This is a genomic window from Sphingomonas sp. M1-B02 (assembly GCF_026167525.1).
Lineage (GTDB): Bacteria > Pseudomonadota > Alphaproteobacteria > Sphingomonadales > Sphingomonadaceae > Sphingomonas.
This window is the reverse complement of sequence record NZ_CP110679.1, coordinates 2294828-2351924: the sequence shown is the minus strand read 5'-3', so window position 1 is coordinate 2351924 and position 57097 is coordinate 2294828. Positions and strand designations below refer to the sequence as shown.

The 57097-nt window shown below is 64.8% G+C and carries 53 protein-coding genes and 1 tRNA gene (2 of these 54 cut by a window edge); 19 read left to right on the top strand and 35 right to left on the bottom strand.

Annotation, left to right across the window (positions count from 1 at the left end; translation table 11 throughout):
* Window positions 1–1073: the 5' portion of a phospholipase D-like domain-containing protein gene (locus tag OKW87_RS11290; protein WP_265539555.1), read on the bottom strand. 103 nt of this gene lie to the left of the window's left edge; the window shows 1073 of its 1176 coding nt (coding positions 1–1073); its start codon is at window positions 1071–1073; its stop codon lies beyond the left edge, outside the window.
* 138 nt (window positions 1074–1211) lie between these two features.
* On the opposite strand from OKW87_RS11290, the gene rpoZ reads away from it, so the two are divergent.
* Window positions 1212–1556 (top strand): DNA-directed RNA polymerase subunit omega, encoded by a 345-nt coding sequence (rpoZ, locus tag OKW87_RS11285; RefSeq protein WP_265539554.1) that lies wholly within the window; start codon window positions 1212–1214, stop codon window positions 1554–1556.
* Window positions 1557–1777: 221 nt separating this feature from the next.
* Here rpoZ and OKW87_RS11280 read toward each other — a convergent pair whose 3' ends face one another.
* Both OKW87_RS11280 and OKW87_RS11275 read right to left on the bottom strand, forming a co-directional pair.
* A complete protein-coding gene (locus OKW87_RS11280; protein ID WP_265539552.1) occupies window positions 1778–2449 on the bottom strand; it encodes an RlmE family RNA methyltransferase in 672 nt (223 codons plus the stop codon).
* Window positions 2446–3480: a Ppx/GppA phosphatase family protein gene (locus tag OKW87_RS11275; RefSeq protein WP_265539550.1), complete on the bottom strand. Its 1035-nt coding sequence runs from the start codon at window positions 3478–3480 to the stop codon at window positions 2446–2448. The genes OKW87_RS11280 and OKW87_RS11275 overlap by 4 nt, the downstream gene beginning before the upstream one ends.
* Before the next feature lie 174 nt (window positions 3481–3654).
* Here OKW87_RS11275 and OKW87_RS11270 point away from each other — a divergent pair.
* A tRNA-Gln gene (locus tag OKW87_RS11270) sits at window positions 3655–3728 on the top strand.
* A gap of 93 nt (window positions 3729–3821) precedes the next feature.
* Here the strand turns inward: OKW87_RS11270 and OKW87_RS11265 are convergent.
* From OKW87_RS11265 to OKW87_RS11250, 4 genes are read right to left on the bottom strand one after another with little or no spacing between them, the layout of a single operon-like run.
* Entirely contained in the window at window positions 3822–4631 is an 810-nt protein-coding gene (locus tag OKW87_RS11265) for an IclR family transcriptional regulator (RefSeq protein ID WP_265539548.1), read from the bottom strand.
* 14 nt (window positions 4632–4645) lie between these two features.
* On the bottom strand, window positions 4646–5044 hold the full coding sequence (locus OKW87_RS11260) for a nuclear transport factor 2 family protein (RefSeq protein WP_265539546.1): 399 nt from the start codon (window positions 5042–5044) through the stop codon (window positions 4646–4648).
* The gene (locus OKW87_RS11255) at window positions 5041–6165 is read right to left on the bottom strand and encodes a cobalamin-independent methionine synthase II family protein (RefSeq protein ID WP_265539544.1); all 1125 of its coding nucleotides are present in this window, start codon (window positions 6163–6165) and stop codon (window positions 5041–5043) included. Before OKW87_RS11255 ends, OKW87_RS11260 begins: the two co-directional genes overlap by 4 nt.
* A gap of 54 nt (window positions 6166–6219) precedes the next feature.
* Window positions 6220–7137, bottom strand: a complete 918-nt coding sequence (locus OKW87_RS11250; protein ID WP_265539542.1) for a LysR family transcriptional regulator — start codon at window positions 7135–7137, stop codon at window positions 6220–6222.
* A gap of 132 nt (window positions 7138–7269) precedes the next feature.
* Between OKW87_RS11250 and OKW87_RS11245 the strand changes: the two genes are divergently transcribed.
* Genes OKW87_RS11245 through OKW87_RS11235 form a run of 3 tightly spaced genes read left to right on the top strand, consistent with a single transcriptional unit; the run spans window position 7270 to window position 10298 of the window.
* Window positions 7270–8172, top strand: coding sequence for a VOC family protein (locus tag OKW87_RS11245; protein WP_265539540.1), 903 nt, complete (start codon window positions 7270–7272; stop codon window positions 8170–8172).
* A gap of 4 nt (window positions 8173–8176) precedes the next feature.
* Window positions 8177–9334, top strand: a complete 1158-nt coding sequence (locus OKW87_RS11240) for an alpha/beta hydrolase family protein (RefSeq protein ID WP_265539538.1) — start codon at window positions 8177–8179, stop codon at window positions 9332–9334.
* 13 nt (window positions 9335–9347) lie between these two features.
* Window positions 9348–10298: a fumarylacetoacetate hydrolase family protein gene (locus tag OKW87_RS11235; protein WP_265539536.1), complete on the top strand. Its 951-nt coding sequence runs from the start codon at window positions 9348–9350 to the stop codon at window positions 10296–10298.
* A gap of 31 nt (window positions 10299–10329) precedes the next feature.
* On the opposite strand, the gene OKW87_RS11230 is transcribed toward OKW87_RS11235, so the two are convergent.
* The 11 genes from OKW87_RS11230 to OKW87_RS11180 all read right to left on the bottom strand — a co-directional run bounded on the left by OKW87_RS11230 (window position 10330) and on the right by OKW87_RS11180 (window position 21547).
* Complete coding sequence (locus OKW87_RS11230) at window positions 10330–10647, bottom strand: antibiotic biosynthesis monooxygenase family protein (protein ID WP_265539534.1); 318 nt, start codon at window positions 10645–10647, stop codon at window positions 10330–10332.
* 224 nt (window positions 10648–10871) lie between these two features.
* Window positions 10872–11762 (bottom strand): NAD-dependent epimerase/dehydratase family protein, encoded by an 891-nt coding sequence (locus tag OKW87_RS11225; RefSeq protein ID WP_265539532.1) that lies wholly within the window; start codon window positions 11760–11762, stop codon window positions 10872–10874.
* Window positions 11762–12328, bottom strand: a complete 567-nt coding sequence (locus OKW87_RS11220; RefSeq protein WP_265539530.1) for a cupin domain-containing protein — start codon at window positions 12326–12328, stop codon at window positions 11762–11764. Before OKW87_RS11220 ends, OKW87_RS11225 begins: the two co-directional genes overlap by 1 nt.
* 10 nt (window positions 12329–12338) lie before the next feature.
* Window positions 12339–13499: an MFS transporter gene (locus OKW87_RS11215; protein ID WP_265539528.1), complete on the bottom strand. Its 1161-nt coding sequence runs from the start codon at window positions 13497–13499 to the stop codon at window positions 12339–12341.
* 19 nt (window positions 13500–13518) lie between these two features.
* A complete protein-coding gene (locus OKW87_RS11210) occupies window positions 13519–14634 on the bottom strand; it encodes an FAD-dependent oxidoreductase (RefSeq protein WP_265539526.1) in 1116 nt (371 codons plus the stop codon).
* Window positions 14635–14643: 9 nt separating this feature from the next.
* The gene (locus OKW87_RS11205; protein WP_265539524.1) at window positions 14644–15615 is read right to left on the bottom strand and encodes an MBL fold metallo-hydrolase; all 972 of its coding nucleotides are present in this window, start codon (window positions 15613–15615) and stop codon (window positions 14644–14646) included.
* The gene (locus OKW87_RS11200) at window positions 15615–17939 is read right to left on the bottom strand and encodes a TonB-dependent receptor (RefSeq protein WP_265539522.1); all 2325 of its coding nucleotides are present in this window, start codon (window positions 17937–17939) and stop codon (window positions 15615–15617) included. The genes OKW87_RS11205 and OKW87_RS11200 overlap by 1 nt, the downstream gene beginning before the upstream one ends.
* Before the next feature lie 126 nt (window positions 17940–18065).
* Window positions 18066–18416 (bottom strand): dihydroneopterin aldolase, encoded by a 351-nt coding sequence (locus OKW87_RS11195; RefSeq protein WP_265539520.1) that lies wholly within the window; start codon window positions 18414–18416, stop codon window positions 18066–18068.
* Window positions 18417–18418: 2 nt separating this feature from the next.
* On the bottom strand, window positions 18419–19273 hold the full coding sequence (gene purU / locus OKW87_RS11190; protein ID WP_265539518.1) for a formyltetrahydrofolate deformylase: 855 nt from the start codon (window positions 19271–19273) through the stop codon (window positions 18419–18421).
* 35 nt (window positions 19274–19308) lie between these two features.
* Window positions 19309–20604: an MFS transporter gene (locus tag OKW87_RS11185; RefSeq protein ID WP_265539516.1), complete on the bottom strand. Its 1296-nt coding sequence runs from the start codon at window positions 20602–20604 to the stop codon at window positions 19309–19311.
* 7 nt (window positions 20605–20611) lie between these two features.
* Window positions 20612–21547: a bifunctional 5,10-methylenetetrahydrofolate dehydrogenase/5,10-methenyltetrahydrofolate cyclohydrolase gene (locus tag OKW87_RS11180; RefSeq protein WP_265539515.1), complete on the bottom strand. Its 936-nt coding sequence runs from the start codon at window positions 21545–21547 to the stop codon at window positions 20612–20614.
* A gap of 80 nt (window positions 21548–21627) precedes the next feature.
* Between OKW87_RS11180 and OKW87_RS11175 the strand changes: the two genes are divergently transcribed.
* The 5 genes from OKW87_RS11175 to OKW87_RS11155 are packed head-to-tail and all read left to right on the top strand — an operon-like array spanning window position 21628 to window position 25989.
* Window positions 21628–22371 (top strand): alpha/beta fold hydrolase, encoded by a 744-nt coding sequence (locus tag OKW87_RS11175; protein ID WP_265539513.1) that lies wholly within the window; start codon window positions 21628–21630, stop codon window positions 22369–22371.
* Window positions 22358–23746, top strand: coding sequence for a syringate O-demethylase (gene desA, locus OKW87_RS11170; RefSeq protein ID WP_265539512.1), 1389 nt, complete (start codon window positions 22358–22360; stop codon window positions 23744–23746). The genes OKW87_RS11175 and desA overlap by 14 nt, the downstream gene beginning before the upstream one ends.
* Before the next feature lie 29 nt (window positions 23747–23775).
* Complete coding sequence (locus tag OKW87_RS11165) at window positions 23776–24666, top strand: methylenetetrahydrofolate reductase (RefSeq protein WP_265539510.1); 891 nt, start codon at window positions 23776–23778, stop codon at window positions 24664–24666.
* Complete coding sequence (gene ligA, locus OKW87_RS11160) at window positions 24666–25130, top strand: protocatechuate 4,5-dioxygenase subunit alpha (protein WP_265539508.1); 465 nt, start codon at window positions 24666–24668, stop codon at window positions 25128–25130. The genes OKW87_RS11165 and ligA overlap by 1 nt, the downstream gene beginning before the upstream one ends.
* 1 nt (window position 25131) lies before the next feature.
* Window positions 25132–25989: a class III extradiol dioxygenase subunit beta gene (locus tag OKW87_RS11155; RefSeq protein ID WP_265539506.1), complete on the top strand. Its 858-nt coding sequence runs from the start codon at window positions 25132–25134 to the stop codon at window positions 25987–25989.
* Window positions 25990–26249: 260 nt separating this feature from the next.
* Here the strand turns inward: OKW87_RS11155 and OKW87_RS11150 are convergent, their stop codons facing one another.
* From OKW87_RS11150 to OKW87_RS11135, 4 genes are all read right to left on the bottom strand, one after another.
* Window positions 26250–27026, bottom strand: a complete 777-nt coding sequence (locus tag OKW87_RS11150; protein WP_265539504.1) for a helix-turn-helix transcriptional regulator — start codon at window positions 27024–27026, stop codon at window positions 26250–26252.
* Between the two features lie 24 nt (window positions 27027–27050).
* On the bottom strand, window positions 27051–28253 hold the full coding sequence (locus tag OKW87_RS11145; protein ID WP_265539503.1) for an MFS transporter: 1203 nt from the start codon (window positions 28251–28253) through the stop codon (window positions 27051–27053).
* A gap of 35 nt (window positions 28254–28288) precedes the next feature.
* Window positions 28289–30487 (bottom strand): TonB-dependent receptor, encoded by a 2199-nt coding sequence (locus OKW87_RS11140; RefSeq protein ID WP_265539501.1) that lies wholly within the window; start codon window positions 30485–30487, stop codon window positions 28289–28291.
* Between the two features lie 136 nt (window positions 30488–30623).
* Window positions 30624–31526: a 3-keto-5-aminohexanoate cleavage protein gene (locus OKW87_RS11135; protein ID WP_265539499.1), complete on the bottom strand. Its 903-nt coding sequence runs from the start codon at window positions 31524–31526 to the stop codon at window positions 30624–30626.
* A gap of 168 nt (window positions 31527–31694) precedes the next feature.
* Here OKW87_RS11135 and OKW87_RS11130 point away from each other — a divergent pair, with 168 nt between their 5' ends.
* Window positions 31695–32588 (top strand): LysR family transcriptional regulator, encoded by an 894-nt coding sequence (locus tag OKW87_RS11130; protein ID WP_265539497.1) that lies wholly within the window; start codon window positions 31695–31697, stop codon window positions 32586–32588.
* A 149-nt stretch (window positions 32589–32737) separates the two neighbouring features.
* On the opposite strand, the gene OKW87_RS11125 is transcribed toward OKW87_RS11130, so the two are convergent.
* Window positions 32738–34060, bottom strand: coding sequence for a hypothetical protein (locus OKW87_RS11125; protein ID WP_265539495.1), 1323 nt, complete (start codon window positions 34058–34060; stop codon window positions 32738–32740).
* 266 nt (window positions 34061–34326) lie between these two features.
* Here OKW87_RS11125 and OKW87_RS11120 point away from each other — a divergent pair, with 266 nt between their 5' ends.
* Together OKW87_RS11120 and OKW87_RS11115 are read left to right on the top strand one after the other, a co-directional pair.
* Window positions 34327–35832, top strand: a complete 1506-nt coding sequence (locus OKW87_RS11120) for a right-handed parallel beta-helix repeat-containing protein (RefSeq protein ID WP_265539493.1) — start codon at window positions 34327–34329, stop codon at window positions 35830–35832.
* A gap of 78 nt (window positions 35833–35910) precedes the next feature.
* The gene (locus OKW87_RS11115) at window positions 35911–36909 is read left to right on the top strand and encodes a glycosyltransferase family 2 protein (protein WP_265539490.1); all 999 of its coding nucleotides are present in this window, start codon (window positions 35911–35913) and stop codon (window positions 36907–36909) included.
* On the opposite strand, the gene OKW87_RS11110 is transcribed toward OKW87_RS11115, so the two are convergent.
* Genes OKW87_RS11110 through gmd form a run of 4 tightly spaced genes read right to left on the bottom strand, consistent with a single transcriptional unit; the run spans window position 36884 to window position 41258 of the window.
* Window positions 36884–37801, bottom strand: coding sequence for a class I SAM-dependent methyltransferase (locus tag OKW87_RS11110; RefSeq protein ID WP_265539488.1), 918 nt, complete (start codon window positions 37799–37801; stop codon window positions 36884–36886). The two genes, OKW87_RS11115 and OKW87_RS11110, sit on opposite strands and share 26 nt — an antisense overlap.
* Window positions 37802–37825: 24 nt before the next feature.
* Entirely contained in the window at window positions 37826–39346 is a 1521-nt protein-coding gene (locus tag OKW87_RS11105; protein ID WP_265539486.1) for an oligosaccharide flippase family protein, read from the bottom strand.
* A complete protein-coding gene (locus tag OKW87_RS11100) occupies window positions 39343–40221 on the bottom strand; it encodes a GDP-mannose 4,6-dehydratase (RefSeq protein ID WP_265539484.1) in 879 nt (292 codons plus the stop codon). Before OKW87_RS11100 ends, OKW87_RS11105 begins: the two co-directional genes overlap by 4 nt.
* The gene (gene gmd, locus OKW87_RS11095) at window positions 40221–41258 is read right to left on the bottom strand and encodes a GDP-mannose 4,6-dehydratase (RefSeq protein WP_265539482.1); all 1038 of its coding nucleotides are present in this window, start codon (window positions 41256–41258) and stop codon (window positions 40221–40223) included. The genes OKW87_RS11100 and gmd overlap by 1 nt, the downstream gene beginning before the upstream one ends.
* 193 nt (window positions 41259–41451) lie before the next feature.
* On the opposite strand from gmd, the gene OKW87_RS11090 reads away from it, so the two are divergent.
* The 6 genes from OKW87_RS11090 (at window position 41452) to OKW87_RS11065 (ending at window position 47300) form a co-directional block, all read left to right on the top strand.
* Window positions 41452–42729, top strand: coding sequence for a glycosyltransferase (locus OKW87_RS11090; RefSeq protein WP_265539480.1), 1278 nt, complete (start codon window positions 41452–41454; stop codon window positions 42727–42729).
* 88 nt (window positions 42730–42817) lie between these two features.
* Complete coding sequence (rfbF, locus tag OKW87_RS11085) at window positions 42818–43591, top strand: glucose-1-phosphate cytidylyltransferase (RefSeq protein WP_443025103.1); 774 nt, start codon at window positions 42818–42820, stop codon at window positions 43589–43591.
* On the top strand, window positions 43585–44655 hold the full coding sequence (gene rfbG, locus OKW87_RS11080) for a CDP-glucose 4,6-dehydratase (protein WP_265539476.1): 1071 nt from the start codon (window positions 43585–43587) through the stop codon (window positions 44653–44655). The genes rfbF and rfbG overlap by 7 nt, the downstream gene beginning before the upstream one ends.
* On the top strand, window positions 44648–45223 hold the full coding sequence (gene rfbC / locus OKW87_RS11075; protein ID WP_265539474.1) for a dTDP-4-dehydrorhamnose 3,5-epimerase: 576 nt from the start codon (window positions 44648–44650) through the stop codon (window positions 45221–45223). Before rfbG ends, rfbC begins: the two co-directional genes overlap by 8 nt.
* A complete protein-coding gene (locus OKW87_RS11070) occupies window positions 45220–46446 on the top strand; it encodes a class I SAM-dependent methyltransferase (protein WP_265539473.1) in 1227 nt (408 codons plus the stop codon). The genes rfbC and OKW87_RS11070 overlap by 4 nt, the downstream gene beginning before the upstream one ends.
* Entirely contained in the window at window positions 46443–47300 is an 858-nt protein-coding gene (locus OKW87_RS11065; RefSeq protein WP_265539471.1) for an NAD-dependent epimerase/dehydratase family protein, read from the top strand. Before OKW87_RS11070 ends, OKW87_RS11065 begins: the two co-directional genes overlap by 4 nt.
* Here OKW87_RS11065 and OKW87_RS11060 read toward each other — a convergent pair.
* The 8 genes from OKW87_RS11060 to OKW87_RS11025 all read right to left on the bottom strand — a co-directional run.
* Window positions 47297–48283, bottom strand: coding sequence for an NAD-dependent epimerase/dehydratase family protein (locus OKW87_RS11060; RefSeq protein WP_265539470.1), 987 nt, complete (start codon window positions 48281–48283; stop codon window positions 47297–47299). The two genes, OKW87_RS11065 and OKW87_RS11060, sit on opposite strands and share 4 nt — an antisense overlap.
* Window positions 48284–48306: 23 nt before the next feature.
* A complete protein-coding gene (locus OKW87_RS11055) occupies window positions 48307–49530 on the bottom strand; it encodes a hypothetical protein (protein WP_265539468.1) in 1224 nt (407 codons plus the stop codon).
* Between the two features lie 128 nt (window positions 49531–49658).
* Entirely contained in the window at window positions 49659–50609 is a 951-nt protein-coding gene (locus OKW87_RS11050; RefSeq protein WP_265539466.1) for a glycosyltransferase family 2 protein, read from the bottom strand.
* Window positions 50609–51259: a hypothetical protein gene (locus OKW87_RS11045; protein ID WP_265539464.1), complete on the bottom strand. Its 651-nt coding sequence runs from the start codon at window positions 51257–51259 to the stop codon at window positions 50609–50611. The genes OKW87_RS11050 and OKW87_RS11045 overlap by 1 nt, the downstream gene beginning before the upstream one ends.
* A gap of 272 nt (window positions 51260–51531) precedes the next feature.
* Window positions 51532–52785 carry a sugar transferase gene (locus OKW87_RS11040; RefSeq protein WP_265539462.1) on the bottom strand — a complete coding sequence of 418 codons (1254 nt, stop codon included), beginning with the start codon at window positions 52783–52785 and terminating at the stop codon, window positions 51532–51534.
* 568 nt (window positions 52786–53353) lie between these two features.
* Window positions 53354–54538, bottom strand: a complete 1185-nt coding sequence (locus OKW87_RS11035; protein ID WP_265539460.1) for a tetratricopeptide repeat protein — start codon at window positions 54536–54538, stop codon at window positions 53354–53356.
* Window positions 54535–56748, bottom strand: a complete 2214-nt coding sequence (locus tag OKW87_RS11030) for a GumC family protein (RefSeq protein WP_265539458.1) — start codon at window positions 56746–56748, stop codon at window positions 54535–54537. Before OKW87_RS11030 ends, OKW87_RS11035 begins: the two co-directional genes overlap by 4 nt.
* A gap of 13 nt (window positions 56749–56761) precedes the next feature.
* A protein-coding gene (locus tag OKW87_RS11025; RefSeq protein ID WP_265539457.1) for a polysaccharide biosynthesis/export family protein crosses the window boundary here: on the bottom strand, window positions 56762–57097 show its 3' portion. It continues 282 nt past the right edge of the window; only the last 336 of its 618 coding nucleotides appear in the window; the start codon falls outside the window, past its right edge; its stop codon occupies window positions 56762–56764.

The following is a 57097-nucleotide window of genomic DNA, read 5'->3' as shown; positions in this document are numbered from 1 at the left end:
CGAGTCCAGGGTCCGGTGCGCGCCTTGTAGAGCGCCGAGGTGATCTGCTCGGACGCCGCGACTTCGCGATCGACATAGGTGCGGACGTGCGCGGCGAAGGCGGGATCGTCGACTCGCAGCATCAGCTCGAGGTTGAGGAACAGCGAGCGAATGTCGAAATTGGCCGAGCCGATATGGACGACGTCGTCGATCAGGAAGAGCTTGGTGTGCAGCTTGGTCGGCTGATACTCGAAGATCTGCACGCCCTTGCGCAGCAATCCCGCATACGTGAAATGCGCCGCCCATAACGATGCGGTGTGATCGACCTTGGAGGGCAAAACCAGCCGCACCCGGCCGCGCCGCCCGACCCGATCGAGCCGAGTGAGCATCGCCGGATTGGGGGCGAAATAAGAGGTGATCAGGTCGATCCGATCCGCACGCTGCATGTCGCGCCGCACGACCCGTGCCCAGGGCGAGAGCCGCCGCATCGGCCCGCCCAGCAGCCAGCGCGCGGTGCCTTCGGGCTCGCTCCAGCTGTTCAACGTCCGCCCCAGCATCCGCATCGACGCCCGCGGCAGCTTCACCCAGCGCGAGAGCGCGTCGAAATAGCCGACCAGCCGCCCCGCCGCGGGGCCCTCGACCAGCAGCCCCAAATCGCGCCAGGCCTCCCCGGCGGCGGTGCCGAAATAGCTGCTCTCGATATTGAACCCGCCGATGATGACTCGCTCGCCATCGGCCAATGCGAGCTTCTGGTGGTTGCGAAACAGATAGCGCCGGCCCCAGCGCGGCTCGAAGCGCGACATGTCGACCCCGGCTTCGCGGAGCGGATCGAAGAAGTCGCGGCTTTCGGCGGCCTCGCTGCCAAGCCCATCGACAATCAGGTGGACCTGGACCCCGCGCGCGGCGGCATCGAGCAGCCCCTGGCGCACCGCGGCACCGGCTTCGTCGTCGACATAGATATAATAGAGCACTCGCAGCGACGTCCGCGCCGAGCGGATCAGCTCGAGCAGCGCCTCCATCCGCCCCGGCCCCTCGGTCAGGAGCGTCAGCCGATTGCCGTCGACGGTAAAACTGGGCTCGGTTCCCGAATGCATCGCTGCCTCATGGCTTGTGGGGCAGGCGGCGGCAAGCGCGCCGTGCGCGGAGCGATGGCCCGGGATTTCCTTGACATTCGGCGCGTTGATCCGTAGGGCACGCCCCTTTCCAGCACCTTCAGTTTTAAGGAAGCGTAGATGGCGCGCGTCACAGTCGAGGATTGCGTCGACAAGATCCCCAACCGGTTCGATCTTGTCCTGTTCGCAGCGCAGCGGGCGCGCCAGATTTCGGGCGGCGCCGAACTCACGATCGATCGCGACCGCGACAAGAATCCGGTCGTCGCACTGCGCGAGATCGCCGAAGAAACCGTGCGTCCGAACCATCTCGAGGAATCGGTGGTCTCGAGCCTCCAGCGCGTCCAGGTCGACGATGAGGAAGCCGCCGACGAAGTCGGTTCGCTGTCGCAGTCGGCGGAGGCGCTCCGCCTCACTGCCGCGGCACCCCCGCGCAACCAGAATCTGGGCGGCGATTACGAGGGCTGAGCACGAGGCCCGAGGCTAACGCAGTTAGTCGAGGACAAGCCGAGTGCCGGCCGGCGGGCAAAGCCCGACCGACGACGCGGCTTTGCCGCGGCGGGAAATTCAAAAAGCCAGGGCGATGCTCTGGCTTTTTTTGTGTCGAGAACCGCCGCGGCGAAGCCGCGTCGTCGGTCGTCGCTAGGGCGACGCCGGCCGGGGTCGGCTCGCGACGCGGAATAGCGCCGCTATTCCGCTGGCCGCCCCTTGAAGCCCTGCGCCACCACGAACCATTCGACCGAGCCCTTGCGGCTCGCCGGCGGCTTGGCGTGCTTCACGCTGGTGAAGTTGCGCTTCATCTCGGCCACCAGCGCCGAATCGGCCCCGCCCGCGAACACCTTGCTGACGAACGCACCGCCCGGCTCGAGCACCTGGATCGCGAAATCGAGCGCGGTCTCGACCAGCGCCATCGTCCGCAGCGCATCGGTCTGCGGATGGCCGACCGTGTTGGCCGCCATGTCCGATACGATGAGGTCGGGTGCGCCCCCCAGCGCCTCGGTGAGCCGCGCCGGCGCGGCATCGTCGAGAAAATCCATTTCCAGGATCGTCGCGCCGTCGATTGGGTCCACCGGGAGCAAGTCGATGCCGACGATGGTCGCCTTCGGGATGCGACGCCGCACTACCTGTGTCCAGCCGCCTGGGGCCAGCCCCAGGTCGATCACCCGCTTCGATCCTTTCAGGAACGCGAACTTCTCGTCGAGCTCGAGAAGCTTGTATGCCGCGCGGCTGCGATAGCCCTCCGCCTTGGCGCGCTTGACATAGGGGTCGTTGAGCTGGCGCTCGAGCCAGCGGTTCGATTGCGGGGTGCGCCCGCGCGATGTCTTGACGCGGGTATGCCCGCCGCCGCCGCCTCTGCTCATAATGTCTTTCCGTTCATCAGCCGGCGAAGGATGCCCTCGCGGATGCCGCGATCGGCGATGCCGAGCCGCTCCGCCGGCCACAAATCGAGGATCGTCTCGAGAATCGCGCAGCCCGCGACGACCAGGTCCGCGCGCTCATTTCCGATGCACGGTACCTGGCTGCGCTCGGCCATGCTCATCGCCGAAATGCGCTGGCTGATCTCGCGCATCGACGATGCCGGCATGATCAGCCCGTCCACCACCGAACGGTCATAGGCGGGCAGGCCGAGATGGACGCTGGCGAGGGTCGTGACGGTGCCGCTGGTGCCCAGCAGTCGCGGCGTTGCCTTGGGCGTGCGGAGGCGCGCGACGAACGGCGCGAAGCTCTCCGCCACGCGTGCGCGCATATCGGCATAGACCGCCGCGCCGCGCTCCGAGCCATCCGCCAGCCCCGCCGCCTCGGTCAGCGACACCACGCCCCAGGGCGCGCTGTGCCAGTCGAGGATGCGCGGCACCGGCTCGCGCGAATCGACCAGCACCAGTTCGGTGGATCCCCCGCCGATATCGAACACCAACGCCGGCCCGTCGCCGGGCTCGAGCAGGGCATGGCAGCCCAGTACCGCCAGCCGGGCCTCTTCCTCGGCGGTGATGATATCGAGCGCGATGCCGGTCTCTGCATAGACGCGCTCGATGAACGCTGCGCCGTTCGACGCCTGCCGGCAGGCCTCGGTCGCCACCGATCGGGCGAGCGCGACGTTGCGGCGCTTTAGCTTCTCCGCGCAGATCCGAAGCGCCGCCAGCGTGCGATCGATCGCCGCGTCGGAAAGCTTGCCGGTCGTCGCCAGCCCCTCGCCCAGCCGGACGATTCGCGAGAAAGCGTCGATCACGGTGAAGCCGGGCCCCTGCGGGCGCGCAATCAGCAATCGGCAATTGTTGGTGCCCAGATCGAGCGCCGCATAATGGCGCGATTCGGGCCAACGTGCGCGCGCCTGACGCTCCTGCGGCGGGTCCGGTGCAGGCCGGGCTAAACCGCTGCTGCGGCCGCGGGGCATATTGGCTGGGCCATCCCCCATATTGTCACTCACTTATATTCTGTCCGTCGCGGCCCGATGCGGGCCGTTCGGTGCTTGGCGACAGGCTAGCGCAGGGGAAGTTTCAGGGCAAGGCGCCTGCCCATGCGGCGTTGACAGCGCCGCCGCCCCGCCCTATTTCGCCCGGCCTGCCGTTGCCCCGTCGTCTAAAGGTAAGACTACGGACTCTGACTCCGTTAATTGAGGTTCGAATCCTCACGGGGCATCCAGGCATTCCAGCGAAATCAGCCATTTGGGCTCGGCTTGATCGGTTTCACCCGACCCGCGATTGCATGTGATCCGGGCGCGCCACTGGTTCGGCATTAGCCGCGAAGCGTTCCCTGCGGTGCCGCGTCAACCGTGGTTTCACCAGGATCGGACGCTAAGGTGCCGCTCGACAGTGCCACGCCGGCGCGAAGCAAGCGCTCCATGATCTGCGCTTTCACGGCGTCGGAATAGCGCAATTTCGGCAGCGCCACCGCCAGCGCGCCCACTGCTGCGCCGTCGATCACCACCACCCGCGCCAGCCCGCATACACCGAGGGTGAACTCCTCGTCGGTAAAGGCCCAACCGGTCTCGCGCACCGCCGCGATTTCGCGTCGCATCGCGCTCTCTTCGCCGATCGTCCGCGGCGTGAACAGCGGTCGCTCAGCCTCGGCGAAATAGCGCTGGAGCGTGGGCTCGTCGAAGGTGGCGAGCATCGCCTTGCCCGCCGCCAGGCAGTGCAGCGGCGCCCGCGCGCCCGCGCTGATCGAATAACGAAGGAACTGGTCCGCGGTCTCGGTGACGCGCGCCTCGAGCTCCCAGCCGACGAGGACGAAGAAGGAGGTGGTTTCGTTGAGCGCGCGCCGCAGCGCGTTGACCTGCCGCCCTACCCGCTCCTCGAGCGACATCGACGCGGCGGGCATGCGCAGCCGATCCAGACCGTCCCCGGCGACATAGCGCCGCCCTTCGCGGCGAAGATAATGGCGCTCGCACAAGGTGTTCAGGAGGTAGGAGAGGCTGCTGACTGGAATGTGCAGCGCGGCTGCCACTTCCTGCGCGACCACCCCGTGCGGATGCGCGACGACGAATTCGATGATGTCGAGCGTGCGCATCGCCGATTTGACCGTGGGCTGGCTTGCGTTCGACATGGGGCTCCCGGGTTTCAGAAGCTCAGCGTACCGCGCCGCTCCGCGAACCGCCAGTCGCCGTCCACGCGCACGAAGCGATCGTGGAACGACCCGACTTTGGGCGGCGCCTCGCCGGTGAAGAGCAGCATCGCCGATTCGCCTTCCGCCCGATCGGGGCCGAGTATGTCGATGACCACGTTGGAGCAGACGTGCCGCGTCGTGCGGGGCGGGCGCGCCTGGAAGGCGGCGAGGATCGCCTCGCGTCCCTCGATCCAGTCGTCGGGTGCGGTCGGGCGCGACATCCGGCCGTCGGGGGCATAGAGCGCCGCCACCCCCTCCCAGTCGGCGGCGTCGTTGCGATTTGCGTAGAGCGCGATCAGCCGGGCGCAGTCCTGCTCGATCGCGCGCCGTTCGGCATCGGACAGGCGGTTCACAGCCGCGCTTCGGCGATATCTGCGCCTTCGCGCAGCGAGCGCAGCTTCTTCCACGTCACTGCGGGGTCGATCTTGCCGTAGCCGGCGAAGGTGCCGAACCCGCAATCGGTGCTGGCGATCACGCGATCCTTGCCGACGATGCCGGCGAAGCGCTCGATCCGCTGGGCGATCAGCTCGGGATGCTCGACATAGTTGGAGCAGGTGTCGATCAGCCCGGGTGCGAGAATCTTGTCGTCGGGCAGCTTGGCGTCGCGCCATACCGCCCATTCATGTTCGTGGCGCGGGTTGGCGGCTTCGAACAGGATCGTCGAAGGCCGCGCGGCGAGGATCGTGTCGATGACCTTCTCCAACGCGATGTCGCAATCGTGCGGGCCTTCATAATTGCCCCAGCAGACGTGCATCCGCATCCGGTCGGACGGGATGTTGGCGGTCGCCGCGTTGAGCGCCTCGACATTGGCCGCGGCGACTTTCTTGAACTCTTCGTCGCTCTGGTCCTGATAGCCGGTGTGGCGCGACATCGCCAGGTCGGGGCAATCGAGCTGCAGGTCGAAGCCGGCGGCAACGATCGCCTCATATTCCTCGCGCATCGCATCGACGATGTCGGCGAGATAGGCCTCGTGCGTCGGATAATGGCGATTGACCTGGAAAGCCGTGATCAGCCCCGGCGAGGCGGCGTTCATGAAGCCGCGCGCGCCGCCGGCCTTGTCGATCGCGTGGCGGAAGCGGCGGATATCGTCGTGGAGCGGCTCGAGCGTCACCAGTCGCACCGGGCCGATGCACGAGGCGCGCGTGAATTCCTGGCTGCCCATGATCGCCGAGAGCTTGCGCGAGAGATCGGGATGCGCGGCCAGATCCGCCGCGGGCTTGCGATCGACATGCCCGCCAAAGCCCGACAGCCGCTCGATCATATAGGTCGAATAGCCGACCTTGCCGAGTTCGCCGTCGCTGACGATGCTGACGCCGGCGTCGATCTGGCGGGCGACCGCGTCGTCCACCGCGGACTGGACGAGCGTGTCGAACTGGACCGGGTCGTACGGTTCGCCCTTGTCGCGCGCCAGCAGCAGCGGGGTGAGTTCGTCGCCCCGCGGGAGGCTCCCCACATGGGTAATGTCGATGGTCATCTTGCTCTCCTAGCTCGGCTCTGCTGATGCCAGCTTTTCACGGATGTGCAAATATCATATCCGCGAACTACCTCCGGCTGCCTGGGTTCGTATCGTGTCGATCAGCCAGCGCAGTCCGGGATCGTTCGCGCGGGTGACGTGATATTGTGCCATCTCCACCAGCGGCGGGATTTCAAAGGGCGGGGGGGCGAGGGCGATCGCGAAGTTGCGCGCCATCAGATGCGCAAGCCGCCCCTGCATCAATGTCAGCCAGTCGGTCTCCTGGAGCAGCCAGGGCAGCATCGCGAAATTGGGCGCTGTCATTGCGACGCGGCGCTGGACTCCGATTCGTTCGAGATATGCATCGCCGAAGCTCGGCAGCCGTTCCTCGCCGATCGCGACGAGGATGTGGCCATATGCGAGCATCGCCTCTTGCGTCACCCTCCCGGCCAGCGCCGGGTGCCCCGCACGCCCGACCAGCCAATAGCGATCCTCGAGCAAATAGTCAGAGGGCAGGGTGGGGGTCACATACGGCTGCAGCGTGATCAGCAAGTCGATGCCGCCGCTGTCGAGCAGTTCGATGCGGCGCTGGCTCGGCAAAAGCAGTTCGATCCGCACGCCCGGCGCGATTGTCGCCAGCCGGGTGATGATCGGGAAGAGCACGGCCGTTGCGATATAGTCCGATGCCATCACCCGGAAGGTGCGGACCGAGGTGGCGGGGTCGAAATGGCGCGACGTGGCGACCACGCCTTCCATCGTCGCCAGCGCCGCCTGGACCTGGGGGAGCAGCGTCTCGGCAAAGGGGGTCGGGTACATCCGCTTGCTATGCGCGATCAGCAGCTCGTCGCTGAAATATGCGCGCAACCGCGACAGGGCATTGCTCATCGCGGGCTGGCTCAGATGCATGCGCTCGGCCGCACGGGAGACGCTGCGGTCCGCCATCAACGCATCGAAGGCGACCAGCAGATTGAGGTCGAGACCCTTGAAGCGCATCCAAATCTCCATTCGCCGATTGAATGCATATGCATCTGAACAATCATTTTCTCAATCGTCCTCTCGTTGGTTAGAAGGAATGCAACCTGTCGGCATCCGAAGCCGACCCAATCATCTGGAGCAGGATCGCCCATGAGCCGCGTCACCGAAATCCGCTATGTCGGCTATGCCGTCCCCAATCTCGAAGCCGAACATGCCTTCTACCGCGACGTGTGGGGATTGAAGGAAGTCGGTGTGCAGGACGGCATGGTCTATTTCGCCGCCGAGGGGCATGGCGAGCATCACGTCGTGCGCCTGCGCCAGGCCGAGGAGAAGCGAGTCGACGTCATCGCCCTCGCCACCGACAGTCGCGCCGACGTGGAAGCGCTCCACGACAAGGTGATCGGCGCCGGCTGCAAGATCATCTACGCGCCGCGGGAACTGACCGCGCCGGGTGGCGGCTACGGTTTCCGCTTCTTCTCGCCAGATGGCCTGCCGTTCGAGATTTCGAGCGACGTCGCGCTGGGCCCGGCGCGCGAGATGCAGCGCTGGGACGGCATTCCGCAGAAGATCAGCCACATCGTCCTCCACTCGCCCGACCATAAGGCGATGACGCGCTTCTTCGTCGAGGTGCTGGGGCTCAAGGTCAGCGACTGGCTCGGCGACTTCATGGTGTTCCTGCGCTGCAACAGCGCGCACCACCGGCTGGCGCTGCTCCCCGGGCCGCCCTGCCTGAACCATGTCGCCTATGACATGCTGACCGTGGACGACATGATGCGCGGGATCAGCCGGCTGCGGAAGAAGGGGACCGACATCCTCTGGGGTCCCGGCCGCCACACCGCGGGTGACAATACGTTCAGCTATTTCACCACGCCCAACGGCTTCGCGGTCGAATATACGTCGGGGCTCGAGGAAGTCGATTTCGATCATCATGTCGACAAGGTCCATGTCCCCGGTCCGCAGATCATGGACCAATGGGGCGTCGGCGTCGGCGGCCCGCAGACCATGCCACACCCCGAGGCCGACAAGGGCCTGTTCCAGCCGGTAGAGGCATAAGCATATGGCGTTGTTCGAATATTTCCCCAACTATATCTGGAACCTGTCGGTCGCGATGGCGCTGGAGAGCGGCGGACAGATCGGCGAGATCGTCGATATGTGCCAGCCGATCAAGGACGCCGCCGCGTCCGGATCGGATGCCGGCACGCCGCAATTCATGGCCAAATGGGTCGAGATGGCCGAGCGCCTGATCGGGCTGGCGGACGAGGACGACGCCGCCGGTCGCGGCTTCTCCGCCTCCGACAAGCTCGAGCGCGCCGCGCTCTATCTGCTCGTCGCCGAGCGGATGCAGGGGCATGGCCATCCGGGGCGCGAGCAAACCTATGCGCGCGCGCGCGCGACCTTCGATCGCTCGACAAAGCTCGGCAGCATCAATCGCGAACGCGTCGAAATCCCGCTCGCCACCGGAACGATGCCCGCGCTGTTCACCCGCGCAGCCGGGCCGGGCCCGCACCCGGTGGTCGTCTATTGCAACGGCCTCGATAGCTGCAAGGAGCTGCTCTACTGGTCGAAGCTGCCCGAGGCGCTGGCGCGGCGGGGAATCTCCACGCTGAGCGTTGACCAGCCGGGCAGCGGCGAGGCGCTTCGGCTGCAGAATCTGCCCGTCGATCCGCACAGCGAGAATTGGGCGAGCAAGGCAGTCGACTGGCTCGAGACCCAGCCCGACGTCGATCCCAAGCGGATCGGCATGACCGGCATTTCACTGGGTGGGCATTTCGCGCCCCGCGCCGTTGCCTATGAGCCGCGCTTCGCCAGCGGCGCCTGCTGGGGCGCCAACCATAATTGGGCCGAGGTCCAGCAGAAGCGCCTCAACCGCGAAGGCGAGAATCCGGTCCCGCATTATTGGGCGCATGTCATGTGGGCGTTCGGCGCCAAGGACATGGACGATTTCCTTGAGCGCGCGAAGGATATGAACCTCAACGGTCATATGGACGGCGTGCGGGTTCCCTTCCTGGTGACGCACGGCGCCAAAGACCGTCAGATCAGCGTCGACTATGCGCAGGATTGCTTCGACCAGCTCGTCAATTCGCCGCGGCGTGAGCTCAAATTGTTCACCGAGCGCGAAGGCGGCGTCGAGCATGTCGGCGCGGACAATATGAGCTTCGGTCGCGATTATATTGCCGATTGGTTTGCCGACACGCTAGGCGGCCGCACGGCTTGATCGGAGAATGAAGATGCGCCTGGCAACCTTGAAGCGCGGCGGTCGTGACGGCACGCTAGTGGCGGTCGATGAGTCCGGGACGCGGGTCGCACCGGTTGCAGGCTATGCCACGCTGCAGGCGGCGCTGGACGATTGGGACGCAGCACAGGACGCGCTGCGTGCGGCCGCGGATGCCGCCGAAACCGGCGAGGCGGTGTCGCCCGAGGATTTCGCCGCGCCCCTGCCGCGCGCGTGGCAGTGGCTCGACGGATCGGCGTTCGCCAATCATGGCGCCTTGATGGAGCTCGCATTCGGCCACGCGCCGATCGAGACCGACAAGCCGCTGATGTACCAGGGGATGAGCCATCAGTTCATCGCCCCGACCGACGACGTGCCGCTGCCGAGCGAAGCCGACGGCATCGATTTCGAAGGCGAGTTCGCAATCGTCACGGGCGACGTGCCGATGGGTTGTCCGGCGGACCAGGCGCTCGGCTATGTCCGGCTGATATTGCTGCTCAACGATTGGTCGCTTCGCGCGATTGCCATCCCTGAGATGAAGACCGGGTTCGGCTGGGTCCAGGCCAAGCCGGCGTGCAGCGTCGCGCCCTTTGCCGTCACTCCCGACGTGCTTGGCGAGGCCTGGCGCAACGGGCGCGTTTGCCTTCCCCTGACCGTCGAAGTCGATGGCGAATGGTTCGGTAACCCGAACGGCGCGGCGATGGGCTATGGGTTTCACGAACTGATCGCCCACGCTGCGCGCTCGCGCTCGCTGCCGGCAGGAACGATCATCGGATCGGGTACGGTCTCGAACCCCGAGCATGAGGCGGTCGGCTCGACCTGCATCTCCGAGCGCCGCGCGATCGAGATGATCGCCGGGGGCGGGCCGCAAACCCCCTTCCTGCCATTCGGCAGCCGGGTCGCGATGTGCGCGGGCGAGGGCGTGTCGCCGTTCGGGGTGATCGACCAGCGGGTGGTGGCGGGGTAGGCGATGCTGCGCCCTCCCCGGGCAGCCCGCCCTATCGCTCCAGCGTGAACGCGACGGTGTAAAGGCCGGGATGCGCTTCGCCGAAGCGCTTGTTGCCCTCGATCAATCCGCGCGACATCAAATGCCCGAAAACCCGCCCCGCCGCGTCTCGGTCGGCGGTTTGGGCATAGTTCACGACCCGCGTTCCATCCAGGCTCTTGTGCAAGCTCGCGGAAAGCCAGCCGGGAACATCGCTGGCGGCACGCGCGGCCTCTGCAAGATATGTGATCAGTTCGTCCTGCCCGCCGGTCGGCACGGTAAAGACGTTGATCTGGGTAACGATTTCGCTGTTCAGGGTGATGGTAGGCATGGTCTCACGCTCCTCGGTGGGCGCGACCGCTGGAACCTGCTCCTGCCTCCGGTCTGGCCGGCACAAGCGACAAGCCCCGGCGAACGCACCGGTTGCTTGTCGCGGGTTCGCCTTGCGGCGACGCGGAGCCTCGAAACGAGGGAGTGGGCTTACCGATGCCACTCGGGTCCTTTTCGACAAGCTCAGCATAGCGGGATCGCCCGGCTGGGGGAAGAGCCAGCGGGTCAGTGGCGGGCAAGCGCCCCCTTGACCAACGCGGCGAGCGAGCCATCGTGGCGGAAGCCGAGTGCGTCGGCGCGTGGTGTCATGAGCAGGGGATAGCTGCCGAACATATGCCGCATGGCCGGATCCTCTGCGAATTCGAAGCGCCGCACGTCGCCTTGTTTGGCCAGTTCGGCCACGAGGTCGCCGATGCGGACCCGCAGCGCCCCTAACGTCACGGCTTCCCGCTCACAATCCTTGCCGAGCACGGCCGCGACGAGATTGGCCGCGCAAGTCCGCGCGGACATCAGCCAGCTGGTCGCGTCCGGCGCGACGGGGATCGTATAGGGCGCCCCTGTTCGAGCCGCATAGAAAATGTCGCTGAGAAACGCCGAGCCGAAACCGCTCGCCGATGGCGGCCTCGCGACGATGCCGGGCAAGCGGAGCACCATGCCCGCGATCGCACCGCGTCGAACGGCATCGGCGAAGGCGAGCTCGACCATGCGCTTGTGGGTGCCGTAGACGCTGGCCGGGGCGGGCGGGGTTGCGTCGTCGACCAGCGAGGGCAGGCCAGCGCCGAACACCGCGATCGAGCCCGCGATCACCAGCCGGCGCCCCTCCATCGCCTCGATCAGCGTCAGTGGCACGTCGAGATTGATCGCGCGCGATGCCTGCGGGTTGCGTTCCGCCGCGCCGCCGGGAAGCGCCGCGAGATGGAGGACGGCGTCGGCCCCGTCGCACAGACTGCGGATCATCGCCGGATCGCTCAGTTCGCCAATCAGCGTCGCAAAGCGCGGCGGCGTATCGAACGCGCGATCCGCCAACAACAACTCTACATCGGGTCGCGTCTCGGCCAGATGCGCCACCACCGCCCGGCCGACGAATCCCGCCGCGCCGGTGATGGCGAGCCGCATCAGCGCTTCAGGTCAGCGTCAAACGCGCCATCGATCAGGATGAAGGCGATCCGGCAAATGCGGTCCGAACGGTTCGACCAGCCATGGTTGGTGCCGCGCTGGATAACGATGTCGCCGGCGCGAACCGTGGTTTCGCCTTCGTCCATGATCAGCACCAGCTCGCCCTCCAGGACGATGCCATAGTCGATCGTCTCGGTGCGGTGCATCATCGCGTGGCGGCTGCCCGCGCCCGTATGCGCCGAAGCGTCGCCGGCGCCCACTTCGGCGAAATGGGCCTGCGCCTCTTCGGGCGACATCGTGCTGAGCTCGTCGCTCTCGGGCGGGATGTCGAGCACTCGGATGCGGGTGCCACCCTTGGGCGGGGCGAGCTTGATGCCATCCTCGGGCGGTTCGCCCGAAGCGGCGTCGATCGGGGCGGGGGTCGCTTGCGTGTTCCAAATCTCGTGGAACAGCGGGCCGATCGCGCCGCCGATGCGTTGGACGCGCGGCGCGGGCCCGTCTTCCTGGATGATCGCCCGGCCCGAAGCATCATGGCCGGTAACGACGCGGCGAACGGGATTGGTCATATTGATACTCCTAAGCGCGGGCGCGAGGCGCGCGCAGCAACGCCACCCCGGCCGCAAGCGCCGCCGCGGCGGCAAAGAACAGGAAGGTGCCGGACAGTCCGCCGAGGACGCCGGACAGCGCCGCTGCCAGGATCGGCGCGATGAACTGGGCTAGAAAGAAGGCGCCGGTCCACACCCCGGTGCCGCGACCGCGCGTCTCGGGCGGGAGGCGGCGCAGCACCCAGGCGAGCATCGTCGGAAGCATCAGTCCGTTGCCGACGCAGATCACGACCGCCGACGCCGCGGTCAGATAGAAGTCCGCCGAGAGCGCGACGCCGACATAGCCCAATGCCACCAGCGGCAGGCCGATCGCCAGCAAGCGTTCGCCCGGAGCAGCCTTCAGCCGCCCGAACAACAGCGCCCCGACCATCACGCCAAGATTGGCCGCCGCACCCGCAAGCCCGATCAGCGCCGGGGACGTCACCCCGGTGCCTTCGATCACCGGGCCCAATTGGACGATGATCGTGTAGAAGAGCAGCCCGATGCCGAAGGTGATCGCGACGAGCCCCGCGATGCCGCGGGTCGCGCCCGTCGCGGCGGCAGGCCGCTGCGCCGGGGCCGAGCGATCGGGCTCGAACAGGATGAAGGCGCCGGCCACGGCCACCGGCAGCGCCAGCAGATACAGCCAAAAGGGCCCGCGCGAGCCCAGTGCCTCGCCCAGCGCGCCGCCCGCTGCGATCAGCACGATCGCGCTTAGGCTGGCGACGGCGATCTGGATCGACACCCAGCGCTCGCGCCGCTCGCCCTCGAAATAATCGCCTACCAATGCCGTAGCGACGGTCATGATCACCGCTTCGGTCAGCCCGAGCGCAATGCGCACCGCGAGGATCGCGTGCAAACTGTCGAGCAGGAGGGGCAGCAGGCCGAAGCCGGCATAGCCGGCCAGCGCGCCGATCAGCAGCCGCTTGCGCCCGACGCGGTCCGACATCCAGCCGGCCAGCGGGGAGAACAAGGCGACGCAGAGCGCCGGGATGGTCAGCGCCATCGGCACCAGCACCGCATATCCGGGTACGCCGGCAAATTCACGGAGCAGCAGCGGCAGCACCGGCACCAGCGCGATGATCGCCATGGTCGGCATCACCGCGGTCAGCATCAGGATCACGCCGTGCCTGGTCGTCGCCTGCCGGATCATTTCGCCGTCCCCTCGATCGTCATATCGGCTGCGCCACCATCTCGAACATCTCGTGCGTCGCCTTGGCATTGTCGACCGGCGGGCCCTTGCCGATCTGGCCCATGCAGATCGCGATGCTCGAGCGCACGATATAGGCGCAGCGATCGACGCGGCGGTCGTGATAAGCCGTCAGCGCAGTCTCGATATCGTCGTGCCGGACAAGCTCTTCGGCAAGCACCAAGCTGTCCTCGATCGCCATGCCCGCGCCCTGGCCGAGATGCGGCGTGGTGGCATGGACCGCGTCGCCTAGCAAGGCGATCCGCCCGCGATGCCAGGGGCCCTCGATCATCAGCGCCTCGAGCGGGCGATAGACCACGCCTGAATCGTCGGTCACCTGCTCGGCCAGTTCGCGGATGAAGGGCGCGCAGCTCGCCATTTTCGAGCGCATCACCGCCGCCAGCCCTTCGCGCGGATAGCGCGGATTGTCGGGTTCCGGTGTGGTGACGTAGATGTACATCAGATCGGTGGAAATGGGGACCAGCCCGACGCCGGTGGGGCCGTTATAGGCGTGGAGCGCGTCGAGATCGGCGGGGCGCGGCAGATTGTAGCGCCACACCGCTTGCCCCGTATATTCGGGCCGGGGGGCATCGGGGAAGATCTTCGCGCGGGTCTGCGAGTAGACGCCGTCGGCGCCGATCACCAGATCGAAGCGGCCGGCCGACCCGTCGGAGAATCGCACATCGACGCCGGCACCGTCGTCATCGAGATCGGTCGCGGTGACGCCGAGCACCACCTTCGCCCCGCTGGCGATGGTGCGATCGCCGAGGATCTTGTGCAGCGCCGGGCGGCCGATGCCCATATTGGCCGGATAGCCGTCGATCAGCCGGGGTGTCGGCACTCGCGCCACCTTGATCCCGGTCGGCGTGTAGATCTCGACTGCGTCGAACCCCACCCCCGATGCGACATATTCGTCGATCAGCCCGAGCTGCGACATCGCCCGGATCACGTTCGATTGCTGGATGATGCCGACGCCGTAGACCGACCAGTCCGGATCGCGTTCGATCACGGTCACGGCAAAGCCGCGGGCGCGCAGCGCGATCGCGGCGGTCAGGCCGCCGATGCCGCCGCCGATGACGAGAATATTAGCCGAATGCATGGGTTACTTTCAGAAGCGGTCGAGATCGTTGGCGAGAGTGACCGGCCCGGCGAAGCGGGCGCGGATCTGGGCGAGATAGTCGCGGGTGCGGGCCGGGTCCGGAGTGCCGGCGGCGAAATGGGTGACGACGAGCGCCTTGGCTCCGGCGCGCGCCGTCAACTGGCCGACGGCGTCGGGGGTCAGATGATGCGTGGAGAGATGCTGCTCGAGCTGCTGCTTCGCAGGCGCGGGCATGTTGGGCGAATTGCGCGCGACATTGGCCATCGTCCCGGCCATGTCGATCATCTCGCTGACGAGCAGGTCCGCACCCTTGGCCAGCCGCTCGACCGCCGCGCTGGGCCCGGTGTCGCCGGTATAGACGATCGATCGGCCCGGCAGATCGAAGCGCAGCGCCAGCGACTTGTAGCTGCGGTCCTCCGGGCTGCCGGGAGCGAAATCATAATGCGTGTTCTGCACAGCAGTGACGGTCATGTCGTCCACTTGAACGTGCGCGCCGTCGGTCAGTTCGACCACCGTCACCGTGTCGCCAGGGGGCGCCCAGGACTGGCCCGGGATGCCATAGCCGACGCGCGCCGCCGGCTGCATCGACGCGACCATCCCCGCGACCAGTTCGCGCGTGCCCGGGGGGCCATAGACGGTCAGCCGCTCGCGCAGGTTGATCTGGTTGCGCAGCCCCAGGATCGCCGAGAGGCCGCCGGTATGATCGACATGGAGATGGCTGAGGAAGACCGCACCGACCCGCGGCAGCTGGATGCCGGCCTTCGCGAGTTGCTGCACCGTCCCGTCCCCGGCATCGACCAGATAGACGCGTCCGGCTTGGATCAGCGCATTTGCGGGCTGCGACCGCTCCGGGCTGGGCACCGGGCCACCCATCGTCCCCAGCGTGATGAAAGCCTCTCCCCCTGCGGGCGCCGGCTGCGCGGCGGCGGGCAGAGCCATCGCCATCGCAACCAGCGCCAGCAGGGGAAGCCGGCTACGCATCAGAATTTGAAGCCGAGCCGAGCGCCATAGGTGCGCGGCGGGCGCAGCGTGCCGACCGGGAAATCGAGGATCGGGCGGGTGCCGGCGCGGGCGAGCACTTCCTCGTCGGTGATGTTGTTGATGAACCCGGTCAGGCTCCAGCCGCTCTGGCTTTCCAGCGTGAGGAAGGCATCGGCCATCGCGAACCCATCCTGTTTCTGGTCCTCGCGATAATTTACGTCGAGGTAGCGGCTGCTCTCGATATTGCCGCGCGCACCGGCGATCAGCGCCAGGTCGCCCGTAAGCTCGAAGGTGCGCTCATAGCCAAGGTTGAGCGCCCAGCGCGGCGAATTGACGGTTGGCTTGCCCGAGCAATCGATGTCGTAGAAGCGCGCGCCGTTGACGCCCGGATTCGCCGCGCGGCTGCCCAGGGTCGTGCAGCCGGTGCTCACCGGTGCGCCGGTGGGCGAGAAGTTCGACGTGGTAAGCTCGCCATATTCCCCGTCGAGGAACTGCAGGTTGAGGTGGAACAGATCGTTGCGGCTGGGCGCGAAGCGCGCCTCGAACTCGGCGCCATAGATTCGCGACTTGCCGGCATTGACCGTGATCGACCCTTGCGCGAACAGCCCGTTGCCCGTGGGGACGCCGCCGACATAGGTGATCTGCTGATCGCGATAGTCCCAGTAGAAGGCCTCGAAATTGAGCTGCAGCTTGTTGTCGAAGAAGCGGTTCTTCGCGCCGATGGTGTAGGCGGTAAGCGTCTCCGGCTCGAACGTGTTGTTCGGCGGTTGCGCCACGAAGAAGCCGCCCGATTTGAAGCCCGTCGCGACATTGGCGTAGACCAGCGAAGCGGGGCCCGCGTCGAGCTCGACGCCCGCTTTCCAGGTGAACTTCTCGAAGCTCAGATCGCCGGTGAAGGGCGCGCTGAGCGGCGGCTGGATCGGGCCGGGCAGACCGCCCGAGGCAGTCGAGGTCAATTGCTGCTTGTCTTCGCGGGTATAGCGGCCGCCCGCCACCAGCCGGAAGGCGTCGCTGACGTCGAAGGTCAACTGGCCGAACGCGGCGATGCTTTCGGTATTCAGCCGCGGCGTGAAGCGGGTGGTGGAGATATTGCCCTGTCGGAAGAAGTTCTCGGTCGCCTGGTTCTCGCCGAAATAGAAGGCGCCGAGCACGTAGCGCAGCCGCTGGCCTTCCTTCGATGCCAAGCGGACCTCGACCGAGGTCTGTTCGGCGAGATCGACGAAGTCGCCCGCGAAGCCCGGCAGATAGGTGCGGAACTTCACGTCGGAGCGGCGCCAGGCCGGGATGAAGGTCAGCGTGCCGAAGCCGAGATCGCCGACGACGGTAGCGCTTACGCCGTAAAATTCATTGTCGAGGAATCCGTCGGTCCCGGCCTGCGACACGCAGCCGCTCCGCACGAAACCACCCATGCCACCGCAGAAGGGCGGCGCGAAGATGGTCGCGGCATAGCCGGCGATCGCGGCCTGCGCCCGCGGATCGGAAATGCTGACGCGGTCCTCGAGCGCCGGCACGTCGAACGCGGCGTTCGGCAGCAGCACTGCGCCCGCGCCCTTGCCGCGCTGGTTATAATAATCGGCGACCAGCGTCATCGACCAGAGCTCGGAAGGCTGGATCAGCAGCGACGCGCGGACGGCCTCACCCTTGTCGTCGTCATAACCGTCGGAAATATAGCCGTCGCGATCGACGATCTGTCCCGCCACGCGCAGCGCGACCATGTCGCCGATCGGCACGTTCAGCGCGAGGAAACCCTTCTTGCTGTCGTAATTGCCATATTCGAACAGGCCCTCGCCAGTGAAACGGCCGAGCTCGGGGCGCTTGGGCAGGACGTTGATCGCGCCGCCAGTGGCGTTGCGGCCATAGAGCGTGCCCTGCGGCCCCTTGACCACTTCGACGCGCTCCAGATCGTAGAAGGAGCCGGCGGGTGCGGTCGGGCGACCGACGTAAACGCCGTTGAAATTGAAGGCGACGGCATTTTCAGAGAAGGAATTCTGCGAGCTGGTGCCGACGCCGCGCAGGAAGAAACTGGTCGTGCCGCCGGTCGGCTGGACCACAAGCGAGGGGACCAGCTTGCCGAGGTTGGCGGTTTCGGTGATGCCGGATCGGCTGAGCTCGTCGCCGGTGACGGCCGAGACCGCGACCGCAGCGCGCTGCAACGATTCCGATCGGCGCTGCGCCGTGACGACGATGTCGGCAAGACCCTCGTCGGTCGTGTCGTCTGCGGACTGGGTGGTGTCCTGCGGCTCCGAGGCTACTTCCTGCGCCAGGGCAGATTGCGCGCCTAGCGCCAGGATCGCGGCGGTGCCCGCCAACAAGATTCGCTTCATGATATCCTCCCCATCGGATGCGTTTCTTCGCACGCATTGTGATGATGAGAGGTGCCAGCCTGGCTTAGATTATCATAACGAATTGTTTTGATGCTTGATCACAAATGAAATTCATACCCGGCCCTCTCAGGCGCTGCGGTGCAGTTCGATCCGGGCAAAGGCCTTGCCGCTGGCGAGCGCCTGCGGCTTCTCGACTAGTATATCGGCCTGCAGGACGCGAGGGTCCAGCAGGCACGCCTCGGCGAGCCGTCTTGCGAAGGTCTCGATCAGCGCGATGCGCTGCCCTCCCAATGATTCCGCCGCTTCGACGATCCGCTTGTAATCCAGCGTGGCGTCGATCCGATCGGCATCGGGCATCCGGATCCGCAGCGTCGCGCTGATCCGGAGCGTTTGGGGCCGGCCGATCTCGTGCGCGAGCATGCCGATATCGGCAATCACTTCCGCATCCCGAATGCCGATCTCGATATAGTCGGTCATGATCAGTGCTTGAACACGACCGTCTTGCTGCCGTTCAGCAGGATGCGGTCCTCGACATAGAGCCGCACCGCGCGGGCGAGCACCCGCCGCTCGATGTCGCGGCCCTTGCGAACCAGATCGTCGGGCGTGTCGGCATGGCCGATATGCTCGACATCCTGTTCGATGATCGGGCCCTCATCCAGGTCCGCGGTCACGAAATGCGCGGTCGCGCCGATCAGCTTGACCCCGCGCTCATGCGCCTGGTGGTAGGGCTTGGCGCCCTTGAAGCCGGGCAGGAAGCTGTGGTGGATGTTGATGCAGCGCCCGGCAAGGAAGTGCGAAAGATCGTCGGAGAGGATCTGCATGTAGCGCGCGAGCACCACCAGATCGGCGTCGGTCTGCTCGACCAGCTGCTTGATCTGCGCTTCCTGCTGCACCTTGGTTTCCCTGGTCACCGGCAGATGGTGGTAGGGGATGTCGCCGATCAGCGAGATGTTCAGCGCCTCGCGCGGATGATTGCCGATGATGCCGACCACATCCATCGGCAGCTCGCCCAGCCGGTTACGATAGAGAAGATCGCCCAGGCAGTGATCGAATTTCGAGACCAGGATCAGCACGCGCTTGCGCTGCTCGCGCGGGCGCAGGGTGAGTTCGAGCGCGAAACTGTCGATCGGCGCCGCGAGCCGGGTACGGAGCCCGTCCACAGAATCGTCGGGGATATCGAACACGACACGCATGAAGAAGCGGCCGGTCAGCATATCGTCGAACTGCTGCGCCTCGCGGATGTTCGCGCCGCTGTCGGCAAGCGCGGTGGTGATCGCGGCGACGATGCCGGGACGATCCTTGGAAGAGAGGGTGATGATATATTCGGACGACATAAGAGCCCCTTGCGCGAGTGAATCGGGTGGCGCCATCAAATGGCGGGACGGCGGGCGAGAAGGACCAGCGCGGCGGCGCCGATCAGCGAGCCGAGCCCCATCGCGATGGCGACGATCGGCAAGCTCCAGCCCGCGGCGAACAGGAAACCGGCGACGATCGGACCCAGCGCGGCCCCGCCGCGACCGATGCCGATGACCGCCCCGACGCCACTGGCGCGCTGCTCGGCCGGGAAGCTGGCGGCGGTCAGCGCGTAGATGCCGATGATCACCGCATTGGTGCAGAAGCCAGCCAGCGCGGCGAACAAGGAAAGCTGCGAAAGATCGCTCGGGCTCTGGCCGAACAATGCGACCGCGCCGCTCGACAGGACCAGGAAGGCGATCGTCAGCTTACGCACGTCGACCACGGTCACCAGGGCGCTGAACAGCAAGGCGCCGGCGGCGCCGCCGACATTGGTCCACACCAGCACGCCGCCCGCAGACGAGGCCGGGAAGCCCATGTCGACCACCACCTTGGGGATCCATTTCACGAGAAAATAGAAGTTCAGGATATGCGCGAAATAAGCGAGGGTCAGCAGCATCGTCGTCCGCGCCAGCGGCCCGTGCCACAGCGACGCGCGCGGGGCGCGGACGGTGGCTGCCGCAGGCTCGAAGCGCCCCGAATGGCCCAGCCCGGCCATGATCCGCTCGACCTTCGCCAGATCGGCCGGGCGCCCGCGTGACAGCAGGAACTCGATCGATTCGGGCACCAGCCACCAGGCCAGCGGCAGGCAGGCGGCGGTCACCAGCGCGCCGAATTCGAACACCGCGCGCCAGTCGTGCGTCACCAGCAGGCTCGACGCGATCGACCCGCCGACGACGGCGCCGAGCGGATAGCCGCACGACATCAGGGCGACGGCCAGGTTGCGGCGTCGCGCGTTGGACGTCTCCGCCACCGTCGCGCTGATCGTCGCCAGCATCCCGCCGATGCCGATGCCGGTGAGGAAACGCCAGAGAGACAAGGCCTCGATCGACTGCGCCCGGCCCGCGAGCAGCATCCCCGCCGCCATCGCCGCCAGGCAGCCCAGCACGATCGGGCGGCGCCCGATTCGATCGGCGACCTGCCCGAGCAGGATCGAGCCGAGCGCCATGCCGATCAGCTCCATCGACAGGACGATGCCCAAAGCGGCGCGATCGATGCCCCATTCGCCGACGATGCCCGGCGCCGCGAAGCTGATCGAGAGCACGTCGAAACCATCGAGCGCGTTGAGGAATATGCACAGCGCGATCGTAGCGATCTGCCGCCAGTGAAGCGGGGCGTTCAACAGGGTCTCGCGCGCGTCCATCCTGGCCATCCTTCGCTCAGCCGACCGTCCGGTCGTCAGGCGCAGGCAAGACCAGATCGCGCGCCGCCTGCAAGGTGTTTGCGAGCAGGCAGGCGATCGTCATCGGTCCGACACCGCCGGGCACGGGCGTGACTGCGCGGGCATGGCCGAGTTCGGCGGTCACCACGTCGCCGACGATCCGGCTGCGACCGTCGGCTGTGGCGATTCGATTGATGCCGACGTCGATCACGACGGCTCCGGGTTTGATCCAGTCGCCGCGCACCAGCCCCGGGCTGCCCGCGGCGGCGACGACGATGTCCGCGCCCCGGACGATCTCCGGCAGGTTGCGCGTCAGGATATGGGTCACCGTGACGGTGCATTCGCGTTCGAGCAGCAGCAGCGCGACCGGCTTGCCGACGATGTTCGACTTGCCGATGACGACCGCCTTGAGCCCGCGGAAATCGTCGATAACCGTCTCGAGCAGCAGCATGCAGCCGAGCGGGGTGCAGGGGACGAGCCCGCCGGTGCCGGTCGAGAGCCGCCCGACATTCACCGGATGGAAGCCGTCGACATCCTTCGTCGGCGCGATCGCATCCAGCACCGCGGCCGCGTCGATCTGAGGGGGCAAGGGCAACTGCACGAGGATTCCGTGGACGGTTTCGTCCTGATTCAGCTGCTCGATCAGCGCCAGCAATTCGGCCTGGCCAGTCTCGGCGGCAAGTCGATGCTCGAACGACTCCATCCCGGCCCTGCGGGTCTGGGCGATCTTGCGGCGGACATAGATTTCGCTGGCCGGATCGCTGCCGACAAGCACGACGGCAAGCCCCGGCGTCATGCCGGTGGCGCGGACGAGATCCGCGACCTGGATCGCGACCCGGTCCACGAGGCCGGCGGCAAACGCAGTACCGTCGATCAGAGCGACCGGCGCCACGGCCGGGGGGCTTATGCGCGCTTCGACTTCGCTCCTCCCCACGGTCGTTGCTCCTTCGATTGCTTGCTCGCCTATACATTTCGTCTAGCGGCGAGCACGCACTTCGTCTATCTGAAGTTTTCATGAGTGCGAACACGCCACCCTCTCTGCTTCTGCTGCCCGGCCTCTGGTGCGACCGGACGATCTGGTCGCCGCAGCTTGATTCTTTGTCCGCTTTGGAGGTGCAGGTGGCCGACTATGGCGAGGCGCGCAGCCTGGCCGAGATGGCCGTGCGCGCGCTTGCGGGCGCGCCGCCTCGTTTCGCTCTGGCCGGTCATTCGATGGGCGCCCGAGTCGCACTGGAGGTCTTCCGCCAGGCACCCGAACGCGTCGAGCGCCTGGCCTTGCTCGATACCGGCATCCATCCCGTCTCGGCGGGCGAGGCCGCCAAGCGCCACGCCCAGCGCGATCTGGGCAGGTCGCGCGGGATCGAAGCGCTGATCGATGCGTGGCTGCTGCCGATGCTGCACCCCGCGCATCGCGACATGCCCGAAATCGTCGAGCCGCTGCGCGCGATGTGCCGGCGCGGCGGGCTTGCCATGTTCGAGGCGCATATCGAGGCGCTGCTGGGTCGTACCGATCCACGCGACCTGCTCCCCACCATCGCCGTGCCGACGCTCGTCGGCGTCGGGCGACAGGATGCATGGAGCCCCGTCGAGCAGCACCGCCAAATCGCCGCGGCGATCCCCGGCAGCATCCTCACCATATTCGAAGACAGCGGCCACATGGCGCCGGTCGAAGCGCCACAGGCGGTCACCGCCGCGCTCCGCCGCTGGCTAGAACCCGAAGAAGCAATCAACCGAGAGGACGAATATGAGCAATCTTGAACAGGTTCTGGGCCAGGCCGGCGACATCGTCGAACTGCTGCGCAACCAGCAGACCGGCCCCAATGCCTATCCCGGCGTGCCCGCCGAATATTCCAACTGGCGCGAGGAGCAATGGGCCTGGCAGCATAGCGCCGTGCTGTTCAACCAGAGCTACCACATGGTCGATCTGGCGATCCAGGGCCCCGATGCGTTCGCCTTGCTCAACTATCTGGGCGTGAACAGCTTCAAGGGCTTCACCGTCGACAAGGCCAAGCAGTGGGTGCCGGTCACGCCAGAGGGCTATGTCATCGGCGACGGCATCCTCTTCTATCTCGCCGAGAATTCGTTCAACCTGGTCGGCCGCGCGCCCTGCGCCGAATGGATCGAATATCATGTCGCCACCGGCGATTGGGACGTCACGCTCGAGCGCGACGAGCGCACCGCGATGCGCAGCGACGGCAAGCGCAAATCCTATCGCTTCCAGGTCCAGGGGCCCAATGCGTTCAAGGTGATGAACGACGCGGTCGGCGGCGAAGTGCCGGTGCTCAAATTCTTCAACATGACCACGCTCAAGATCGCCGGCAAGGACGTGCGCGCGCTGCGCCACGGCATGGCCGGGCAGCCGGGCTACGAGCTGTTCGGACCGTGGGAAGACTATAAGGCGGTTCACGCCGCATTGGTCGAGGCCGGCAAGCCGCATGACATGAAGCTGGTCGGCGGGCGGACCTATTCGTCGAACACGCTCGAATCGGGCTGGATCCCGTCGCCGCTGCCCGCGGTCTATACCGGCGAGAGCCTGAAGGCGTATCGCGAATGGCTGCCCGCGACGTCGTACGAAGCCAAGGCCTCGATCGGCGGCAGCTTCGTCGGCGCGAGCGTCGAGGATTATTATCTGACGCCGTGGGACCTGGGCTATGGCCCGTTCGTCAAGTTCGACCATGATTTCATCGGCCGCGAAGCGCTCGAGAAAATGGCCGAGGGTCCGCATCGCCGCAAGGTGACGCTCGCGCTCGACAATGAAGACGTGCTGCGGGTGATGAGCTCGATGTTCAGCAAGGGCGATCGCGCCAAGTTCATGGAATTCCCCTCGGCGGTCTATTCGATGCACCCCTATGATTGCGTGCTCGTCGATGGCCAGACGGTCGGGCTTTCGACCTGGATCGGCTATAGCTGGAACGAGGGCCGCATGCTGACCCTCGCGATGGTCGAAGAGAAGTTTGCCGAGCCGGGCACCGAAGTGACGCTGCTGTGGGGAGAGCCCGACGGCGGCACGCGCAAGCCCACGGTCGAGCGCCACGTCCAGACCGAGATCAAGGCCGTGGTCAGCCCGGTGCCTTATTCGGAAGTCGCGCGCGACGCCTATGCCGAGAGCTGGCGCACCAAGCAGCCCGCCTGAGCCCTTAACCCTCTGAAAAGGCCGTGATCATGATCGACGCACCGGTGCGCGCCATCAGCAAGACCTGCGCATTGATCGACCGCTGGTCGGTCGAGATCACGGCCAAGGACGCCGAACGCCTCGAAGAGGCGGCGGCATTGATCCCGCCGGGGACGAAGGTGCCGGTCACCTTCCTCCCCGGCGAGAGTTTCGAGGCGCGGGTGGCGACTGCAAGGCGCGTGAAGGAGCTCGGCTTCGTGCCGATCCCGCACATTTCCGCGCGGCGGCTGCATTCGGAGGCCGAGCTCCGCGACTTCCTCGCGGCGCTCCAGCGCGAGGTCGGCAACGATCACGCCTTCGTCGTCGCGGGCGATCCGCCCGAGCCGATGGGGCCTTACCCCGATGCGCTGGCGCTGATCCGCTCAGGCATGCTCGCCGAGCATGGCATCAAGCGCGTCGGCATTTCGGGCTATCCCGAGGGACATGCCGATATCGGCAACGACAAGATCTGGCAGGCGACGCGCGACAAGCGCGATTTGCTGCTCCAGGGCGGCCATGATTTCGCGATCGTCACCCAGTTCGGGTTCAACGCCGGGCCGATGCTCGATTGGGTCGAGCAGATGCGCGAGGCGGGGATCGATGCGACGATCCGGCTCGGCATTCCGGGGCCCGCCAGCGTAAAGCGGCTGCTGAGCTTCGCGGCGCGCTGCGGCGTCGGGGCTTCGGCTTCGGTAATGTCAAAGTACGGGTTGTCGGTGACGCGATTGCTGTCGAACGCCGGGCCGGACAAGTTGGTCGAGGAACTCGCCGCGCGCTTCGATCCGGCGCGGCATGGCGATGTCCTGCTCCATTTCTATCCGTTCGGCGGCCTGCGCGCGACCGCCGAATGGGTCCGCGATTTTCAGGCGAAGCATGGCTGCGCCCCACAAGGACAGAATTGATGGATATCGCCGCCTATCTCGACGAGCTCGAGGATATTCCGGGCACCCACGTCTTCACCGCGCGCCGCGCGCGCCAGGGCTATCATCTCAACCAATGCTGCATGAGCCTGATGCACGCCGAGAATCGCGATCGCTGGCGCGCCGACGAAGCCGCCTATCTGACCGACTGGAAGCTCAGCGACGATCAGCGCACCGCGCTGCTGGCGCGCGATTATGGCCGGCTGCTCGAACTGGGCGGCAACATCTATTTCCTCGCGAAGGTAATCGCCTCGGACGGGCAGAGCTTCGTCCAGGGCGTCTCGACCATGTCGGGCATGACGCTGGAAGCGTATCAGGCGATGATGGTTGCCGGCGGACGATCGCCCGAGGGCCTCAAGTCGAAGCGCGACCAGGCCGCGCTTGCCGCGGTCGCCGAGGCGGCGGGCGAGATCGCAAACAGCCCGATCAATCTGGGAGCGCATTGAGATGGCACGCATCACCGCAGGTGTCGGCACCAGCCACGTCCCCGCGATCGGCGCCGCGATCGATCATGGCAAGACCGGCGAGCCATATTGGCAGCCGGTCCTCGCGGGCTACGAATGGACCCGTATCTGGGAACGGGAAGTCGCGAAACCCGACGTCGTCATCCTGGTCTTCAACGATCATGCCTCGGCATTCGACATGCGGATCATCCCGACCTTCGCGATCGGCTGCGGCGAAAGCTTCAAGCCCGCCGACGAGGGCTGGGGCCCGCGCCCGGTGCCGGTGGTGGAAGGCCACCCCGATCTCGCCTGGCACATTGCCCAGAGCCTGATACTCGACGAATTCGACATGACGATCATCAACGAGATGGACGTCGATCACGGGCTGACCGTGCCGCTGTCGGTGGTGTTCGGGCAGGTGCCGGCCTGGCCGTGCAAGGTAATCCCGCTGGCAGTCAACGTCGTCACCTATCCGCCGCCCTCGGGCAACCGCTGCTGGGCGCTCGGCGAAGCGATCGCCCGCGCCGTCGCGAGCTATCCCGAGGATCTCAACGTCCAGGTGTGGGGCACCGGCGGGCTCAGCCACCAGCTCCAGGGCACGCGCGCCGGGCTGATCAACCGCGACTGGGACAATCGCTTCCTCGACCGCCTCGTCGGCGACAGCGACGAACTACGCCGGATCCCGCATCTCGAATATCTGCGCGAGACCGGATCGGAGGGGATCGAGATGGTGATGTGGCTGATCATGCGCGGCGCGATGGGCCGGACCACCCGCCAGCTGCATCGCCATTATCATGTGCCCGCCAGCAACACCGCCGTCGGACATATCGTCCTGGAGCCGGTGCCGACCGAAACCGGATGACCCCTCGCAAACGCCCCGCCTGCCGTCAGCCCGCCATCACCCGCTGATCGATTCCCCGAACGACGACGCCCTTCGCCCGCGCGCATCGCGACGCGGCTGCCGAAAGTCAGGAAGGGGGTCTGGGCCCGCCGCCGGCGATCATCTCGATCGCGCGGCATTCGGACGTCGCTCACCGCCACCAGCGTGCGGTCGCGCCCACCGCGCCTAAGGGTTGCGGGACGTGCCGACTTCCTCCGTCAAGCAGCGCGATTGGCGATGCCTCAATGCGCGAGAAGCGCGCAAAGCTCGTGCACGCTCGTGATCCCCAGACGCTGGTAGCTGCGCTTGCGATAGGTCATTACGCTGGTCTTCGCGATGCCGAGGTCGATCGCGGTCGCCTCGACCGACATGCCGACCGTCGCGCGCGCGCACACCTCCTGCTCGCGCCGGGTGAGGCTCGGGCAAAGCAGGTGCAGCCGGTCTTCGACATGCTGCGCGCTCGGCGACCGCGCCAGCGCGCGGCGGCGATTGAGCGGCAGCATCGGCAGCGCCAGCCGCGCGAGCCCGAGCAGCGCGTCGAGCTCGCCGTCGCTGAAGATGCCGGTCGAGCGATGGCGGGCGACGTTGATCACGCGCCAGGCATGCGCGCCGCGCTGGATGATCGAGACGCGCTCGACGATCCCGGCCTGATCGAAGAAGCGGCGGCGAAACTCGTCCGAGCCGATATCCTCGGGCCGGATCCGCTGGATCGCGATGTCGCTGACGCAGGGGGCGGCGCTGTAGGCATCGCAGACCGGATCGATATTATGATAATGCTGGCTGTAGGCCGGCAGCATCGCCTCGAGCCGCGGCTCGCAGAAGAAATATTGCAGGTCGCTATTCTCGCGCCCAGTCGCCTCGAACAGATAGATGCGCCGCGCGCCGCCGGTGACGGTCATCACCGCATCATGGATCGCCGGTCCGAACTGCTCGGTGCCCGTGGTTTGCAGCAAGCGTTCGTAGATCGCTCCCATCGAGACGGGCGCACGCCACTCCTCGATCTTGCGGATATAGGACACTAGGCTCTCCTGCCGCCCTGAGGCTCAAGGCCGGTCAGGTGCGATTCCCGGTCTCTTGAACACATTCATGGCCACCAGCGCAATCGCGGCCAGCAGCGCGGGCGCGGCAAAGGAGGCCAGGATCGTGGTCTCGGCGATGCCGGCCTGCAGCTGGAGCCCGATCAGCATCGGCGCGGCGACGGTGCCGATCCGGCCGATACTCTTGGCCCAGCCGATGCCGGTGGAACGCAATCGATAGGGATAGAAGCTCGCCAGGATGACGTTGACCCCGCCATAGGCGCCCAGCGCGAAGAAGCCGCACAGCGCCAGCATCGCCTGCAAGGCGAGCGCGGACGAGGTCCCGATGACCTGCGCGGTCGCCAGGAACAGTAGCGCGGAGATCAGCATGCAGCCGACGATAACTCGCGTTGCGCCGAAGCGATCTATCAGCAGTCCGACGCACAGCGCCGCGGCGATCCCGCCGAACGAGAAGATCGACAGCGCCAGCGCCGCGAACGACGCGTCATAGCCCAGCCGCACCAGCAGCACCGGCAGCCACGAGCTGAGGCAATAGCTGATCGTTAGCATCGAGATGAACACCAGCCACAGCATCAGGGTGCCGAGGCGATAGTGCGGCGACAGCAAGGTGAGGGGGTTGGGCTTGGTCTGGAGATCGTCGGCCGAGGCGTCGGGATCGACGACGTCGCGCAGGAAGACCAGGGCAACCAACGCGCTCGCCAGGCAGAGCAGCCCGATCGCCGCCATCGCCATCCGCCACCCGCCCAGGTCGACGAAGGCGACTGCGACCATGCCGGCCATCGTAGCACCCAGGCCATAGCCGGTGAACAAGGCCGTGATCGCGAGCCCACGCCGCTGCGGTGGCGCCGCCGCCGTCACCATCGCCAGGCAGCTGGGCAGGCAGCCGCCCAGGAAAATCCCGGTCACCAACCGCATCCAGAACAGGTCGCTGCCGCTCCCCGCCAGACCGGTCGCCGCCTGGGCGATGCCGAAGCCGGCAAGCGTCAGCCCGACCGTCCAGCGATCGCCGAAACGCGCAGCCACGGGAGGCAGCGCGATCAGGCCGATGCACTGGCCGATCAGATTGGCCGAGAAGATCGGCCCCAGCGCGGCGCTGTCGATCCCCAGCGCCGGCGCGAATTCCGGCGCGAGCGGGCCCATGATCGTATGGACCAGCCCGTCGAGGAAATAGACCAGCGCGCAAGTCGCGACGATGACGAGCGTCGACACTGGCGCGCTGGGGTTGGAGACGGGTCGCACCGGGATCAGAACGCTCCCGACAGGCGCACGCCGAAGGTGCGGGGCGCACGTAGCGTCACCGCGACGACGCCGTTGGCCGAATAAGACGGGTTGGGAGTCGCGTTGCTGATGACGACCTTGTCCTCGATATTGTTGACGAAGGCGCTGACGCTCAGCCCCCTGCCTTCGAGGCGATAGGTAAGCACCGCGTCGGTCCGCGTCGAGCTGCCCGCCTTGGTTTCGGGGATATAGCCGATATCGAGTTCGCGGGGCCCTTCATAGCGGCTGAAGAGATTGGCGACGATGCTGTCGCCCGAGGCGAGCGGGAAGCGCTGCTCGATCGAGCCGGCGAACACCCATTCGGGCGAGCGCAGCGCGCGAAGGCCGCTGCAATCGACGATAGTGCCGGTGATCCGGCATTGCGACGAGGCGGCGGGGGTGGCGATCGTATTATAGACCAGCTCGTTGACCCGGGCATCGAGCCACTGCGCCTGCAGGCCCAGCCTTGTGGTATCGGTCACCAGCAGTTCGGCTTCGAGCTCGACGCCCTTCGTGCGGACCTGGCCGATATTCTCGGTGACGAGCACCACCGCGGGCGGGATCAGCTTGACGTAGCCGAGCTGCTGGTCGCGATAATCGAGCAGGAACGCTTCGGCATTGAGCTGGAGGCGATTGTTGAAGAAGCGATTCTTCGTCCCGATCGTATAGGCCGTGACCTTTTCCGGATCATAGGTGTTGGCGCCCACCGGCCCCAGGAAGAAGCCGCCCGCCTTGAAGCCGGTCCCGACATTGGCATAGAGCAGCGACCGCGGCCCCGCATCGAATTCGACACCGGCGCGCCAGGTGACCGCGTCGAAGGTCAGCGATTGGTCGACGACGAACGCCGGCGGGCCGACCGGAACGACCGGGATCAGCGGATCGGGGCCGGGCACGTTGCGCACCGTGTAGCGCTCGCTGTCGCTGGTCTTGCGCTCCCAGGTGTAGCGGAGGCCGCCGGTCAGGCGCAGTTCAGGCGTGACCGCGAAGGTCAGCTGGCCGAAGCCGGCCGCGGTTTCGCCCGACGTGTTGATCAGCTGATCGCTATAGGTCCGCGCCGCAGCACTTTCGGTGTTCGAACGGGCCGTGGCGCTGGTGTTGAGATAATAAGCGCCGAGCAGCCAGCCGAACCGGTTGCCGGAGGGCGAGGCGAACCGCGCTTCCATCGAGAGCTGCTCGGGCTGCTGCTCCTCGAGGATCTGGAAGCCGGCCTGGGTGCTGTTGTAGCGGATGTCCGACTTTCGATAGGCCGGGATCAGCGTCAGGGTGCCTAGATCCGTCTTGACGTCCAGATTCGCGAGGATGCCGTAATAATGGCTGTCGATGAACTGCCGCTCGCTCTGCGGAGCGACGGGCGCATAGGCCGCGTCCTGATCCGACAGGCTGGTCCAGGGATCGCCATAGAAGCAATTCTCGGTCCCGCAGCGCTTGAGCACGGTGGCGCCGCCGCCGCGTCCGCCCTGGTGGGTATAGTCGCCGACGATGTCGAGCGTGACTGCGCTCGAAGGCTCGAACCGGTAGGAAAGCCGTGCCGCCTGGCCGACTTCGTCTTCGGTGCCGTCGGAGAAATAGCCTTGGCGATTGAGAACCTGAAATGCGCCGCGCAGCGCGCTGCGCTCGCCGAGCGCCACGTTGACCGCGCCGGACGCCGCGACGCGCTGGTAATTGCCGACCTCGAGGTTGAGCAGCGCCCCGGTCTCGCCGATCAGCGCGCGCTGGGGCAGGATGTTGATCGCTCCGCCGGTCGCGTTGCGGCCATAGAGCGTGCCCTGCGGTCCCTTCAGGACCTCCACACGCTCGAGATCGTAGAAGAGGCCCTGCACCGCGGTCGGCGTGGCAAGGTACACGCCGGCCATATTGACCGCGATAGCCGGGTCCGAGAAGGCGTTGCCGCCGAAATTGCTGACGCTGCGGATCGTGAAGACCGTATAGGGTCCGGCTGCAGGCGATACCTGCAGCGCCGGCGCCACCTGGGTGAGCTCCGCCGCGGTCGTGACGCCGCGGGTCGCTAGTGCTTCGCCCGAGACGGCCGTCACCGACACGGCGGCGCGCTGCAGGTTCTCCTCGCGCCGCTGCGCGGTGACGACGATGTCCTCGAGCTCGACCGGATCGTCCTGCGACGCACCGGCTGTGGGGGGCACGGCCGTGCCGCCCGCCGCATCCTGGGCATGTGCCAATGCGGGTGCCATGCTCAGCAAGGCAGTTCCTGTCAGCAGCGTCAAAAGCCGGTTCGACATATGCTCTCCTATCGTGTTTCTATTTTCTTTGTGTCTTACCGGCTCCGACGAGCCCGTTCTGTCCCTCACGCGAAGGACAGTGAAGCCGTCAGGATTTCAGGCCGAACCGCGCCCGTGCCTCCTCGACCGTGGCCGGCTTGGCACCATAGATCTTCGCGATCTCGACGGCGGCACGCACCATGTCGACATTGTCGCGCGCGACCGATCCGTCGGGCAGATGGATGCTGTCTTCCAGGCCGACGCGGACCAGATCGCAGTCCATCGCCAGGCCCAGCGTCACGAAGCGGAACATGTCGCGCCCGGTCGCGGTGACGCCGACGATCGCCTTGGGGAACAGCCGAAGGCCTTCGTCGATCGAGAAGATGACGTTGCGCGCGATCGCGGGGGTGGCGCCGAAGCCGCCGCCGTGGAGCAGCCACATATTGTCGCGGTCGCGATCGAAAATGCCTTCATTGGCGTAGCGCAGCAGCCGGTGCAGCGCGCTTGCCTCGACGACTTCATATTCGAGCGCCGAGCCGCGCGCATAAACTGCCTTGATCGTGCTCTTCAGCAGCTCGGGCGAGTTCACATAGGGCGTCTCGCCGGGATAGTTGCCGCCCGGATTGTAGAAATCGGCCGATCCGGCTGCGATGCCGAAAAGATCCTGCGGCGGATCGATTTGGAGGATGCCCAGCCGCTCTTCGTCCGACGGCCAGTGTAGCTGGCCCGTCGCCGGATCGCGGCGCACGCCGATGCCGTTGGTCGTCTGGACGAGGATCGGCGAGCGCGCGCGAATCTCGCGAATCGCCTCGGCATAGATCGCCTTGTCGCCGCTATTGGCGCCATCGGGCCCCCGCGCATGGAAATGGACCATCGATGCGCCGGCTTCGTAGCAGCGCGCCGCCGCCTCGCCGATCTCGGCGGGCTGCTTCGGCACGACTGCGCCATCGCGATCCTGCTGCATGCCGCCGTTGATGGCGACGGTGATGATGACTTTGTTATCGGCTAGCATTCACGTCTCTCCCGGGTTTGGTTCCGCGCTAGCCCAAGGCGCTTCGACCGTCTGTCCTCTCCGTAAGGGACAGGAGCTGCCCGAGGCCGCGGGATGGGAACGATGGAAATTACGTCTCAACAAATATAGAGAGTTATCCAGCTCATCCTTCACAAATGGAAATGATGCATGCGGCTCGATCAATTCGATCTCAACCTGCTGATCGCCTTCGACGTATTGATCGAGGAACGGGGCGTCACGCGCGCCGCCGCGCGGCTGAATCTCACCCAGTCGGCGATGAGCGCGGCGCTGAAGCGGCTGCGGGAGGCCTTTTCCGACGAAATCCTGGTCCAGCATGGCAAGCGGATGGTGCCGACGCCCGGCGCCTTGTCGCTCGCGCCGCATGTCGCCGCGGCGGTGATGAACCTGCGCGGCATCCTGGCAAGCGGCATGCGCTTCGAACCCGCGCAATCGCGCCGCCGTTTCCGCATTGTAGCGTCCGATTATATCACGACGGTTCTGATCGGCCCCGCGCTCCGGTCGCTCCAGCGCGAGGCGCCCAACGTCCAGATCGAGATCACGTTGCCGACATCGGATATCCTCGAGCAGCTCGATCATGGCGAGATCGATCTGCTCATCTCTCCCGAGCAGTTCCTGAGCCCCGATCATCCGCGTGAGCTTGTGTTCGAGGAACGGCATGTGGTCGTCGGCTGTGCCAACAACCCGGCGCTGCAGCGGCCGCTCGACGCCCAGACTTTCTACGACAGCGGGCATGTCGTCGTCAGCGTTTCGCGCGACGGGACGTTCATCGACAATTTCCTGCGGGGCCAAAGCGAGCAACGCCGGATCGAAGTGATCTGTGCGGCCTTCACCCAGGTCCCCTGGATGTTGCCAGGTACCACCCGCGTCGCGCTGATGCATGAGCGTCTCGCGCGCGAGCTGGCGCCGCAGCTCGCGCTTGCTGTCCATGAGCCTCCGTTCCCGCTTCCGGTCATGCGCGAGATGATGCAGTTCCACAGCGCGCGCGCCACGGACCGCGGGCTCGCCTGGCTTCGCGAGCATTTGATTGCCACCGCGATCTGAAGCGGCTGCGACGCGCCGTCGATCGGCTCGGCCACGGTCCCGCGCCGGCGCGATTGCCGTCGAAACCAGCGATCAACGCGGCCTGCCTTTCCAGCGATGCCCTAGACGACGATCTAGTCGGGCGAGGATATCCGCCACTTTACGTCGAATCAGGCCTGGGCTGGCGCGCCGGGAGGATGCCATGTGGCCCCACATGCCTCTGCGATCCGGCGTGGGAGATCCGCCAGCGCAAAGCGCTCGCTCGCTTCATCGACACCCGTGTCAATGAAATAGCCAACCCCGTCATGTTCGCCGTTCTTGATGGCGACGAAACTAACTGAATCGCGAAGGCCGCCGCGAGAGCTGTTGCCGACGCGATAAGTGAAGTCCGTGGGGATATCGTGCGGCCACGAGAGCATTACGAACAGGCTGTCGCCGCGATTGTCGACGCTGAACAGCCGCTCGCCCGATTCGCCCACGCATTGTGCAAGCCGAGCCTCGGCACGCAAAGCCTCGTCGGCGTCGCGGCAATAGATCAGGAAATCGCGCGACATGCGCGGTTCGACGCGCTCGAACGGGACGTCATGCGTCTTCAGGAAGCTCTCATGATCCCTGATCCGCCAATAGAAGGTCGTCGTGCCGTGCGGGTTCTGGTGCAGTCCGGTCGCCATCAGGATGCGCGATTGCGGAAAGGCGGCGATTATCTGCGCGACAGTGCGGTCGTAGAGCGAATAGACTTCCAGGACCGGATCGCGGTCGGCGGCGACATACCAGTCGGGGTTGCGGCCCTCGCCCTCATAGACTTTTGAATTAAACAGATAGTGATGCTGAATATGCGCGCCGGCGTTGAGGAACAGCGACGCGAATTGTGGCCGCGACTTGGCGACCGACCGGATGAATACGTCGGCGAGCAGCGTGTCGAGGAACATCGCCTTCGCCCATTTGTCGCCTTTCGCGGCCGCCGCGACCAGCGCCACGTAGCGCGTATAATTGGCGGGGCGCGCATAGGCGAGGAGGCCTAGAATTAGGTCCACCGCCGAGCGCGCGGTAATCCGGCCGGTCGCGTTGTCATTCACCGCCTGCGCGATCGGCGCGTAGAGGCGCTTTAGCATGTTAGGGCCCGACACCTTGGCCGCGGTCCAGGGATCTGGCACGAAAAAGGCGGGATCGACGCAGCGGTTCGACGCGTTCATCGGACTGATCGCGCCGACCGAGAGCCCCTGCGCCTCCAGCACTTCCCAGATCTGGACGATGTCGTCATGCGCTAGGATGTCGCCGAGGCGGAACACGCCATGGTCGGCGAGCGACAGGCCCGAATGCGCGGTCACCCACTGGATCCACGGCTCAAGCTCGTCATATTCGCGCTCGGAGGTCGTCTCTGAAACCCCATGCTTCGCGATCAGCGCACCCAGCGTCGGCAAGAAGCCCATTGCGACATAGCGTCGCACATCGTCGAAGTTGATCTCGTTCAGTTCCAACAGAAGCACGCTCACTGTTAATCCCTCATCATTTGCAGGCCCGAACGGGTCGTGGCGCGATCATATCGGCCCGCTTTATCCGAGCAGCCGCGCAAATGCACTTGCCTGCGCAGGCGCACGTGACTGCTCCTGCCCAAACTGCCGTATGCGGGTGCGAAAACGGCATCAGAGCAGAACGAAACTGCACTCATCCAGCGTGTCCCGGGAGCGCTTTTATATCATGCTGCGTTCACTTTCGACATTCCAAGCTTGAAGCGATTCAGCAATGAAGGACACCGATCATGGCTTCACCCGCATCCCTGCCTCCGATCGATCGGCGCCGGCGGGGCCTCCTTTTCGGGATGGCGGCGGCAGCCGGGGGCGGCGTAGCGATCGGAGTCGCGCCACGATTGTTCGCGCGGGATCCCGATGACGCGATCTCGCTGCCGACGTTTCGCAGGAGCGGGGATCCCGACGACACGGCGAGCCTGTTCCGCGCAGCGGAACGTGGGCTCCCGATTCACGCCCCCGCGGGCGGGGGAAGCGGACCAGGCGGGCGCTACCTCGTCGCGACGACGGCCGAGGATCTGTTGCCGTCGGGCTTCAGGCTTTTCGGCGACGGGATGGAGAGGACGATCTTCTCCCGCTCATATGCGAGGTCCGCGCCTTTCATCCTGCACGCCGACAGCGGCTCGGCGGACACGCGCAAGAATCTGACCGGAATTCACATTCGCGACCTGACCTTCGAAGACGATGTCGCGAAGCGCGGTTTCAGCCAGTTCAATTATCTTGTCATGCTGAGCGGCGTTTCCGGGGCAGTGATCGAGCGCGTGGCATTTCGGGGGTTCCGGGGCGACGGGCTCTATATCGGATCGTCGACGATCCGCGCGCACGAGCGCCACAATCGCAATGTCCTGGTCACCGATTGTCTGTTCGACGGCGTCAATGCGAACAATCGCAACGCGATCTCGGTGCTCGATTGCGACGGTCTGGTGATCGAAAAATCGCGCTTTCTCAACACGACTCGCAACGGCGATGGCGGCGTGAGCGAGGCAGATCCCATGAACGCGCTGACGGGCGCCCCCATGCCGGGATCGATCGACTTCGAGCCCGACGAGCCCTTCGCGATCATCCGCAACGTCACGGTACGGGACAATCACTTTAAGGGCGGCGGCGGGTTTGCTGTGGCGCTGACCCTTCTATCCAACATGTATGTGCGGGTGCCGATTCAGGGCTTCACCATCACCGGCAACGTGATCGAAGGGCGCCATGGAGGCTTTTCCGCCAATGGCTTCGGCGGGGACGAGGCCCTGACCAACGACCGGCCCTATGACGTGAAAATCGCGAACAATAGCGTCAGTAACTGCGCGAAGCCCTTCATCCTCCACGGGATGCGCGGCCTCACGCTGACGTCGAACCGCTTCGCCGACTGCGAGGAAGCGGCGGAGCTGGGCTACACGACCGCAAGCGCGAACGTGACGCTCGAAGACAACAGCTTTACCCGGATCGGCTATGCCCGCGCCGGGTACGGCTTGTGGGTGCGGTCGGTGCGGGGGCTCAAGCTCGTAGACAATCGCTTTGTCGATTGCGGCCTTGCAACGGGCAAGTTCGGCGTCGCGCTCGCCTTCGTGAACGGCGACATGCGCGACATTGAATTGACGGCGAACCGCTTCTCGGCGCCCGGCGGACGAACCAAGGAGGCCGTGAGCATCTTCCGCGATGCGCGTTTGGACCGCTCGACGGTGCGCGCTTCCAGCAACCTCGTACGCCTTCCCTCCGCGCCGGCCGCACCCGCGCTCGGCTTCTGACGCTCTTGTGCCGACCTGTCGACCGGGGGTAGGCGCTCGACCGGCGCTAACGCCTGGGGGAATATCGTGTCGGGGGCTATGCTGATCTTCTTGCCGGTGCGGAACGGCGCCGACTATATCGAGGAGGCGATCCGCAGCGTCCTCGATCAGAACGATCCCGATTGGCGGCTGATCGTGCTCGAAAATGGCAGCACCGACGCGACTGTGTCGATCGTCCGCTCGCTCGCCGACGAACGTGTCGAGTTGCTCCCCGCCGACCGATCGCTTGACATCGTAGAGAACTGGCAGCGCATCCGCGACTGGCTCGATGCCAACGATGTGCGCGACCAACTGGTGACCACGATCGGGCACGATGATCGCCTGAACCCGGATTTCGTCGCAGAGATGCGGTGGCTCGCCGAGACGAATCCCGATGCCACCCTCTACCAATCGGCGTTCGACCTCATCGATTCAGTGGGGAAGCGCATCCGGGCGTGCAAACCGGTGCCGGCGAGCGAGACCTGGCGCGAACTCGCCGCGGCGCTCTGCTGGGGGATTCGTGATTCGTACGGCACGGGCTATGTCTTCCGTGGCCGGGACTATCGCGCGGTTGGCGGCTTCCCGGACTTTCCCAAGCTTCTCTACGCGGACCATATCCTGTTCGTCCGCCTCAGCCGGCTCGGCCGCAAAGCCGCGACCCCCGCAGTGTTGTGCCACTATCGACTGCATACCGGCAGCACCTCGAGCAGCCTGTCGAGCGCCACGCTGAACGCTTATGTCGAAGGGCTTGATCGCTTCGTGGAGGTGATCGCTAGCGAGATGGAGGAATTCGTGCGCAGCGTTCAGGGCCGCGATGCGCTGAGCTGCCTCATCGGCCGCGAAATCGCGCATCTTGGCCGGCCCGTTGTACGCCCGCTCCTGACGCCAGCGACTCGCGAAAGGATGGCGCGATTGCACGCGCAGTTTGCCATTCTCTCGCCAGACGTACCACCGGAAGGCTGGATCAGTCGGAGTGGGTCACGCTGGATCCGCCCAATCGAACGCCTCGTCGACGCTGCGGCGGTCGCGCGCCTCAGGTGGCGTGAGCGGCGCCGCTGAGCGCCGATGAGGCGGCCGATTTCTGCAGCGTGACCGTATAGGACGCGCCATCCAGTGCGTCGGGCCGGCGAAACCGCTTCTTGAGCCGCGGCGCGAGGAAGGGCGGCACTAAGCGACGAGCGACCGGAATGTGCCGCAACACGCGGTGTACTTGCCACCACCAGGCATGATCGTCCTCGACGACGCCGCGCACATCGTCGGTCGTGGCCTCCAGCATCTTCATGCCATGGCGCTCGCCGATCGATTTCACGACCGAGATCGGAAGCAGGTACAGATGGCGAGGCGCATCGAGATGGAACCAGCGCTGGCCGAAGATACGAAATTGCGCGCTTTGCGGGTTGGGCGCCGAGACCAGCAGGATGCCGCCGGGAGCCAGCGCCTCCATTGCTTCTGCCAAGACTTCCCATGGGCGGGGAAGGTGCTCGATGCTGTGCCACAGGGCGATCGCATCGAACGTCCGGCCTTCGGTACGCAAGCCGCGTAGCGCGGTTGCCGGATCGGCGGTCTGGATCGCGTCGATGCCGACCAATCGCATAAGATCGACGCAGCTCTGGTTCTGCTCGAGCGTCGACACCTGATAGCCAGCCTTGTGCGCTTGGTATGCCGCCTTGCCGATCCAGGGGCCAATCTCGAGGTAGCGGCCCGCTGGTTTCAGTCGCCGGATGGCATCGATCTTGTATGCGTCCTCCCCGGAAAGCCGTGCCAGCCCGGCTTCGTCGTTCGGAATAGGATCGTAACCGCCTTCATAATAACGGCCGAGATCCTCCGGGATGCGATCGATGAAAACCAGGCCGTTCTTTGCCTCGTAATAGTCGAAATCGCCAGCCTTCCCCCGATTATCATGGGCGGTGAACAGGAATTTGGCGGGGGACTGTTCCATCGGATCGAGCATGTCAGATTTTCCGTGCGGTTTGGATCAAAGCATCTTTTGGCGGCTGGCATCGCGCCATCGTGAGTTGCGAAGAAATTGCAAGGCGAATCCCCGCAGCGGGGCGGATGCCCATACGATCGCTAAAGTAGCAATGCCGCCGGCCACCGTAGCCAAGGCCACTGCGACGAGCGGGGTCGTGCCGCCCGTGGCTAGTCGCGTGGCCCCGACGATGCCTGCGCCCAGCAGGATAGGCAGCATGACGTCCTGTAGATACCAACGCCCTCGTTCGCCAGCCAGCAGGCGACGGTGCATAATCGTGATCTCAAACAGCAGATAGCCGGCCATAAGAATGAGCCATGCCAGAGCGGCGCCGATCGCACCGAAAAAATGAACCATGACGAACAGCAGCGGAATGTAGATCGCGATCGCGATTAGGTTCTTGTAGATCGAGAGCCTAGTCCAGCCAAAGGCGAGCTGGAGCGCGTACGGCATCATCATGATCGCGAAGATTGTGTTGGCAATGGCGAAGATCGTGACGAGGAGCGTGATCCGCGCTGCCGTTCCCGCATTGTGGAGGTAAAGCTGAAGCAGCTCCGGCGCGAATAAGGCCAGGACTGCGCCTGCGGGTACGATCGCCGCGGCCATCAGTTGACAGCATTTGTGATAGAAAGCGGTGATCTCCCGTTCGTCGCCGAGCGCGACCACATGCGAAAGCGAAGGAAATAGCGCGCCATGGATGGCGAGGCCCACGGTTGCGAGCACGTTTCCGATCGTGAACGCCAAGGTATAATAGCCGAAATCGGTAAGCGATAAGGTTGCGCTCAGCACGAGCTTGTCGAGCTGCATCAATATGACCGACAATATCGTTACGATGAAAATGCCCGCGGAGAAGCGGTAGATCGCGCGGAGCGCGGACAGCTCGAACGCGGCGCGGTGGCCACGCAGCCGCAACTTGCGCCAGGTGACGAATATCAGCAGTGCGACCTGGATTGCAGCGGCGAAGATCTGCCAAGCAAAAAAAGCTGTCACGCTCGGCGAGACCTGCCAAAGGATGAGGACCGCCCCGGCCCCCGCCAGGGTAGCTACGCCGGCCATGATCAGATTCAGGGCTACATGCTCGCGCAGCCCCATTAGCACGCCCATGTAGAGCGCGCTTGGCCAACGCAGCAGCGCCACGAGGGCCATCAACTGTACGGCCGTCGTGGCGGTCTCGACGGGGAGTTGCGACACTTCGAGCCAGCGATGCGTGACGAAGTCGGCGCCAAGATAGATCATGAGGGCGATAATGCCGCCGACGACCCAGTAGACCAGCTCCAGCGTACGCGTAAGGTTGCGGGAACGCGCAATATCGCCCGCGGCATCAAGCCGAACCAATTCGCGGTTGACCGCAAGGCTGAGCCCCATGTCGAGGATGCTGAAAATCGCGAGCATCGTCGCGAAGAACCCGACAAGGCCATAGGCCTCTACGCCCATAAAGCGCACATATAAGGGGATGAACGCAAAGTTCATCAGCAATGTCCAGAGCCGGCCCCCGACATTCGCGACTACGTTATGTGCCGTCTTCATGCAGAATCACGTGACGCTCGCTGGTGGCGCTCGGGCTCGTCGCACATCCAGGTCAGCGTCTCGGCGAGGCTGTGGTGGCGCCACTCGGGAAGAGCGGCGCGAAGCCGAGCGGGGTCGCCGCCCAGCACCGCTACGTCGTTGGTGCGAACGAATGCAGGATTGACGCGTACCTGGATGGCGTGACCGGTGATTTCAGACAGCGTTCCGATCACCTCGTCGATCGAATGCACGGCGGCTGTCGCGATATTTACCAAAGCCGGCACACTCTCAGCCAGCGCGATGCCGGCATAGGCACGCGCGACCGAACGCACGTCACCGAACTCGCGTTTCACCCAGGTGTTGCCGAGCTCGATCACCGCAGCGCGACGGCGAAAATGGTCGACGATCTTCGGGATCAGATACTGCGGCTCTTGGCCGACGCCCGTGTAATTGAACGGCCGCGTGACGACGATGTCGAGCCGGTCGCGCCATTGTGCCGCGCCGAGCTCCATCGACAACTTGCTGACCGCATAATGATTGGCCGGATGAGTCGGCGCGGTTTCCGCGATCAACCCCTCAACGCCGGGACCATAGACCTGCGCACTGCTAGCCAGGATACACCGTGCGCCCGGGCGCTTGCGCGCGACGGCATCGAGCAAGTGAAACGTGCCGAGCTGGTTTACCGTGTAAAAGCCCTCCCAATCTTCCGCGGCCACGAAAGCCAGCGCGGCCAGATGGATCAGGCTATCGAAATCGGTCTCCGCCACCGCCCGGTCGATTGCCGCTTTGTCCGTAAGCTCCGCATCGAGCGGGACACATTTGGCTCCGGCCTCGGCCAGTGCCTGCGCGACGTAGCGCCCGGTGAAGCCATTGGCTCCGGTGAGCGCGACACGCATTAGAACGACCAGCCCGCGCGGTTCCGGCGCATATCGGCTTCGACCATGATGCGGGCGAGCTCCTCGAGCTTCACGGTGGGCTCCCAGCCCAGTTCCCGCGTCGCCTTGGCGGGATCGCCGATCAGTTCATCCACTTCGGCGGGGCGATAGAAAGCCGGGTTGACCCTGACGAGGGTCTTGCCCGTCTGACGATCGACGCCGACCTCTTCTTCGTCCTGTCCGCGCCAGTCGAGTGCAATGCCGACTTCGCCGAAGGCCAGTTCAACGAAATAGCGCACCGTCTCGGTACGATTGGTCGCCAGCACGAAGGTGTCGGCCGTGTGATGCTGCAGCATCAGCCGCATGCCCTCGACATAATCCCGCGCAAAGCCCCAGTCGCGCTTGGCGTTGAGGTTGCCGAGCTCAAGCGTATCGGCTCTGCCGAGCGCGATCTTGGCGACGGTATCGGTAATCTTTCGCGTCACGAATTCACGCCCACGCAACGGTGACTCGTGGTTGAAAAGGATGCCGCTCGCCCCGAAGATGCCGAAGCTTTCGCGATAGTTGACCGTCAGCCAATGCGCATAGAGCTTGGCGACACCGTAGGGGCTTCGCGGATAGAATGACGTTTGCTCGATCTGCGGAACGGTCTGCACCTTGCCGAACATTTCCGACGTCGAGGCTTGATAGAAGCGGACGTCGCGATTGACGGTGCGAATCGCCTCGAGAAGGTAGGCGGCGCCCATTCCCGTGATCATCCCGGTCGCGATCGGCTGATCGAACGATACTCCGACGAAGCTCTGCGCGGCGAGATTATAGACCTCGGTCGCCTCGGACGTTTCGATCAGGCGGATCGCAGATCCCATGTCGGTGAGATCATATTCGACAAGCTTGAGATTGGGATGCTCGCTGATGCCAAGCTCGTCGATGCGCCAGAAATTGACCGAGCTGGTCCGGCGATACGTGCCATAGACGATGTAGCCACGATTCAGCAGGTTCTCAGCAAGATAGGCGCCATCTTGGCCGCTGATGCCAGTGACAATGACAGTCTTGGTCATGCTATTCCTTGGTTCCCCGCTTTCCCCAAGCGCTTTCGTTCGAAACGTTGACAAGTCAAGTGAAGTCCCGAAGGACCTGTCTTGGCCGCCAGCGCGGTTCGCTAGCTTTTTTCCCCGGCAGAGGAAAATCCCATTGCCCGAATCGTTCCCGCCGCTTCGCAAGTCCGCGACCCGTGGGCGCTGGAGCACGGCGTTGCGACGTCAAGCGCGCCGGTGGTTAACCCAGTCCAGCTATGCGCTCCAGGAAATCGCATTTCTCGTCGAGCGGCTAGTTCGACGCCCGCGATCCGCTGCCGCACGGCAGGATGGACGGCGGCATATCCTGATCGTCGACGATCTGCTGCCCGATCCCGTGTTCGGTGCGGGCTATCCTCGCGCATTCGCCATCGTCCGGTCGCTGGTCGCGGCGGGGAACGTGGTGGAACATTATCCGATGGCCGCGACGCAATCGGAATGCGACCGAATGGATGCTGCGTTCGGCGGGGCAGTGCGCTTCCACCCAGGCAGAGGCGCGCACGGATTGCGTCGCTTGTTATGGCGCGAAGGTAGCCGGTTCGATGTCCTGTTCATCAGCCGGCCCGCGCCAATGGCAGCGATGCTCGCCGCGCACTGGCGACCGAACGGCCAGCACGTCCCGATCGTCTACGATGCCGAAGCGGTTCTGGCGCCGCGCGACCAGCGGCGCCTCGCGCTGCTGGGAACGCCGTGGTCGGGCTCGCAATATCAGGCGGCGCTCGCCGCCGAGCTCGACCTTGCTCGCACTGCTCAGGCCGTAACCGCGGTGGGCCAGGGTGACGCCGACTTGATCCGCTCGGTGCTTGACGTGCCGGTATTCGTGCTCCCGCATGCGGTGGACGTTCGCGAGGCGGTGCCGGGCCCGGCCGGTCGGGAAGACCTGTTGTTCGTCGGGCGCTTGACCGGGCTCGCTGCACATTCGCCGAATGTAGATTCACTGCTCTGGTTCATTACTGAAGTCATGCCTCAGCTCGATCGCATGTTGGGCACCAGCTATAAGCTTCACGTGTCGGGCCGGCTCGACGCGGCCGAGCTCGCCGCGCTTGCATCCGACCGGATCCTTTTTCACGGCGTGGTCGAGGATTTGCAGCCGCTCTATGAGCAATGCCGGCTGTTCGTCGCGCCGACGCGCTATGCCGCCGGCATCCCGCTGAAGGTTCTGGAGGCAATGGGGGAGGGAATCCCGTGCGTGGCCACCCCCTTGCTCGCCGCCCAGCTCGGTGCCGACGCCACTACCCTAGCGACCGGCACCGATGCCGAGACATTCGCAGCGCAGTGCGCGCGATTGTACCGCGATGACGCGGCATGGTTGGACGCACAGGCCGCGGGCTTCGTCTATGTCGAGGGCAGGGGATCGCCCGAGGCGTTCGACAGGACGCTCGCGAGCCTGATCGACCATGTCGAGCGCATCCCCGACGCGGGCGCCGAGGTTGTCCGGGGCGGGCAGGCGATGTAACGACTTTCGCGCTTTCCGATGTTCGGTTAGAGCCCGGTCGCTCAAGGGCCGGGCCGGGATGGGCCCTGCCGACGTGACAAAGGGGCGAGTGTTGAAGGCGGTCATTCTTGCCGGAGGTCTGGGAACGCGGTTCGCCGAGGAAACCTCCGTGCGTCCCAAGCCGATGGTCGAGATCGGCGGGCGCCCGATCCTGTGGCACATCATGAAGATCTATGCCGCGCACGGCGTGAACGACTTCGTGATCTGCTGCGGATACAAAGGCTATGTGATCAAGGAGTATTTCGCGAACTACTTCCTGCACATGTCGGACGTCACCTTCGACATGCGGACCAACAGCATGACGGTGCACGAGCGCCGTGCCGAACAATGGTCAGTGACGCTCGTCGACACCGGCGACGCGTCGATGACCGGTGGCCGACTGCTCCGGGTGGCCGAGCATGTGAGGGACGAGGAAGCCTTCTTCCTGACCTATGGCGACGGTGTCGGCGATGTCGACATCAGCGCGTCGCTGGCATTCCACCGCGCCCACGGCAAGAATGCGACGCTTACCACCACCTATCCGCCCGCGCGCTTCGGTGCCGTGGATATTCAGGGCGACCAGGTCCGCGACTTCCTGGAAAAGCCGCGCGGCGACGGCGGCATGATCAACGGCGGCTTCTTCGTGCTGTCGCCCAAGGTCCTGTCGCTGATCGAAGACGACACGACGGTGTGGGAGCAGGAGCCACTGCGCGCGCTGGCCACTTCGGGCGAGCTGATGGCATTCCAGCATCATGGTTTCTGGCAGCCCATGGACACGCTGCGCGACAAGCAACAGCTCGAAACGATGTGGGCAGCCGGCAAGGCCCCCTGGAAGATATGGTGAGCTTGCCGTCGGCATCCTTTTGGAACGGTCGGCGCGTGTTCCTAACCGGACACACCGGGTTCAAGGGCAGCTGGACCTCGATCTGGCTGCACCGCTTGGGTGCGCAGGTCACCGGCTATGCGCTCGCGCCGCCGACGAACCCGAACATGTTCGACGCGGCGGGCGTCGAGACGCTCGTTGAGGCGCACCATGTCGGCGACATCCGCGACGCCGCGACGCTGCGCGCGGCGATGATCGAAGCCGCGCCCGAGATTATCCTCCACATGGCGGCGCAGCCGCTCGTCCGATTGTCATACGCACAGCCGGTCGAAACGTTCGAGACGAACGTGATGGGGACCGTCAACGTGCTCGAGGCGGCGCGGCAGGTGCCGGACCTGCGCGCGATCGTCAGCGTCACCACCGACAAATGCTATGAGAATCGCGAATGGCAGTGGAGCTATCGCGAGAACGACCCGCTCGGTGGGCATGACCCCTATTCGGCGAGCAAGGCCTGTGCCGAGATCGTCACCGCTGCCTATCGCTCGTCCTTCGCACGGGAATGCGACGTCGCCATCGCTACGGCGCGAGCCGGGAACGTCATCGGTGGCGGGGACTGGGCGCTCGACCGCCTGATACCCGACAGCATCGCGGCCTGGGACGACGGCCGCACGACGCTGATCCGGCGGCCGGGGGCGGTGCGGCCCTGGCAGCACGTGCTGGAGCCGGTGTGCGGCTATCTCATGTTGGCCGAGGCGTTGGTCAGCCGGCCCGCGGAGGCCGTAGCCGCGTGGAATTTCGGACCGGCCGATACCGATAACCAGCCGGTCGGCTATATCCAGGATCGGCTGGCGGCGCTTCTGCCCGGGTACACCTGGCGACAGGACGGCGCCGACAGTGCGCACGAGGCGGGCTTGCTCAAGCTCGACAGTTCACGCGCCCGCGCGCTTCTGGGCTGGCAATCGCGCTGGTCGCTGGACGAGGCGCTCGCTCGCACGGTGGAATGGCATCGTGCGTGGCGCGACGGTCGGAACGTGCTCGACGTTACCCTGGCCCAGATCGATGCCTATGGGGGGCCGCGTGGCTGAGACGCGCGATGGCCGGTTCCTCATCACCGTGACCAACCTGCCGCCGCTAGCGGTGGTCGAGCGGCGGCAGCGCGGCGATGATCGCGGATTCCTCTCGCGGCTCTATTCCATCGAGGCTTGGGAGGAACTGGGCTTCACCGACCGGATCGTCGACGTCAACCATACGCTGACGCGCCAGCGCGGCACTCTGCGCGGCATGCATTATCAAACCGCGCCCTCCGCCGAGGACAAGTTCGTCTCGGTGATCCGGGGGAGCGTCTTCGACGTCGCGCTGGACCTGCGACGCGGCTCCACGACGCTTGGGCATTGGCATGGCGAGACGCTGTCGGCGGAGAATCGGCGCGCGATGCTGATCCCCAAGGGGTTCGCGCATGGCTTCCAGACGCTCGAGGATGATTGCGAGTTGATCTATTTTCATACGGCCGCCTATGACGCCGAGCACGAAGGCGGCGTGAATGCGCTGGATCCGGCGCTCGGCATTACCTGGCCGCTGCCCATCCTCACCATGTCCGATCGCGACCGCGGCTTTGCGCCGCTCGCGGCCGATTTTCCAGGAATTGATTCGTGAACTGCCGACATTGCCATGCCCCGGTCGATCTACAGTTGATCGATCTTGGAACATCTCCGCCGTCCAATTCCTATGTGACGACCGAGACCCTGTCCGCGCCGGAGCGCTGGTATCCGCTGCGAGTGCTGACTTGCACCAACTGCTGGCTCGTCCAGACCGAGGATTTCGCCGATCGCAGCGAATTCTTCTCGGCGGACTATGCCTATTTCAGCTCGGTCTCCGAAAGCTGGCTCGACCATTCGCGGCGCTATGTGGAGGCAATGGCCGAACGCTTTGACCTCGGCGAGAAATCGCTGATCGTCGAAGTGGCGTCGAATGACGGCTACCTGCTGCAATATGCAAAAGCCCGCGGGATCCCTACGCTGGGCGTGGAGCCGACGCACAGCACCGCCGTGGCGGCCCGGGAGAAGGGCATCGAGGTTCTCGAGGAATTCTTCGGCACGGCGCTGGCGGAGCAGTTGGCGGCGGAGGGGCGCTCGGCCGATCTGACGGCCGCGAATAACGTGCTCGCCCATGTTCCCGACATCAACGATTTCGTGTCCGGATTCGCGACGCTGCTGAAGCCGGCAGGCGTAGCGACTTTCGAATTTCCGCATCTGCTCTCGCTAATCGACGGCGCGCAGTTCGACACCATCTATCACGAACATTATTCCTATCTGTCACTGACGACGGTGCGGCGCATCTTTGCGGCGAACGGCCTGACCGTGTTCGACGTCGAACAGATCCCGACGCACGGCGGCAGTCTGCGCGTCTATGCCCAGCGCAGCGACAGCGGCGTGCGTGCGATCGAAGCCAGCGTGGGCGCGCTGTTGGCGGTCGAGCGCGAAAAGGGCGTCGAGACGCCCGATTATTACACCCAGCTGCAGTCGCAAGCGGAGACGATTGCCGCTGACCTTCTGGTCTTTCTCACCGAGGCGCGCAGCGCGGGCAAGACCATCGCCGCATACGGCGCCGCTGCGAAGGGCAATACCCTGCTGAACTTCGCGGGGGTAAGGCCCTTCCTCCTGCCCTATGTCGTCGATCGCAATCCGGCCAAGGCGGGCAAATATATGCCTGGCAGCCGGATCCCGATCGTCGGCGAAGACTGTCTGCGCCGGGATCGACCCGATTATGTCCTGATCCTCCCCTGGAATCTGCGCGACGAGCTGGATCGGCAGCTCGCATATGTGCGGGAGTGGGGCGGTCGCATCGTGACGGCGGTGCCGTCGCTGAGCGTCGCGTGACGATCGCCGTCGTTGGCGCGAGTGGCTTTATCGGCCGTCACGTCATCGCGGCGCTGTCCAAGCAGGATACTGGGGAGATCGTCGCCACGTCGCGCGGCGGCGCAGGCGATGCGGCTTGGGGGCCGAATGTTCGCGCCGTAGCGCTCGATGTGCACGATGCCGACGGTGCGTATGAGCGGCTCGGTCGCCCGGACACGCTCGTGCACCTGGCTTGGGGTGGGCTGCCCAATTATCTGTCGCGGCATCATTTCGAGGTCGAGCTGCCGGCACATTATCGCTTCATCGAGGCGATGACCGCCGCCGGCACTGCTCGCGTGCTGGTGACGGGCACCTGCTACGAATATGGCATGCGCAACGGCGAGCTGACCGAGGACCTGCTGCCTGCGCCGGAAAATGCCTATGCGCTGGCCAAGACGACGCTGCTCGGCCAGCTCGAAATTCTCCGGCAAGAGCGTCGTTTCGACCTGACCTGGGCTCGGCTTTTCTACATGTGGGGCGAAGGCCAGGGGGCAAACTCGCTCTATCCGCTGCTGATGGCTGCGATTGAGCGGCTGGACAAGCGCTTCGCGATGTCATTGGGCGAGCAGCTGCGCGACTATCTGCCGATCGGCGACGTCGCGGACATTTTGGTTCGGCTGGCGCAGCTCAAGCGAGGCGCTGGGGTCGTCAACGTCTGCAGCGGCGACCCGATCGCGGTGCGGCGCTTAGTCGAGGGCTGGTTGGCGGAACGCGGGACTGATATTGCGCTTGACCTTGGCCACTATCCCTATCCGTCGCACGAGCCGCTGGCTTTCTGGGGCTCGCGCCGCAAGCTGGACGCATTGCTCGCCGGAGAGGTTGATAAGAAGACCTAGCTCGCCTTCTTCTCCAGCATCTCGCGGTGCCACGCGATCGTCTGATCAACGCCCTGCTCGATCGAAACGCGTGGTTTGAATCCCGTCGAGGCAAGCTTGGCCGCGCTGAACAGCGTCGGCGTGCAAAACTTGCGCACCCGCGCGCCCGTGATCGGAAGATCGATGCCCGTTAGCTTGGCCGTGACATCTCCGACGCTGGCCAAGGGTGCCGCAAGCCAGAGCGGCAGCTTCGGCGAGGCCTTCGCGCCCAGCTGCTGGTGAATATGCGCGACCAATTGCCCGACGCTGATCACCGGCTCGTCGATGCAATGATAGATATCCTGGGGCGGCTCCATCGGCCCGTTACGCCACCGATCATAGAGGTGCATGGTCGCGTCGATAAGATTATCGATGAACGATGTCGTCTTGATCTGGTGTCCGTCGCCGATCATCACGAAGCGGCGACGGGTGACAGCATCGATCAGGCGATAGATATTGGTGTTCCACGGGTTTTCAGGTCCGAACACCACCGACGGCCGGATGGTCAGGACGCGCGTCTCCGGACGCCTTTCGATAAGCTCGTCGAACAGCACCTCGCATTGCGCCTTCGTCGCGCCGTAGGCATTTGCGGGGGCGTGCGGCGTCTCCTCCGGTAGCGGCTTATCGCTGGGGCCGAGGACGGAAACGGTGCTGTAGAAGAGCCAATGGTCGACGCCGGCATCCTTGGCAGCGCCGATCAGTGCCGCAGTCGCATCGACGTTGTCGCGCGCATATTCCTCATCGGTGATGCCCCAATCGCCCTTCGCAGCGGCGAGATGGAAGATCGCGCGGCATCCACGCAGCGCATCGACATAGGCATCCGGATCGAGAAGGTCCGCCTGGATGAACTGAACGTCACGGGGAAGGTTGGGTGCCGATGCGCGATCGAGCGCGCGCACTGCGTATCCGTCCCTCACCAGACGATGCACCAAACGCGAGCCGATATAGCCTGCCGCGCCCGTCACAAAAATCGGCGATCCGTTGCTGCTCAAGCGACACTATGCACGGTTACGTGCCCTCCCTGATCCCCGCCCGCTGCAGCCGCGGCCGGTCTGGAAGCCGGCGAAAGCGGATTGCGGTCCATGCTGCTCATGCCGAGCGCCACGACGGGAAGAAAATACATCCACTGAAAGATGAACGACTCCATGTACGGATTAGTGAAGGTCGCTACGAGCGCCGCCACCAATCCTCCGGCCATGTAGACATCTGCGAGCGAGAGGCTCTGCGCCGTAAATCGACGCACCAGCAGCCCGGCATAAGCGAGGAAGGGGAGCGCATATATGATCGTCCCAACAATCCCGACGCGAAGAACCGAAGCGAGTGGAAGCAATTCGTAGCGCCAGGGAAATGCGTCGCTGCGCAGGTATCGAACTCCAACGCCGTGGCCCATACCCAGGCCATAGGATTGTTCGATTCCGGCCCACAAGGCGTCCGCCTGCTCGACCCGCAGATCGCCGCCGCCGCTCGTGAGCTTGCCCCAGAAAAGGTTGACGATTAGGTTGAGATCGATTTGCGTAAAAAGAGAGTTCAGCGCGACCACGCCGCCGATGCCGGCGATTAGCATGCCAATTGTCGGCAGCAAGCCGATACCGCCACCTTGCGCCCGCGCCTCCTCCGACAAGCCGGGGCGGAGCGCGATACCTATAGCATAGCCGATCGGAATGGCGATGATATAGGCCGAGCGGCCTGACGTGATCGCCCCGACGATCAGCGCCGCTGGCATCACCAAACCCGCGATGCGCCACCGTAGCACCTTTGGAGACGCGAAAAAGCCGCCCGCAAGGAAGATCAATGAGCCATAGACAAGCATTGTCGCCCCGGCGAATCCGCCTTTGACATTGACGTTCGCGTCCTCGGTCAAAAATTGTACCGAGGAAGGGCCCAACGTGAGGAACGCGAAGAAAAACAGGACGATACTAAGCAGCGCCAGCCAAGTCAGGATTACCAGCCACCATACGATCCAGTCTTCGCCGAACCTCTGGGCTGCCGAAGTACCGATCAGGATCCAGACGATTGGCGCGACGATATAGACTAGCGTTACCTGAATGATCGCATCGTTCGGCGCACCATTCAGATAGCCGATGAACAGATAGAGGACGGTGATGGCAGTGCCGGCGCAATATAGAAGCAACATCCTTCCGAACCATTCCGATTGACGGATTCCGAGCATTGCGAAGCCTGCGGTGACGATCAGCAGCGCGGCGGTGGGCACTTGAAACGAGTGGGGGACAACTACGCATACAAGGAGGGTCAGAATCAGAAAGCAGCGTGTCGCGAGCGCCAGGAAGCCTCCGCCCCGGCGTGGTTCCGGAGCGTTGAATCGCAGATTCGTTGCCGGGTTCACAGTGCAGCCTGCGTCGGTCGGCTGGACCGCAGCAGGGCGGGAAGTGCGCGATAGAGCATGAGGATTCCCTGCCATGTCTCCCTGAGTTCCGCAAACGATCTACGCTTGAGCGCCAGTCCGCTGCGCGTGAACGGCTCGATCAGCAGAACAGCTATCCAGGCGGCGGCAGCGCCGCCTCGTCCGAAATGCTTGCGTGCATAAGTGAGCTTGCCGGCGAGCGAATAATGGAGACGTCGCGCCTTGATCTGTTCCGACGTTCCGCCCTGGTGATGAAAGGCTCGGGGTTGCGCCAAATAGCGGATGCGCGCGCCAGTTCGAGTCACACGGCGCGACAAGTCGAGATCCTCGAGATAGACGAAATAGGCCGGATCAAACCCGCCAAGCGTTTCGAACAGGCTTCGGCGGATGCAGTAGAAGGCGCCCATCACATGATCGACGTCCCGCGTTTTCAGATGGTCGAAATCTAGCATCAGCATCGGTTTGAACCGTTGCGGAAAGAGATGGGTGAGCCCCAACGATTCGGCGAGGAAGGTGCGGGGAGTCGGAAAGCGTGCGCAATGCCGCTGCGCCATACCCTGTCGGTCGACCAGGCGAATGCCGACGACGCCGATATCCGCGTGCCGCGGATCGTCGAGATAGGCGGCCGCCGTGGAAATCGCGTCGCGATCGACTTCGGTATCGGGGTTGAGCAATAGGATATAGTCGGAGTCGCCCTGCGCAGCTCCCAAATTGCACGCGCGGCCAAAGCCGAGATTTTCGCCTGTCCGGATGATCTGCAGGGGTAGGCCGGGCATCTCCAGATCGGCCGATCCGTCGATCGAGCCATTGTCGACGACCACTATCCGGGCGATCACCGATCGATCCGCGGCGGCAAGCGAATCCAGGCATGCCGCGAGCAGCACACCCGCATTCCAGTTGACGATGACGATGTCGACGGTGCCCGCCATCACGTGGCGTCCATCGGTGGATGCCCTTGCTGCGCCAAAAATGCGTCGAGCGGCGCGCGCGGGTTGAGGTCGACATTGCGCGTGAACAGCGAGCGTTTGAGGAACGGGAAGCCCTGCGCCAGCAAGTCCTCGACATCGCACAAGGAGGGGTCGCGCGTGCGGCGCGGCGATGCGTCGGCAATGCCGAACTTGTGCCGGATTATTGCGCTGAGCGACGGCGCATCCTCATGCACGCACGGGGCATACCAAGCGGCGCCGACGCTCGCATGCCGCGCAGCGACGCTCGCCATCCGGGTCTCCTGCAGATTCACGACGTCGCGATACCGGTCATAGGCCCAGCGCTTCGAGAAGATGGCGGACAAGCCCGACATCAGCGCCGGATCGACCCGTCGGAAGAATAGCGCATAGCTTTGGAGATGATTTTGGGCACCGGAACTCGCCATGAAGCCGCTGACGCGCCAAGGCATCGACGCGATCAGCACCTCCAAATCGCCGAATGGCCCCAGCACCGAGTCATTCTGAAGATAGACGTCGGCGCCCGGTGACTTAAGCACGATCTCATCGAGCAGAAGCGCATAGGCGGAGAAGTCGAATCCCACGAGCCCCTTCCAATATAGTGCGTCCGCCTTGTCGAGCAGCGCGAGCGGCACGGCTTGCGGACGCGGAGTCGCGCAAATAACGGCGCAACGCCCGGGGAGTTCGGACAGGCGATCCAGCGAAAAAAGCTGTGCCGGGGTCAGCCTGCCCTCCGGGGCGTACAGGAAAAGTCCGTTCCAGCGCCCCCTCGGCGTCACAGGGCGAATCGCCTCGCTGCGGGGAGGGGGCACGCGGCCGAGGAGCCGTGATTTCCATCGTGACAGACGCACAATCATGGGCGGGCGCGACGGTGCATAGTTCCAGTGACGCACGAGAGTGGCGGCGCTCACCGTGAACCAAAGCCTGTCAGCACGGTGCGGACCGTCCGCGCCACGATGAGGATGTCGATCCACGGAGAGAAGTTCTTGATATAATAGAAGTCGTAATGGAGCTTGCTGCGGACCTCGTGCACTTCGGCAACATGCCCCTGGCACACCTGTGCCCAACCGGTAATGCCGGGCCGGACGATGTGGCGGTAGCGATAGAAGGGAATTTCGTCCTCATACCATCGCGAGAGCACCTGGGCCTCGGGACGTGGTCCGATCCAGCTCATTTCGCCCCGCAGGATATTGAGGATCTGCGGCAGCTCGTCGAGCCGTGTCTGCCGGAGGAAGCGGCCGAGATCAGTGACGCGCGAGTCATTGTTGCGCGTCATCGCCGCATCGCGATCGACCGCCTCCTCCGACGCGATCGTCATTGTTCGAAACTTGAAGACGGTGAAGGGTACGCCGCGATATCCGATTCGCATTTGCCGAAAAATGACCGGACCCGGCGAGGATAGCCGCACCGCGATCGCAATCGCCGCCAGAACGGGGATGAGGACAATGATTGCCACCGCTGCCACCAGCCAATCGACCGAATATTTGATAGACTGATAGGCCGAGAGCGGAATCAGGGAGCCGAAGCTGTTTTCGGAGAGATGCTCCAGCTCGACCCGGCCGGTCAGAGATTCGACGAGATGCTTCAAATGAAAGACCGGCACGCCTGCGAGGGCCATATTGGCCAGCGCCCGATCCCACTCGTCGGGAACGTCGGTCCGCAAGTCGATGGCGACTGCATCCAAATCCCGCCAGCCAGACTTGCTGTCCGCGACTTTGACCCACTCGACCGACGGAAGCTCAGGCGGCTGGAGCGCCTCCGACAAGTCAATAAGGCCGACGCGGAGCATCTGGCCTCGCTGACTCAGGAGGTTGACATAAAATAGCCACACCAAACTTATGCCGAACGCGAGAAGCAAGGTCAGGCGATTATATTCGATACGGCCAAAGACGAAGACCATCAGCAATGCGAAATATGAAATCGTGACCGACGGTAGGATATAGGAGCTCGTTTCGACCCCGGGGTACGTCGTGACGTTCCGAAGCAACCATATGCTGACTAGGATCGCCAGCACGCAGCCGACGAACGTCTGTTGCAGCGTGACCATGGCATCCGCGTCGATGCTCAGAGACCGGATTAAAAAAGGCAACACTGCCGCAAGGAGCAAGCAGCCGCCCAACTGAATGATCGACCAGGACCAAAATGACTTGCGCGCGTTCACCTTCACCACAAGCAAATCCAGTCCCTGGTCTGGGCATTCGGACCGAGTGTAACACGGCAAACCTCCGCGCGCGCGGAATCCATTACCCTGTCAGCAAGCATCGTGTTCGGAACTGGGCTAGCGCGGCCGGACAGGAGACGTCTGGTAGGTCGTTCCATAGTCGCCCTCGCCCCCGATCCGACGGGAGACGCGTGTGTCGAGGCGGTTGCCGATCCGCGAATTAAGCCGCCGATCTGGTCGCAAAGCGGGTCGCCCAAATGCGTCCGTCGCCGCTGCGTCCAAGCGCATACCCAGCGCGCGACGATTGGCTGCACGGGTGCGAGCCTCCGTTTTGGTCTCGGAACCTTGCGCTGCTACGCGTTCGCCAGGGCGACGCAAGCGATGATCGTTGCTCTGTGCGAACGCGCCTGTGGCCGTCAGCAAGAATGCCGTGCCGACCAGAAGTTCAAACGCCATTCTCACGCTACCCGCATCCTCTCGCGCACATCTGCCAGAAACATCGGGCTCTATAAGGTCTCGGGCAGATAAAGGCCAGCCGTCTGCGATGACCAACGAAGCGTTGCGGTGGTCAATCGACTAGCCTGACGGATCGTACTAACGCACTGGCCCCGCCGGGCGAATCCGCCGCTTGCAGCACCACTTCGAGAATCTGAAGAGGGCAGGATCTCGGGATTGCAAAGACCAGGGTTTCCGGGCTCGAACTCCCCCCCCCGGTTGGGCTAATCGACGCGCCCGTCGCAACACAGCGTAGCGTTAAAGTCGGGATCGCCGCCCCGCTGCCTGCATTGTCGGATGTGTACTCAAGGCGCAACCGTTGGACGCCGACGAGCCGGAGCAGCTGGCGGGCCGCCACGCCCCCTCCACCGGGAGACGCATCAATGCGGAGGCCGGTCCGATCCGCACTGGCCGATAAACCCTCTTGGCTAAGCTGCCAGTCGAACGCGGTCGGTTCCGAAGGCGCGGCAGAAAAATCCTCGTCTCGGATCCGGCTTTGTGCGGCCTCGGGCCGATAGCGTGCGTAGAGCGCCCATGCTGCCTCCCCACGGCCCACCTGGATCAGACGGTCGATGACCGTGACGAGCGCGCGATCGGAGGCCGGCGCTCCCAAGGACGCCATCCGACCGAGCAAATGCGCAGCCGGCGCTGGATCGGGGCTGCTCTGCGCAAGCTGCTGCACAAATTGCTCGGCCCACACTGGCCGCTGCGCGACCAGAGCGGCGAGGGGCGAGCCTATCTCCGGATCCGCGCTCGCAGTGACGAGAATAGGAAAAAGGATCGATGGCGCGCGATTGGAAGTCCGCAGCGCAACGTCATAGTGCTTGAGCGTGCCGGGGATATCGCCTTGTCTCGACAGATACTCGATCCACCACAATTGCGTGATGAGATCGCGGCGAGACAGACGCTCCGCATAGCGCATCAGTCCGGCGGCGGCACGAGGGTGCCCGTCAAGTTCTCGGACCAGCGCCAGGCTGGAGATCGCGGTGACATTTGTCGGATCGCTCGATAGCGCCTTCAGCGCGTCACGTTCGGCGCGCTTCGTGGCCGGTGAAGAGGCTTTGGTCGCCGAGTCCGACAGCGCGGAATACGCGGAGAGCGCTAAAGCCGCTGGCTGCCGCGGGTCGAGCCGAAGTGCTTCGGCCGGTCGCTTCTGGGCCCAGGCCAGTGATAGGCTTGCCGGACCAGCTACTATCGCGGCTGCAAGCGCGGCAAGCGCGATCCCCCCCCGAGCGACGAGGCTTCTTTCAAATCTCACCGCTTCGAACGGCCTCGCTGCGGTTCCTGGCCATAATCATAGCCATAGGTATAACCATATCCCTTGTTCGCACGCTTCGGCTCGAACTTGGTGACGACGGCACCCAGGATCCGCGACGCGGAGCCAGACAGACGCTGAAGCGCCGTCCGCACCAAGGTCAGGCGAATGCCATGAGATTCGATCGCATAAATCACGCCATCCACATTGCCTGCAATCAACGGAACGTCGGCCAACCCCATTACCGGCGGGGCGTCGATCACCACATGATCGAAGCTCTTGCGGAGTTCCTCGATCAGCTTAGCCAGACGAGTACCGGTGAGAAGCTCTGCCGCGTTGGGCGGGATCGGGCCCGCTGTGATTGCCGAGAACCCGAACTTCGGCACCGATATGAGGAGTTCGGCGGCCGTAGCATTGCCAGACAGATAATTGCTCAGGCCGCGCTCGTGGCCGGTGCCGATCAGGTGATGGACCGAAGGAGAACGCATATCGCCGTCGACGAGCACGACCTTGCGGCCCGAGCGTGCGAGCAACGTCGCGAGCGCAAGTGCGGTCGTTGACTTGCCTTCGCCCGGACGGGTGCTCGTCACGGCGAGCGACGCGGGCACGCCGTCTTCGGTGGAGAATTGCAGGCTCGTCTGGACCGCAAGATATGCGTCTACCAGCACCGATTTGCGATCGAGAAGCGCCTCGCTCGGCTCAATACCTTCCACCCGCGGAACGCTGCCAAGGAGCGGCACGCCTATGAGCCGCTCCGCCTCGCCAGGGTCAGCAAGTGATTCGTCGCTCTGATCGAGGAGGAATGCAACGACCGTGCCGATGGCCAGGCCCGCGAGCAGCGCTAGCAGCAAGTTAAGCAGCAGTCGCGGGCTCGACGGCCTGAAGGGCAGGCCAGCCAAATCAACGATCGCGACGTTGTTGGTGCCGACGCCTCCGGCGATGCCGATTTCCTTGTAGCGCTGGAGTAGCGCGTCATACAGCTGACGGTTGGTATCCACCTCGCGTTGCAGCACACGATACTGAATGCTGCGGCGGCGCTGGTCCAGGAATTGGCCCTCGAGCGCGCTGACTTTTTCCTGGAGCCCCTTCTCGCGTTCCGCGGCCGCTCGATACGTCGCCTGAACGGAGCCGCCGACGCGTGCCTCCTCGCGCGCGATGCTCGCGTCGAGCTGCCGGAGCTGCCGGGCCTGCGCCTGCGCTTGCGGATATTCCGGCTGAAACTGTGTCAGCAGACGCTGATACTCAGCGGCCAACTCTGCGCGCTTGGCGCGTAGCTGATTGAGGGCGTTGTTGGTCAGGGCCTCGGTCGCTTCGCTCGATCGTCCGGCGAGTGCGGCCAACCGCGCCTGAGCCCCGATCCGCTCGGCAGTCGCCTGTGTGAGGGCACTGTTTAGCGAGACGAGGTCGAACGCGATGGTCGATTGCTCGGAACCGTCCTTGCCGGCGCCGGGAAGCGTGATGATCCGCTGCGCTTGTGCATAGCTCTGAAGTTCGCGCTCTGACTCGTTCAGCTTGACGCGAAGGGTACCAAGCCGGTTCTCCAGGAAGGTGCGCGCATATGAACTTGCGTCGAAACGACGTTCAAGATTTGCCTGGATGAAATTCTGCCCCCAGGCGTTGGCCACGCGCTGCGACAGCGCGGCACTCGGGCTGGTGAAGCTGATATCCACCAAGCGCGATTGCCGCGTAGGCGAAATGCGAAGGTGCTTCAGCAAGACCGCTCCGGCGGCGCGCAACCGAGCGTCACGCCCGGCGACGGGAACCGCCTTGCCGCCAGCGTTGCTGAACAGCTTGCCATCCTTGTCGGCTCCGAAAAGCTCGAAGAAACCGGGATCGTCCGCGAGCTTGAGACGGTCCGCCACACGCTCGGCAAGCGATTGCGCGCGCAGCAGTCCGTATTGCGTCTGGTAGAATTCCATGTCGGCGTCGCTGGCGCCCTGCTCCACGCCCTGCATGCTCACGATTTTCGCCGAATCGCGAGAGATCTCGATCGTCGCGGTCGCCGTATACTGCGGAGTCATCAGAAGCGTGACGACAAGGCCCAGCAGCATGAAGCCGACGATAATTCCGATCAGAACTCGCCGCCAACGCCAGAATAGCAGGCCGTAATAGCGCAGAAACGGCGTCTGCTCGGGCTCATGCCCTTCGCCGGGAACCGAATTCAATCCGCTTGCACGGAATCTTTTAACCGGACCAAAGCTCACGTCGTTCATGGTCGTTGAATACTCAATTCTGAAGCAAGATGACGAGCGGTGCAGTCAAGATCGGCGCCAGCGATATGAAACTGCTGAACAGGCGCCGCGACGCCGAGTCCCCGACGACCACCACGTCATTCGCATAAATGGCAGGATCAGCATACACCCCGCGACGGATCGCTCCGAGGTTGTAGAGGCCGGCCATACGCTGGCCGTTTACGGTGCGTAGCACCACCACCTCTTCCTCCTTGCCGAATTGGGAAAGGCCCTTCGCCGAGGCGATCGCGCGAACCAGCGTCATCTGGTTAGTGACGGGATAGAGGCCCGGCTCGACCACCGAACCGTCCACCGTGACGACCTGACTCAC

What these genes read in the sequence shown, in the direction of transcription:
- OKW87_RS11165 (WP_265539510.1), top strand. Translation starts at nt 23,776, where the DNA reads ATGATCGACGCACCGGTGCGCGCCATCAGCAAGACCTGCGCATTGATC.
- OKW87_RS11250 (WP_265539542.1), bottom strand. Translation starts at nt 7,137, where the DNA reads ATGCGCTTCAAGGGTCTCGACCTCAATCTGCTGGTCGCCTTCGATGCG.
- OKW87_RS11210 (WP_265539526.1), bottom strand. Translation starts at nt 14,634, where the DNA reads ATGCATTCGGCTAATATTCTCGTCATCGGCGGCGGCATCGGCGGCCTG.
- OKW87_RS11110 (WP_265539488.1), bottom strand. Translation starts at nt 37,801, where the DNA reads ATGCTCGATCCGATGGAACAGTCCCCCGCCAAATTCCTGTTCACCGCC.
- OKW87_RS11130 (WP_265539497.1), top strand. Translation starts at nt 31,695, where the DNA reads ATGCGGCTCGATCAATTCGATCTCAACCTGCTGATCGCCTTCGACGTA.
- OKW87_RS11205 (WP_265539524.1), bottom strand. Translation starts at nt 15,615, where the DNA reads ATGCGTAGCCGGCTTCCCCTGCTGGCGCTGGTTGCGATGGCGATGGCT.
- OKW87_RS11280 (WP_265539552.1), bottom strand. Translation starts at nt 2,449, where the DNA reads ATGAGCAGAGGCGGCGGCGGCGGGCATACCCGCGTCAAGACATCGCGC.
- OKW87_RS11195 (WP_265539520.1), bottom strand. Translation starts at nt 18,416, where the DNA reads ATGACCGACTATATCGAGATCGGCATTCGGGATGCGGAAGTGATTGCC.
- OKW87_RS11235 (WP_265539536.1), top strand. Translation starts at nt 9,348, where the DNA reads ATGCGCCTGGCAACCTTGAAGCGCGGCGGTCGTGACGGCACGCTAGTG.
- OKW87_RS11275 (WP_265539550.1), bottom strand. Translation starts at nt 3,480, where the DNA reads ATGCCCCGCGGCCGCAGCAGCGGTTTAGCCCGGCCTGCACCGGACCCG.
- OKW87_RS11175 (WP_265539513.1), top strand. Translation starts at nt 21,628, where the DNA reads ATGAGTGCGAACACGCCACCCTCTCTGCTTCTGCTGCCCGGCCTCTGG.
- desA (WP_265539512.1), top strand. Translation starts at nt 22,358, where the DNA reads ATGAGCAATCTTGAACAGGTTCTGGGCCAGGCCGGCGACATCGTCGAA.
- OKW87_RS11215 (WP_265539528.1), bottom strand. Translation starts at nt 13,499, where the DNA reads ATGATCCGGCAGGCGACGACCAGGCACGGCGTGATCCTGATGCTGACC.
- OKW87_RS11135 (WP_265539499.1), bottom strand. Translation starts at nt 31,526, where the DNA reads ATGCTAGCCGATAACAAAGTCATCATCACCGTCGCCATCAACGGCGGC.
- ligA (WP_265539508.1), top strand. Translation starts at nt 24,666, where the DNA reads ATGGATATCGCCGCCTATCTCGACGAGCTCGAGGATATTCCGGGCACC.
- OKW87_RS11265 (WP_265539548.1), bottom strand. Translation starts at nt 4,631, where the DNA reads ATGTCGAACGCAAGCCAGCCCACGGTCAAATCGGCGATGCGCACGCTC.
- OKW87_RS11050 (WP_265539466.1), bottom strand. Translation starts at nt 50,609, where the DNA reads ATGGCGGGCACCGTCGACATCGTCATCGTCAACTGGAATGCGGGTGTG.
- OKW87_RS11100 (WP_265539484.1), bottom strand. Translation starts at nt 40,221, where the DNA reads ATGCGTGTCGCGCTCACCGGAGCCAATGGCTTCACCGGGCGCTACGTC.
- OKW87_RS11120 (WP_265539493.1), top strand. Translation starts at nt 34,327, where the DNA reads ATGGCTTCACCCGCATCCCTGCCTCCGATCGATCGGCGCCGGCGGGGC.
- OKW87_RS11200 (WP_265539522.1), bottom strand. Translation starts at nt 17,939, where the DNA reads ATGAAGCGAATCTTGTTGGCGGGCACCGCCGCGATCCTGGCGCTAGGC.
- OKW87_RS11245 (WP_265539540.1), top strand. Translation starts at nt 7,270, where the DNA reads ATGAGCCGCGTCACCGAAATCCGCTATGTCGGCTATGCCGTCCCCAAT.
- rfbG (WP_265539476.1), top strand. Translation starts at nt 43,585, where the DNA reads ATGGTGAGCTTGCCGTCGGCATCCTTTTGGAACGGTCGGCGCGTGTTC.
- OKW87_RS11255 (WP_265539544.1), bottom strand. Translation starts at nt 6,165, where the DNA reads ATGACCATCGACATTACCCATGTGGGGAGCCTCCCGCGGGGCGACGAA.
- OKW87_RS11185 (WP_265539516.1), bottom strand. Translation starts at nt 20,604, where the DNA reads ATGGCCAGGATGGACGCGCGCGAGACCCTGTTGAACGCCCCGCTTCAC.
- OKW87_RS11155 (WP_265539506.1), top strand. Translation starts at nt 25,132, where the DNA reads ATGGCACGCATCACCGCAGGTGTCGGCACCAGCCACGTCCCCGCGATC.
- OKW87_RS11105 (WP_265539486.1), bottom strand. Translation starts at nt 39,346, where the DNA reads ATGAAGACGGCACATAACGTAGTCGCGAATGTCGGGGGCCGGCTCTGG.
- purU (WP_265539518.1), bottom strand. Translation starts at nt 19,273, where the DNA reads ATGTCGTCCGAATATATCATCACCCTCTCTTCCAAGGATCGTCCCGGC.
- OKW87_RS11225 (WP_265539532.1), bottom strand. Translation starts at nt 11,762, where the DNA reads ATGCGGCTCGCCATCACCGGCGCGGCGGGATTCGTCGGCCGGGCGGTG.
- OKW87_RS11230 (WP_265539534.1), bottom strand. Translation starts at nt 10,647, where the DNA reads ATGCCTACCATCACCCTGAACAGCGAAATCGTTACCCAGATCAACGTC.
- gmd (WP_265539482.1), bottom strand. Translation starts at nt 41,258, where the DNA reads ATGACCAAGACTGTCATTGTCACTGGCATCAGCGGCCAAGATGGCGCC.
- OKW87_RS11115 (WP_265539490.1), top strand. Translation starts at nt 35,911, where the DNA reads ATGCTGATCTTCTTGCCGGTGCGGAACGGCGCCGACTATATCGAGGAG.
- OKW87_RS11240 (WP_265539538.1), top strand. Translation starts at nt 8,177, where the DNA reads ATGGCGTTGTTCGAATATTTCCCCAACTATATCTGGAACCTGTCGGTC.
- OKW87_RS11220 (WP_265539530.1), bottom strand. Translation starts at nt 12,328, where the DNA reads ATGACCAATCCCGTTCGCCGCGTCGTTACCGGCCATGATGCTTCGGGC.
- rpoZ (WP_265539554.1), top strand. Translation starts at nt 1,212, where the DNA reads ATGGCGCGCGTCACAGTCGAGGATTGCGTCGACAAGATCCCCAACCGG.
- OKW87_RS11030 (WP_265539458.1), bottom strand. Translation starts at nt 56,748, where the DNA reads ATGAACGACGTGAGCTTTGGTCCGGTTAAAAGATTCCGTGCAAGCGGA.
- OKW87_RS11140 (WP_265539501.1), bottom strand. Translation starts at nt 30,487, where the DNA reads ATGGCACCCGCATTGGCACATGCCCAGGATGCGGCGGGCGGCACGGCC.